The organism is Pseudorhodobacter sp. MZDSW-24AT (assembly GCF_002794355.1).
Lineage (GTDB): Bacteria > Pseudomonadota > Alphaproteobacteria > Rhodobacterales > Rhodobacteraceae > Pseudotabrizicola.
Map to the genome: position 1 here is coordinate 277,907 of NZ_PGOI01000007.1, position 56,035 is coordinate 333,941.

Below are 56,035 nucleotides of genomic sequence, written 5' to 3' on the forward strand. Positions count from 1 at the left end.
TGTCCACCCGCAGCCCGACGCGCCCACCATCGGGCGTGCCTTGCTCCAGCACGCGCAGCCAGCGCCCGTTGGCCAGCTTTTGTTCATGGATCGAAGAGGGCGCGCGGTGCTGCGCCATCCGCTCGGCCATCCACTCCGCCTCACGCCCCACGGCTTCGGCATATTTGCCGCGCGCCAGACCATGGCGCAGGATTTCGTCAAAGGTCACGCCGGGGCGCAGGATATCGGCGCTTTCGGGGTGAATGTCGCGGTAGCGTTGGTTGAAGGTCAACAGCCTGTCCTCCCTGTCAAAAAGCACAAATCCATCGGGGATCGCTTCGATCGCGGCCCAGATCCGCATCTGTTCGGTGATGTCGATCGCCAAGGACACCACGTCGCCATCCCGCGCCCGTCGGTCCACCAGCCGCAGGTAATTGCCACTGGCCATCTGCACGACAACGGGGGCAATCACCTCGCCCTCCAGCCGGGCCAGCATCCGCGCGACCCAGGCTTCGGCGCTCTCCGCCTCCAGCCGCACCAGCCTGTGCTCGGCCGCCAGTTGCAGCACCCCGGCATAGCTGATGCCCGGCCCGACCTTCAGCCCCTGAAACGCCCCTAGATAGGCGCGGTTGGCCGCCACCATCTGCAGGCCGGAATCAAAGACGGCAAAGCCATCCCGAATGGTGTCGATCGAATCCCACAGCCGCCGCTCCGCCATCACCGCCTGCGTATGCGCCTGCTCCAGCGCCGTGACAAAGCGGGCGTTCTGGCCTTTCAGCGCCTCGGCCTGCGATTGCGCCTCGCGCACGACCGAGCGCTGCATCACGATTTCATCCGACAGCAGGCGCGCATGCAGCGCCAGCTTCTGGTTGGCGGCGAAAAGTTCGCGGCTTTTCTGCTCCAGCAAACGCTCGGCCGCCAGTCGGGCGCGCCGCTCTTTTGCCAGTTTCTCCGTCATGTCCATGCCGAACCGCCCCACGCCTCGCCCTTCTGAGCAAGGCCCAAGGCCAGACCATACGCGCGGCAGGATGAACGCGGGCTTAACATGACAAATCGTGTCAGCGGGTGCAGCAGACTTGCATGACAGCAGCCGCGCCAGCATCATGCGCGCAGTCAGGCAGGAGGGTTTCATGCGGCGTTTCGGTCCCATTCTGGCGGCAAGCCTTGCCTTGGCCTTGCCCGGCTTCGCACAGGACACCGCCTTGGTGCCGCAAAAGCGGGCGGTGCTGGCGCAAGACAGCGACCTGCCCGGGGGCGACATCACGCAGCTTTTCGACACCACGCTCGAGGCTTGCGAACGCGCCTGCCTAAGCACACCGCAATGCACCGCCTTCACCTTCAACAGCCGCAACGGATCCTGCTTTCCCAAGGCCAACCCAGGCCCGGCCGCGCCCTATCTGGGGGCGATCTCGGCGCAGATCCTGCCCGCCGCAACGGGGGCCGAGGCGCGCGCCAGCGCCCGGCGGGCCGAGTTGCGCTTTGCCTCCGACGCCGACATTGCCGCAGCCCGCGCGCAGGCCGCAGGTCTGGGCCGCACCCATATGGCCAATGGCCAGCCCAGCGCCGCCCTGTCAGAAGCCGCCGCCGCGGCTGAGGCGCGCGGCGACCTGCCCGCCGCGATCCGCCTTGCCGGGGCCGCACTGGCCCAGACCGACACGCCCGAGGCTTGGGCCGAATACGCGCGCCTGTCGCTTCTGGCCGCCTATGGCGACGAAGCCGCAGCGCCCGCCTTGCGCGAACAGGCCTTGCATGCCAGCGTGAACGCCTATCTGCGCGCCGAAGGCGCCGCCTTGCGCCACACCATCCTGATCCCGCTGGCCACGGCCTTTGAAACGCTGGGCCGCGGGCGTGACAGTGTGGGCGCGCTCCGCCTTGCCCAAGCGCTGCAACCGCGCGACGACACCGCCGCCGCGCTGGAGGATGCAATCGGCAAATACGGCTTCCGCATCACCGATCATGATGTGCAGGCCGATTCCCTGCGCCCGCGTCTGTGCGCCAATTTCTCCGAAGACCTGTCGAAGGCGGGCGTGGATTACGAAACCTTTGTCCAGCTGCCGGAACCGGGGCTGACGGTCACCTCGGATGGCTACCGCCAGCTTTGCGTCGAAGGCCTTGCCCATGGCGCGCGCTATACGGTGACCTTCCGCGAAGGCCTGCCCGCCGCCGATGGGCAGGAACTGGCGAAATCGGTCGCCGTCACCGCCTATGTCCGCGACCGTGCCCCCGGCGTGCGCTTTCCGGGCCGCGCCTATGTGCTGCCAAAGGGCGAAGCGGCGGCGATCCCGGTGGAAACCGTCAACACCGATGCGCTCGACCTCACGCTCTTTCGCGTGACTGACCGCAACCTGCTGCGCGCCTTCCAGAACGGCTATTTCAGCCAGCCGATTGCCAATTGGCAGGAAGGCGACTTCAACGGCGAAGTGGGCACGCAGATCTGGCAAGGCAGCGCCACCGTGGGGCTGGATGTCAACCGCGATGTCACCACCCGCCTGCCCTTGGCCGATGCCTTGCGCGGCCAGCCCGCCGGGGTCTACGCGCTCAAGGCGGCTGTGCCCGGCAAAGACCCCTATGACGTGCCCGCAAGCTGGCAATGGTTCGTGGTGTCGGATCTGGGCCTCACCTCGCTGTCGGGCGTCGATGGCCTCCATGTCTTTGTGCGCAGCCTTGGCACCGCAGCGGCGAAAACCGGGGCCACGGTCGATCTTTTGTCCACCGCGAACGAGGTGCTGGGCTCGGCCACCACCGATGCCATGGGCTATGCCCGCTTTGATGCGGGGCTCACGCGCGGCACCGGGGGGGCCGCGCCCGCGCTGATCGTGGCGCGCGATGGCGGCGATGATCTGGCCTTTCTCTCGCTGACAGACCCCGAGTTTGACCTGTCGGATCGCGGCGTCGAAGGCCGCGCCGCCGCCCCGCCGGTGGATGTCTTCCTCACCACCGACCGCGGGGCCTACCGTGCGGGTGAAACCGTCTACGCCACCGCCCTTGCCCGCGATGGCGCCGCCGCCGCCGTGCCGGGCCTGCCGCTCACCGCGCGGCTCAAGCGCCCCGATGGCGTGGAATATTCCCGCACGCTGGTCGAGGATTCCGGCGCCGGGGGCCATGTCTTTGCCCTGCCCATCGCAGGCACCGCCCCGCGCGGCGTCTGGCGGCTCGAAGTGCTGGCCGACCCCACCGCCGAACCGCTGACCAGCCGCACCTTTCTGGTCGAGGATTTCCTGCCCGAGCGTATCGACTTTGACCTGACGCTGAACACGCCCGATCTGCGGCTGGGCGATCTGCCGACGCTCACCGTCGATGCGCGCTACCTCTTTGGCGCGCCCGGCGCCGATCTGGCGATCGAAGGCGAGGTGCTGGTGCGCGCCGCGCCCCAGATCGAGGGCTTTGCAGGCTATGTCTTTGGCCCGCATGACGAACCCTTTGGCGCGCGCATGGAAACCTTTGGCGGCGACCGCACCGATGCCGCTGGTCTGGCCCTGATCTCGCCGCTTTTGCCCGAGGTCGAGGCCCCGCAGCACCCGCTCGAGGCGCGCTTTAGCGTCCGCGTCGCCGAAGGCTCGGGCCGCCCGGTGGAACGCCAGCTCACCCAGTTGCTCACCCCCTCCACCCCGATGATCGGCGTGCGCCCCCTGTTCGAAGAGGTGGTCGCCGAAGGCAGTGAGGCGCGGTTCAACCTGATCGGCCTTGGCCCCGATGGCAAACCCACCGCCATGGACGTGGACTGGCAGATCACCCGGGTCGAGACGAATTACCAGTGGTATCAAAGCTATGGCGCGTGGAACTGGGAGCCTGTCATCACCCGCAGCATCGCCGCCGAAGGCCGCGCGCAGCTTGGGGCCACCCCGGTCGAGATTGCCGCGCCCGTGCAATGGGGCGAATATGAACTGCGGGTGACCTCTGCCTCCGGCGCGGTCACCTCCACCCCCTTCTTCGCGGGCTGGTATGCCCCCGCCGATGTCTCCTCCACCCCCGACACGCTGGAGCTCTCGCTCGACAAACCCGCCTACACGGCAGGCGACACTGCCACCTTGCGCCTTGTGCCGCGCGCGGCGGGCACCGCCCTTGTCACCGTGCTGTCGAACCGGCTCATCGCCATGCAGGCGGTCGAGGTGCGCGAGGGCGAAAACCTCATCTCCTTGCCCGTCACCGAGGATTGGGGCGCGGGCGTCTATGTCACCGCCTCGGTGCTGCGCCCGATGGATGTGGCCGCAGGCCGCAACCCGGCCCGCGCGCTGGGTCTTGCCCATGCCGCCGTCGATCCCGGCGCACGCCAGCTTGACGTGACGGTGGAAACCCAGATCGAGGCCGCCCCGCGGGCGCCGCTGGATGTGGCGGTCAACGTGGCAGGCCTTGCCCCGGGCGAAGCGGCCTGGGTCACCATCGCGGCGGTGGATCAGGGCATCCTGAACCTCACCGCCTTTGCGCCGCCCGATCCTTCGGCGCATTACTTTGGTCAGCGCAAGCTGGGCGTCGGCATCCGCGATGTCTATGGCCGCCTGATCGACGGTCTGAACGGCGCGCAAGGCAGCGTGCGCTCGGGCGGCGATGCGGGCGCGCAGGCCCGGCTTCAGGCCCCGCCCCCCACCGAAGAACTGGTCGCCTATTTCACCGGTCCGGTGCAGGTGGGGGCCGATGGCTATGCCCGCACCAGCTTTACCCTGCCCGCTTTCAACGGCAGCGTGAAGATCATGGCGGTGGCGTGGTCGGCCAAAGCCGTGGGACAGGCGCATGCCGATGTGCTGGTGCGCGATCCCGTCGTTGTCACCGCAAGCCTGCCGCGCTTCCTCGCCCCGGGCGACTCCAGCCGGATGCTTCTGGAAATCGTCCACGCCACCGGCCCCTCGGGCCGCATGGGGCTGGATGTCACCGCCGAGGGCCTCAGCTTGGGCGCGGTGCCCTCGGGCTTTGACCTTGGCGATCAGGCCAAAGCCACCTTTGCCATCCCCGTCACCGCCGGGGACGCGGGCCTGCGGACGCTCACCGTCAACCTCACCACGCCCGATGGCAAGCAACTGGTGAAAACCCTCTCCCTGCCGGTGCAGGCGAATGACCCCGAGGTGGCGCGCACCACTCGCCTGACGCTCGCCCAAGGCCAGACGCTCACGCTGGATGACAGCCTGTTCGCGGGCCTGTCGCTGGCCTCGGCCAAGGCCAGCATGGCCATCGGCCCCTTGGCCCAGATGGACGCCCCCGGCCTTCTGGCCGCGCTGGACCGCTACCCCTATGGCTGCACCGAACAGATCACGTCCAAGGCCCTGCCGCTTCTCTACTTCGATCAGGTGGCGCAAGCGATGGACCTGCAAGGCGCGGACAACATCGCCCAGCGCATCGAACAGGCGGTGGCGGAAATCCTGACAAACCAGGGCGCCGAGGGCGGCTTTGGCCTTTGGTCCCCCGGCGCGGGCGATCTGTGGCTCGATGCCTATGTCACCGATTTCCTCAGCCGCGCCCGCGCCCAAGGCCACGCGGTCCCCGATCAGGCCTTCCGCGCCGCGCTCGATTCCTTGCGCAATCAGGTGAACTACGCCCCCGACTTCGACGCCTCCACCAATGGCGGCGGCGAAGCCTTGGCCTATGCGCTGATGGTGCTCGCCCGCGAAGGCGCCGCCGCCATCGGCGATCTGCGCTATTACGCCGATGTCAAGGCCGATGCCTTCGGCACCGCGCTGGCGCAGGCGCAACTGGGGGCCGCGCTGGCAAGCTATGGCGACCAGCCCCGCGCCGATGCCATGTTCCGCCGCGCCAATGCCCGGCTGATGGAGCTGAGCCGCAGCGAAACCGAACAAAGCTTCCGCGCCGATTACGGCACCCACTTCCGCGACGCCGCCGCCATCCTCACGCTGGCGGTGGATGCGGACACCCAAGCCCTCAACCGCGACGCGCTGATCCAGCGCATCTCGGGCAACAGCGCGCCCCTCTCCACCCAAGAGGCGACATGGGCGCTGATGGCCACCCACGCCCTGATCGACCGCCCCGGTCTGGACGGCATCACCCTGAACGGCGGCCCCCTCACCGGCCCGCTGGTCAAGGTGCTGACCCCCGGCTCTGGCCCGGTCACGGTGCAAAACAGCGGGGCGGATACCCAGCTCACGCTCACCGCTTATGGCACGCCCAGCGAACCGCAGCCCGCGGGCGGCAATGGCTATGCCATCACCCGCAGCTATTACACGCTGGACGGCGCGCCCACCACGCTCGACAGCGTCCGCACCGGCGACCGTCTGGTCACGGTGATCGAGGTCACGCCTTTTGGCAGCGGTGAGGCGCGGCTGATGGTGGCCGATCCCCTCCCCGCCGGGTTCGAGATCGACAATCCCAACCTGATCGCGGGCGGGTCCATGGCCAATCTGGACTGGCTCAGCCTCGAATCCGACGTCGCGCACAGCGAATTCCGCCAAGACCGCTTCCTCACCGCCATCGACCGCCGCGATGGCAATGCCTTCCGGCTCGCCTATATCGTGCGCGCCATCTCGCCGGGCACATTCCACCACCCCGCCGCCTCGGTCGAGGATATGTTTCGCCCGTCCTTCCGCGCCCGGTCCGACACAGGGCGGGTGACGATTGCCGAGTGATGCGGGCGCGCCTTGTCCTCGCCCTTGCCGCGGGCCTGTTCCTCTCCGGGCTGGCCCGCGACCGGTTTGACGACTGGGTGAACGCCACCACCCTGCCGCCGCTGGAGGTGGAAACCTCGGTCGAGGTGACGGACCGCGACGGCACGCTCCTGCGCGCCTATACCGTGGCCGATGGCCGCTGGCGCATGGGCGTGGATCTGGCGCAGGTGGATGCCGATTACCGCGCCTTGCTGATCGCTTATGAGGACAAACGCTTTTACCACCACGGCGGCGTGGACCTGCGCGCCATGGCCCGCGCGGTCGCACAGGCCCTGCGGCATGGCCGTGTCATCTCGGGGGGCTCCACCCTCACCATGCAGGTGGCGCGGCTGCTGGAAAACTCCGGCACCGGGGCGATGGGCGGCAAGTGGCGGCAGATGCGGGTGGCCTGGGCGCTGGAACGGCGGCTCAGCAAGGATCAGATCCTGCAACTCTACATGCACCTAGCCCCCTTTGGCGGCAATCTCGAAGGCGTGCGCGCCGCCTCTTTCGCCTATTTCGGCAAGGAACCCCGCCGCCTGACCCCGGCACAGGCGGCGCTCTTGGTCGCCATCCCGCAGGCCCCGGAATCCCGCCGCCCCGACCGCGCCCATGCCCGCGCCGTGGCCGCGCGCGACCGTGTGCTGGCGCGCGCGCTTCGCGATGGCACCTTGCCCCCCGATCAGATCACCGGCGCGCAGACCGAACCCGTGCCGCACGCCCGACTGCCCTTTCCCGCGCTCGCCCCGCATCTGGCCGACCGCGCGCGCCTAAGCGCCCCCAGCGCCCAGCGCCATCCGCTCACGCTCAAGGCCAGCCTGCAACGCAGCCTCGAATCCCTCGCCCGCGACGTGATCGCCCACCAAGGCGCGCGGCTGCAAATCGCCATCGTCGCCGCCGACCATCGCTCCGGCGAAATCCTCGCCTCCGTCGGCTCCGCCGCCTTTGCCGCCGATCAGCGCGCCGGTTTTGTCGATATGACCACCGCGCTGCGCAGCCCCGGCTCGACCCTGAAACCGCTGATCTATGGCCTTGCCTTTGACCAAGGCCTCGCCCATCCGGAAACCCTGATGGAGGACCGCCCGCAGCGCTTTGGCACCTATGCGCCGCAGAACTTTGACCGCCAGTTTCGCGGCACCATCCGGGCGCGTGAGGCGCTGCAACTTTCGCTCAACCTGCCGGTGGTGCAGCTTCTGGATGCGATGGGCCCGCCCCGCCTTCTGGCGGCGCTGGACAAGGCCGCCATCCGCGCCGTCATCCCCGGCGGCCAGCCCGGCCTTGCCATCGGTCTGGGCGGCATCGGCATCAGCCTGACCGATATGGTGCAGCTTTACGCCGCCATCGCGCGCGGTGGCGTGGCCCTGCCGCTGACATGGCAGCAAGACGGCACCCGCGCCGAAGGCCAGCGCCTGCTTTCGGCCCCCGCCGCGTGGCAGATCGGCGACATTCTGGCAGGCCTTGCCCCGCCCCCCGGCGCGCCCGCCAACCGGCTGGCCTATAAAACCGGCACCAGCTACGGCCACCGCGACACCTGGGCCATCGGCTATGATGGGCGGCATGTGGTGGGCGTCTGGCTGGGCCGCGCCGATGGCACCCCGGTGCCCGGTGCCTTCGGGGCCGAGCTTGCCGCACCCGTGCTGTTTCAGGCCTTTGCCCGCGTCGCGCCGGGCCTCACGCCACAGCCGCCCGCGCCGCCTGCCACGCTGCTGGTCGCCAACACCCAACTGCCGCAACCGCTGCAACGCTTCCGCCCCCGCGATACGCTCACCGCCGATGCCGATGCCCCCGGCATCGCCTTCCCGCCCGACGGGGCCGAGGTCGAGCTTCTGGAGGGCGCGCTGCTGGTCAAGGTGGCGGGCGGCACCGCCCCTTTCACATGGCTGGCCGATGGGGTGCCGGTCGTGGTGCAAAACCGCGCCCGCAGCGCACTCCTCACCCTTCCCGGCACCGGCTTTGTCAGCCTCTCGGTGATCGATGCCCAAGGCCGCTCGGCCCGGGCGCAGGTCCGCCTGCGTTAGACCCGCTCGATCCCCAAGGCGATGCCCTGCCCGCCGCCGATGCACATGGTGATAAGCGCGGTGCGTGCGCCCGTGCGTTCCAGCTCGTGCAGCGCCTTCACCACCAGCATCGCGCCCGTGGCCCCTACCGGATGCCCCAGCGCAATGGCGCCGCCATTCGGGTTCACCCGCGCCGGGTCCAGCCCCAATTCGCGGTTCACCGCAATCGCCTGCGCGGCAAAGGCCTCGTTCGATTCCACAATGTCGAAATCGGCAGGCTTCATGCCCAGCTTGGCGCACAGCGCCTCGACCGCGGGCACCGGGCCGATCCCCATGATCTTCGGGTCCACCCCGGCATGGGCATAGCCCATCACCCGCGCCCGCGCCTTGGCCCCCGCAGGCACCCCGCGCGATAGCACCAGCGCCGCCGCGCCGTCATTGATCCCGCTGGCATTGCCCGCCGTCACCGTGCCATCCTTCTGGAACACCGGTTTCAGCCCCGACAGCGCGTCGAGCGAGGTGGCCTTCGGGTGCTCATCCACCGCGAATTCCACCACGCCCTTGCGCGTCTCCACCTTGATCGGCGTGATCTGCCCGGCAAACAGCCCGGCTTCGATCGCGCGGGCAGCGCGCTTCTGGCTTTCCAGCGCAAAGGCATCCTGCGCCGCGCGGCTGATGCCATGCTGCGCCGCCACGTTTTCTGCCGTCACCCCCATATGGCCGGTGCCAAAGGGGCAGGTCAGCGCCCCCGTCATCATGTCCAGCGCGCGGGTGTCGCCCATCTTCTGGCCAAAACGCGCGGCGGGCAGAATATAGGGCGATCGGCTCATGCTCTCGGCCCCGCCCGCCACCGCCACCGCGCAATCGCCAAGCATCAGCGCCTGCACCGCCGACACCACCGCCTGCGCGCCCGACCCGCACAGCCGGTTCACGTTCAGCGCGGGCGTGGTCTCGGGAATGCCCGCCTGCATCGCGGCCACCCGGCTCAGATACATGTCGCGCGGTTCGGTGTTGATCACATGGCCCATCACCACATGGCCCACCTGTGCGCCCGCAACCCCCGCCTGCGCCAGCGCTGCCGTCATCACCTGCGCCGCCACCTCAATCGGCGGCACCGCCGCCAGCGACCCGCCAAAACCGCCAATCGCGGACCGCGTGGCAGACAGAATGAAAACATCATGCGACGAAACGGCCATGGAACCCTCCTGAATCTGTGGCAACCCTAACGGTTTTTCTTCGCGCGGGGAAAGCAGGACGCAACGTCGATTGACACCGCCCTGCGCCCGCGACAAGGAGAGCCGCCACTCACAGCCGCACCCGCAGCCCAACCCCCGAGGACAGAATGTCGAACCCCGCCCGCGCCAGCCTCAGTCTTCTGCTGGTGGGCATCGCCACCTTTATCATGATGGGGGCAGGGCAATCGCTTTACGGCCCCGCGCTGCCCGCCTTTGGCCGCGCGCTGTCGCTGGGTCCGGCCCAAGCGGGCTGGCTGGTCTCGGCGCATTGGGTGGGCTGCGCGGTGGGCGTGGCGATGATGTATCGCTGGGGCACCCGGATCTCGCCCCGGCATACGGTGGCGCTGATGGCCGCCGGGGCCGCCGCCATCGCCGCCGGGCTGGGGGTGGTCGCCACCTTTGCCGGCGCGCTGATCTTTGGCACCGGCTATGGGCTGGCCACCGTGGTCTTCAACCCGCGCATCCTGCGGGCCTTTGGCGCGCGCGGCACCGCCATGGTCAGCCTTGTGAACGCAAGCTTTGGCATCGGCGCCATTGCCGCTCCGCTGATCTTTGTCTGGCTGGGCTCGCAGCCCACGCTCGCCTACGGGCTGGTTGCCGGGCTGGCCCTGCTGATCTGGCTGGGCGCAGGCCCCGCCGGACAGGCCGCGCCGCCGCCCCCGGCGGGCAGCCACGGCCCGTTCCGCCCGATGCTGGCGTTTCAGCTTTTCGCCGTCGCCGGGATCGGGATCGAGGCCACGCTGATCGGGCTTGGCCCCAGCGCGCTGATCCGCGCGGGACTGTCCGAGGCGACCGCCGCCCAACTCCTCAGCGGCTTTTTCGCGGCCTTCCTTGGCGCGCGCACCGTTCTGATCTTCACCGCCCATCTGGTCGCGCCGTTTCTGCTTTATGTCGGCGCGATGGCGGCGGTGGCGGTGATGGCGGCGCTGGCGGCCTGGGTCAACCCCGGCCTGTTCTTCGTGGCCATGGGCCTGCCGGCGGGGCTGTTCTTCCCCGGCTTTTACGTGGCGGCCAGCCTGCGCATGGGGGATGACCCGCGCACCGCGCCCACCATCATCGCCGCCGGGCTGGTCGGCGGCATCGCCGCCCCCGTGGTGATCGCGCCCTTGCTGGCACCCTTGGGCGGCAGCGGGTTTTTCGCGATTCTGGCGGCGGTGGCCTTTGTCTGTGCCGCCTTGGCGCTGCGGCTCTTTGCCCGCGTGCCCGATCTGCGCGGCCCGCGGCGCCAGAGCTGATCCCGCGCGGCGCGGTTAGGGCCGCAGCCGCACCCGGCCTTGCGGGGTCAGGTGAAACACCTCGCCTGCGTCCACCACCACCGCCGTCAGCGGCCCGCCATAGGCGGCCGAGGTGTCGATGTTGACGCGGTTGCCGTAATGCGTCGGCACGTCGATGGCGGTGTGGCCATGCACAATCAAGGCCTCGAACGGGCCTGCGTGATCCAGAAAGCCCGCGCGGATCCAGACCAGATCATCCTCGGACTGCTGCTCGATCGCGATGCCCGGACGCACCCCGGCATGGACAAAGATCACCCCCCCGGCCCGGTGCCAGGCCGGGCGGCTGGCCAGAAAGGCCAGATGCGCCGCAGGCACCGCCGCGCGCGCATCGGCATGGACCGCCGCCACCGGCCGATCCGCCGCGCTGCGCACCCCGTAAGAGCGCAGCGTTTCCGCCCCGCCGATCTTGGGGTGCAACCAGCTCAGATCCGCGCGCAGGCAGGGATCGGCGGCGGCGGGGTCGCCCATGAACATTGTGAACAAACGGTCATGATTGCTGCGCAAGACCACCCAATCCTGCCCGGCGCGGATGCCTTGGTGCAGATAGTCCACCACCTCGGCGCTGGCCGGACCACGGTCGACCAGATCGCCGACATGCACCACCTGCCCCGCGCCATGGCGGGCCATGTCGGATGCAATCAGGTCATGCGCCTTGCGCAGCAGATCGACATGGCCGTGGATGTCACCGATGGCATAGATGTGCATGGTCGGGCCTTTCGACTGCTGAGAGCCCGGGGGCGCTGCCCCCGGACCCCCGGGATATTTAGGAACAGATGACAGGGCAAGCCGCGCCTTTCCCTGCCGCCCGGGTCAGGCGCCTTCGAACACCAGCGGTTTGACTTGCAGGAACATGCCGGTGTTGTTGAGGGTTTCCACCACCTTGGGGTTGATCGGCTGATCCAGATACAACAGCGCGATCGCATCTTCGCCGATGGCCGAGCGGCCCAAGGTGAAGTTCGCGATGTTCACGCCGTTCTTGCCCAGCGTCATCCCCAGAAGGCCGATGATGCCCGGCACGTCTTCATTGGTGGTGTAGAGCATATGCTCGCCCACCTCGGCGTCGATGTTGATGCCCTTGATCTGGATGAAGCGCGGTTTGCCATCCGAGAAGCAGGTGCCCGCGATCGAGCGTTCGCGCTTTTCCGTCACCATGGTGACCTTGATATAGGCGTCGAACACGCCCGACTTGTCCTGCCGGGTGGTGGAGACCTGAATGCCGCGCTCTTTCGCCACGATCGGGGCAGAGACAAGGTTCACATCCGGGTTCTGCGCCTTCATCACGCCGGCAATCGCGGCGCAGTTCAAGGCGGCAAGGTTCATCTGGGTGACCGAGCCATCATAAAGGATGTTGATGGCCTTGATCGGCTCGTCCGTCATCTGGCCGATGAAAGCGCCCAGATGCCCGGCAAGCTTGATCCATGGGCCCATCACCGCCGCCTCTTCCGCCGTCACCGACGGCATGTTCAGCGCATTCGACACCGCCCCGGTCAGGAGGTAATCCGACATCTGCTCGGCCACTTGCAGCGCCACGTTTTCCTGCGCTTCCGAGGTGGAGGCGCCCAGATGCGGGGTCACCACCACATTGGGCAGGTTGAACAGCGGCGAATCGGTGGCGGGTTCCACTTCGAACACGTCCAGCGCGGCGCCTGCCACATGGCCTGCGGTCAGCGCCTCGGCCAAGGCGGCCTCATCGATCAGGCCACCGCGGGCGCAGTTGATGATGCGCACGCCTTTCTTGGTCTTGGCAAGGTTCTCACGCGAGAGGATGTTGCGAGTCTTGTCGGTCAGCGGCACATGCAAGGTGATGAAATCGGCCCGCGCCAGCAGCTCGTCCAGCTCCACCTTGGTGACGCCCATCTGCACCGCACGTTCTTCCGACAGGAAGGGGTCATAGGCCACCACCTTCATGTGCAGGCCCAAGGCCCGGTCACAGACGATGCCGCCGATGTTGCCCGCGCCGATCACCCCCAGTGTCTTGTTGAACAGCTCCACCCCCATGAAGCGCGACTTTTCCCATTTGCCTGCATGGGTGGAGGCGCTGGCCTCGGGCAATTGCCGCGCCACGGCGAACATCATGGCGATGCTGTGCTCGGCGGTGGTGATCGAGTTGCCAAAGGGCGTGTTCATCACGATCACGCCTTTTTTCGACGCCGCCGGAATGTCGACATTGTCGACGCCGATGCCGGCGCGGCCGATCACCTTGAGCCGGGTGGCGGCGGCCAGCACCTTTTCGGTCACCTTGGTGGCCGAGCGGATGGCAAGGCCGTCATATTGGTCGATGATCGCCAGCAGCGCCTCTTTGTCCTTGCCGAGTTTCGGCATGTAATCCACCTCGACCCCGCGGTCGCGGAAGATCTGGACAGCGGTTTCAGAGAGTTCGTCAGAAACGAGAACCTTGGGAGCCATTTGGGGAAGTCCTTGAAAAAGGGAAAGGGGGCGGCGGGGGGAACCCCGCCCTACAAATGAGGGGGTCGGGCGGGGTTTGCCCCCGCCTTCCCGATCAGGCCGCTTGCGCTTGCGCTGCGATCTCTGCCTCGAAGGCATGGGCGATCCACGGCATCAGCGCTTTCACATCCGATGTTTCCACCGTCGATCCGCACCAGATCCGCAGCCCTGCCGGGGCATCCCGATAGGCGCCGATGTCATAGGCCACCCCGGCCTTTTCCAGCCGCTTGGCCACGGCCTTGGCAAAGGCCTCGCCATCCACGATCCGGGCATCGGCGAATTTCAGGCAAACGCTGGTGGTCGAGGCGATCTCGGGCGTCTCGGCCAGATTCTGCAACCACGGGTTTGCCGCGCAGAAATCCCAGACCACCTGCGCATTGGCGCGGGCGCGGGCCACCAGAGCCGGCAAGCCCCCCAGCGATTGCGCCCATTTCAGCGCCACCAGATAATCTTCCACCGCCAGCATCGAAGGTGTGTTGATCGTCTCACCGACAAAGATGCCTTCGATCAGCTTGCCCTTGGCCGTCAGCCGGAAGATCTTGGGCAGCGGCCAAGCGGGGGTATAGGTCTCCAACCGCTCCACCGCGCGCGGGCTGAGGATCAGCACACCATGCGCGCCCTCTCCGCCCAGCACCTTCTGCCAGCTGAAGGTCACCACATCCAGCTTGGCCCAGTCCATCTCCATCGCGAAGGCGGCCGAGGTGGCGTCACAGATCGTCAGCCCCTTGCGATCTGCCGGGATGGCATCGGCATTGGGCAGGCGGCACCCGCTTGTGGTGCCATTCCAGGTGAAGACCACATCGCTGTCAAAATCGACGGTGGCGAAATCGACGATCTGGCCATAGGGCGCCTTCTTGACCTTGGCGTCCAGCTTCAGCTGCTTGACCACATCGGTCACCCAGCCTTCGCCAAAGGATTCCCAAGCCAGCATCTCCACCGGGCGCGCGCCCAGAAGCGACCACATCGCCATTTCCACCGCGCCGGTATCCGACCCGGGAACGATGCCGATGCGATAGCCCTCTGGCACGCCCAGCACGGCGCGGGTCAGGTCGATCGCTTCTTTCAGTTTGGATTTGCCGACAGCGGCGCGATGCGAGCGGCCCAGCGGCGCGTCTTCCAGCATCGAGAGGGAGAAACCGGGGATCTTGGCGCAAGGGCCAGACGAAAAACGCGGATTAACCGGGCGCGTTGCCGGGGCGATCAGATCAGCCATGGTATCCTCACAGATAAATGCCCTTCGTTGGGGAAGGGTGTCCCATCGACGCGTCTACAGCCGCGCGCCCTCTGGCACAAGGGGGAAAATCGTCGTAATGCGGCGCATCACCGCGCGAAACCGACCTCTGCCGCCAAAGGGATGCCCCATGTTCACCGCCACGCTGCTGACCGATCCCGAAACCCCGGTGCTCGACCGGGCCACCGTCGAATCCCTGCGCAATGCTTGGGGCGGCGGGGAGGCCATCTGGCTGGACCCGGGTGTTGCCGCCGAATTTCCGCTCGGGTCGGTGCCGGACAATCTGTGGGACGTCTGGGCTGGCCTGCAACCCCTGCGCATCGATCTGGCGGTGCAGCCCAGCGCCAACCGCCGCAAGCGCCTGCTGATCGCCGATATGGACAGCACCATGATCCAGCAGGAATGCATCGACGAGCTGGCGGATGAGGCTGGGGTGGGCGCCTATGTGGCGGGCATCACCGCCCGCGCCATGAACGGCGAGCTGGATTTCGAGGCCGCCTTGCGCGAACGCGTGGGCCTTTTACGCGACCTGCCCGAGGCGACCATCGCCCGGGTGATCCGCGACCGTATCACGCTGATGCCGGGGGGCCGGGCGCTTCTGGCCACGATGAAGGCCAACGGGGCCCATGCCGCGCTGGTTTCGGGCGGCTTTACCGCCTTTACCGCCCGCATCGCCGAAACGCTCGGCTTTGACGAACACCGTGCCAACACGCTTCTGATCGCCGATGCCAAGCTGACGGGCCATGTCGCCGACCCCATCCTTGGCAAACAGGCCAAGCTTGATGCGCTGCACGACATCACCGCCCGGCTGGGCCTCACGCCCGCCGATGCCATCGCGGTGGGGGACGGCGCCAATGATCTGGCCATGCTCAACGCCGCCGGGGCCGGTGTCGCGCTGCACGCCAAACCCGCCGTCGCCGCGCAGTGCAGCCTGCGCGTCAACCACGGCGACCTCACCGCGCTCCTCTACCTGCAAGGCTATGCGCGCGAAGAGTTTGCCGCATGATCATCCGTGACGCCACACCCGACGACGCCGCCGCCATGGCCGCGCTTCTGAACCGCATCATCGCCATCGGCGGCACCACGGCGCATGAAACCGCCAAAACCCCGCAGACCATCCGCCACGATTACATCGACGGCCCCCACACCCGCACCTGCGTGGTGGCCGAAGACGAGGGCCGCATCCTTGGCTTCCAAGCCGTCGACACCACCCATGGCGAGGCGCATATCGGCACCTTCGTCGACCCGGACACGCAGGCCAAGGGCATCGGCGCGCAGATGTTCGCGCGCACCCGCCAGCTTTGCACCGACGCGGGCATCCCCGAGCTCTTCGCCGCCATCCGCGCCGACAATGTCCCCGGCCTTGCCTATTACGCGCGTATCGGCTTTGCCGACATCGGGCACGAACCCGATTACGCGCTCTCCACCGGCGCCATCGTCGGCCGCGTCCACCGCAAGCTCAGCCTGCGCTAAGCAGCAAGTCCGCCGTCCCTTCCACAAAGGCAAAGCCGTTCGGCCCCAGCGTCAGCCGCCCCGCTTCCAGATGCGCGGCATGGCAGGGCGCGCCCGGCATCAGTGCCCCTGCCGCCTGCACCACCACCGGACGCGCCGACAGGTTGAACACGCAGGCCAGTCCCTCGCCGCGCGCAAAGCCCAACAGCGGATCGGGCAGGTTGAAAAACCGCGTCCGCCCCAGCCGCAGCGCCGGCGTCGCCCGCCGGAAGGCCAGCATCGCGCGGTAGAACTCCAGCACCGACCCCGGCACCCCGTCCTGCTCCGCCACATTCCTCGCCATCTGCGCGGGCTTCACCGGCAACCACGGCGTCACCTCGGAAAACCCGCCATGGGGCGACCGGTCCCAGACCATCGGTGTCCGGCAGCCATCGCGCCCCTTGTAATCGGGCCAGAACCGGATGCCCGGCGGATCGGTCAGCTCTTCAAATTCCAGCTCGGTTTCCATCTGCCCGGCCTCTTCGCCCTGATACAGGCACACCGACCCCTCAAAGGACAACAGCATCGCCGCCGCCAGCTTGGCCACCGCATCGGGCGCGCCATGATCGGCCCAGCGCGTCGCGTGCCGGATCACATCATGGTTGGAAAAGGCCCACATCGGCCAACCCTCGGGCGCGCCCTGAAAGAAGCCTTCGATCTTTTCACGGAAATGCGCAGGCGTGAATTCCGGCCCCAGCATGTCAAAGCTATAGGCCATGTGCAGCCGCCCCGGCTGCGTATATTCCGCCATGATCGCCACATTGCGCCACGCGGCGTCGCCCACCTCGCCCACCATGGTGCGGCCTTCGTATTCATCGGTCAGCGCCCGCAGGCGCTCCAGCCAGCCCGGATTCTCGGGCCGGGACTTGGAATACAGATGATCCTGCATGTCATAGGGGTTCACCGGCGGGCGGTTGTCGCGCCCCGGCATCGGCCCGTTCGACCGCAATTGGGCGTCGTGGAAATAGTAATTCACCGTATCCAGCCGGAACCCGTCCACCCCGCGCTCCAGCCAGAAGCGCAAAACCTCCAGCGCCCAATCCTGCACCGCCGGATTGTGAAAGTTCAGGTCCGGCTGGCTGGGCAGAAAGTTGTGCAGATAATACTGCCGCCGCCGCGAATCCCACTCCCACGCAGAGCCGCCAAACACCGACAGCCAGTTGTTGGGCGGGCTGCCATCGGGCTTGGCATCGGCCCAAACATACCAGTCGGCGCGCGGATTATCCCGCGTCATCCGGCTTTCGCGGAAAAACGGGTGCTGGTCGGAACTGTGCGAAATCACCTGATCGATGATCACTTTCAACCCAAGCTCATGCGCCCGCGTCACCAGCGCGTCAAACCCCGCCAGATCGCCAAACAGCGGGTCCACATCGGTGTAATCCGAAACGTCATAGCCCATATCGGCCATCGGGCTTTTGAAGATCGGCGACAGCCAGACCGCATCCACCCCCAGCGCGGCCAAATGCGGCAGCCGCGCGGTGATTCCGGCCAGATCGCCAATGCCATCCCCGTTGGAATCCTGAAATGACCTTGGATAGACCTGATAGGTCACCGATCCGCGCCACCAATCCGCCATTGCCGCACCCCACATAATTTGCGCCACTCAAACCGTTTTGAATCGGGCGTTCAAGCCGAAATCGGAACAATCCGCGTGTTGCCGGGGTTGGGCATACAGATGTATACCACCCCCATGCGCCAGACCCTGACCCAGATCTATGACGCCCGCATTGCAGCTGGCACCCTGCGCCCCGATCCGGCGCAATATGCCGTGCTGCCCGAGTTGGAAACGCTGCGCGCATGGCTCGAACAGAACGCCAGCCGCCGTACCGGCCTCTTTGCCGGGCTTTTTGCCAAGCCGCTGACGCCGCCCAAGGGCCTTTACCTTTGGGGCGGGGTCGGGCGCGGCAAATCCATGCTGATGGATCTGTTCACCGACGCGACCGAGATCACCCAGAAACGCCGCGTCCACTTCCACGCCTTCATGCAAGAGGTGCACCACGGCATCCACGCTGCCCGGCAAAAAGGCGTTGAAGACCCGATCGCCCCGGTGGCCGAGGCGATCATCAAAGGCACCCGCCTGCTCGCCTTTGACGAAATGCAGATCACCGACATCACCGATGCCATGATCGTGGGCCGCTTGTTTGAAAAGCTCTTCGCCGCCGGGGTGGTCATCGTCACCACTTCGAACCGGGTGCCGGAAGATCTTTATCTCAACGGCCTCAACCGCGGGCTGTTCCTGCCCTTCATCGATCTGTTGCGCGCGCATATGACCGTGCATGAACTCGAAAGCCCGAATGATTACCGCCAGCACCGGCTGGCGGGGGCGCAGGTCTATTTTCACCCCGCAGGCAAGGCCCGCGCGCAGATGGATGCGATCTGGGCCGATCTTACGGGCGGCAGCACCGGCCAGCCGCTGAAACTCCCCGTCAATGGCCGCACGGTCGAACTGCCGCGCTTTGCCAACGGCATTGGCCGCGCCAGCTTTTGGGAACTCTGCGCCCGCCCCCTCGGGGCCGCCGATTTCCTCGCCATCGCCGATGCGGTGCGCGTGCTGATCGTGGAAGACATTCCCCAGCTTTCGGCCAGCAATTACAACGAAGCCAAGCGTTTTGTGTTGCTGATCGACGCTCTGTATGAGGCGCGGGTGCGCCTGATCTGCTCGGCGGCGGATGAACCCGAACGCCTGTACACCGAAGGCACCGGCAGCTTTGAATTTGAACGCACCGCCAGCCGCTTGCGCGAAATGCAAGGCGCAGGCTGGGGGCAGTAAATACTGGGGGGGCCGCAGGCTGTGCGTCAGCCGCGTTCGGCGTGGGAAAGTGTTAAAAATCCCTTAACGGGGACAGGTCAAGTCCTTGATATCACAGTGTATCACAGGTTGACCCCCTGTGTTACACACCCCAGACCTGCCACAGCAACCGCGCAGCCATCAGGCTCGAGGTGATGACCAGCAAAGGCTTGATCAGCCCCGCCCCCACCCGCATCGCGAGCCGCGCCCCCAAGGCCGCCCCCCCGGTCTGAGCCGCCGCCATCGCGAGCCCCACCGCCCACCACGTCGCCCCCGAAAAGACGAAGACCATCAAAGAGCCGAAGTTGGAGGCAAAGTTCAAAAGCTTGGTATGGGCCGTCGCCTTGAGCACCCCATAGCCCGCCAGCAGGATGAAGCCGAGCATGAAGAAACTCCCCGTCCCCGGCCCAAAGAACCCGTCATAGGCCGCGATGAGCGGGACGGCCGTAAAGGTGAACACCCCCGGCCCCATCCGCTGCGCCCGGTCCAGATCCGTCAGCCCCGGCTTGAAGGCAAAGAACAAGGCCACCGCCACCAGCACCACCGGCATGATCACCCGCAAGACCTCGGCCGGGATCAGATGCGCGACCAGCGCGCCCCCGGCCCCCGCCAGCAGGCTGACGAGCGCCATCCCGGCCTGATCCTTGAGCCGCACATGCCCCGCCCGTGCATAGCTGATCATCGCCGTCCCCGACCCGAAACAGCCCTGCAGCTTGTTGGTCGCCAGCGCCTCCACCGGGTTCGCCCCCGCCAGCAGCAAGGCAGGCACCGTGATCAGCCCGCCCCCGCCCGCGATGGCATCGACAAAGCCGGCCAGAAAGGCGGCAAGGATCAGCAGGGCCACAAGATCGGCGGTCACTTCAAACATCTCGGCCCCACAAGGATTGCGGGGCCGTTCTGATCTGCCTGCGGGTGGATGTAAAGACCGCTAGAGCGCCGCCCAATGCACGCCCGCCGCCGGGATCGTCACCCCCGCCCACTCCACCGCGACCGGGTTGTAGTTGAACCAGAACCGGTGGCTGTCGCTGTCGCGCCGCCGCAACCCTTCGGGCAGCATCTCGACCGTCAGCCCCGCCCGCGCACAGGCCGCGATCAGGATGCGGTCCAGCGCAGCATCATCGGGCCAGCCCGCCAGATAGTGCAGCCCCCCCGCGGCGATCAGCGCGGGATGGCCATCCTCGGCCACCTCCAGCACCTCAGCGCTCGTCTCCACCTTCTCGCGCCAGTGGAGCAGATTGCCCCCGCCCACCAAAGGCACCGGCACATCCGGCGGCAGGCTTTCCACCCGCATCACCGTGGCCTGCAACCCCGGCAGGTTCGGTGGCAGCGGCACCGGCGTGGCAAACTCCACCGTCTTGGCATTGCTGCGCGGGCCGATGATGCTTTGCCCCTGATGCGCGGCCAGTGCGGCCAGAAACGCCTCGGAGAGCGTGGCCACACCGGGGGCCAGCACCAGCGGATAGGCGGACAGATCGGCGGTATCGGGCGGCAGAATATCCACATTCAGCCCCAGCCGCCGCAGACCTTTGTAAACGTGGAACACCAGCCGGAAGTAATCGAAATCCCGCCCCTGCGGCTGCGTCTGCCAAGCCCAGGCCGAGGCATAGTCGAACACCAGCCCCACATCGGCCTTTGCCGTGCCCTGATCCGGCAACGCCGCCAACTCGCGCGCCACCTCCATCGCCTCGTCATAGGCGGGGGCGGCCACCGAATCCGGGCGCAGCAGGCCTGCGTGCATGGTTTCCTGCGCAAAAGGTGCCTGCCGCCAGCGGAAATAGCACACCGCCTCGGCCCCATGGGCAAAGGCCTCCCACGCCCAAAGCCGCGCCATGCCGGGCAGCGGGTCGGGGTTATAGGGCGCCCAGTTCACAGGACCGGGCTGCTGCTCCATGATCCACCACCGCCCGCGACCGACAGCGCGATACAGGTCGTGGTGCAGGGCCTGCAAATCCGGGTCGCCTTGGCGAACAAAGCGCCGCTTGTGCTCGGGCGAGGCTTCCAGCCGGTCTGACAGGAACCCGAGCGGATAGCTGTCCCAAGACGCGATATCGAGATCTGCGCCGACGTCGAAATGGTCGAAATCGGTGATCCGGCCCATGTAATTATGCGCAATCGGCGCGTCAGTATGGCGGCGCAGGATCTCGGTCTGCAAGCGGTTGAAGCTGACGACCTCGTCACTCGCAAAGCGGCGGAAGGCCATCACATGCGCGGGGTTCGCCTCTGTCACCGTCAGGTTGGGCAGGCCGATGTCGTCAAAGCGGTCATAGTCCATCGACCAGAACACATTGCCCCAAGCGCGGTTCAGCGCGTCGGTGGATTGATACCGCTGCGCGCACCAATCACGGAACGCGGCAAGGGCTGCGGGCGAATAGGACAGCACGGTATCATGGCAGGCGTATTCGTTATCGGTCTGCCACGCGGCCACGTGCGGGTTGCGGCCATAGCGTTCGGCCATCGCCTGCACGATCCGCGCGCAATCCTGCCGATAGCCGCGGTGCGAGAAATCATAATGCCGGCGCGAGCCAAAGCCGCGCGGCCGCCCTTGGGCATCGACCGCCAGCATATCGGGGTGGCGGTCCAGCATCCAGCGCGGCGGGGTCGCCGTTGGCGTGCCCAGCACCACCTTCAACCCATGCCGTCCCAGCGTGTCAATCGCGCGGTCAAGCCAGCCCCAGTCATAGGTGCCCGGCACCGGCTCCATCCGTGCCCATGCGAATTCACCGATCCGCACCCAAGTCAGCCCAAGGGCTGCCATGCGGGCGGCGTCTTCCTCCCACTGCGCCTCGGGCCAATGTTCAGGGTAATAGCAGACGCCAAGGGTGCGCTTCATGGGTAGGGTCCAGTGTTTGGGATCAGAGCAGGACGCGCGGCTCGGCGCGGCCCTTGAAAGAGGTGTCCACCGCAAAGGTCTGGCCGTTTGCGGGGTTTGCGTCGGTCAGATCGCGCGCGGCCGAGGTGCAGTAAAGACGGCTGAAATCCGCGCCGCCAAAGGCCGGACAGGTGGTTTGCGGGCAGGGAAAATCGTAGTGCGCCAGCTTTTCGCCTGCGGGCGTATAGGCTTCGACACAGCCACGCCCCCAGAAGGCAATCCACAGATTGCCCGCCGCATCGGTGACCGCCCCATCGGGATACCAGCCTGGCGCGGTGAAATCCAAAGCGACCTCCGGCGCGGCACAGGGCCAGCCGCTCGCATCCAGCGCCACCCGCATCACCTGATGCGTCGGCGTGTCGCTGAAATAGGCGGTGCGGCCATCGGGGGCGAAGCACTGCGCATTGGTCACGGTGATGCCGCCCCACAGCTTGCGCATTTCGCCCTTGTAAAAACGGTAGAATGCACCTGCGCCTTTGGTTTCCTGCTTGGACATGGTGCCGATCCAGAAGCCGCCCATCGGATCGGCGCGGCCATCGTTCGACCGGTTGCCCGCGATCTCGGGTTCAAGCGCGCACAGCGTTTCCTCGGCCCCGGTGGACAGATCAAAGCGGAACAGCCGCGACTCGGATGCGATCAGCAGCGCATCGCGGCTGATCCAGCCCGCCGCGCTGACGATCTCCGGGAAATCCCACTGGCGGCTGGCGGAATGCAAACGCTTGTTCACAATGTCGAACCACAGCAACTCCCCCCGCTCGGGGTGCCAGAGCGGCCCTTCGCCCAAGGTGCAGTTGGTGGTGTCAAACACCGTCATTTCACCGCCTCGTCATAGGCGGCCACAATGGCCTTGGCCCGCGCCGTCACCTCGGCCACCGACAGACCGGGGGTGTAAAGCGCGGTGCCGATGCCAAAGCCGTTTGCGCCCGCCTTCACCCAGTCGCCAAAGTTCTGCGCCCCGGCCCCGCCGACCGCGTAGACCTGACAGCCTTTTGGCAACACCGCGCGGATCGCCTTGACCCCTTCCGGCCCGATCAGCGAGGCCGGAAAGATCTTCAACCCATCCGCCCCGGCCTTCAGCGCGGCAAAGCATTCGGTCGGCGTCATCACACCGGGCCAACTGTCCATCCCACGCGCCTTGGTGGCGGCAATCACCTCGGGGTCGCAGTTGGGCGACACGATCAGCGTCCCCCCCGCCGCCTGCACCGCCGCCACATCCGCCACCGTCAGCACCGTGCCCGCGCCGATCTGCGCCACACCCTGCAAAGCCCGCGACATGGCCGCGATCGACGTCAGCGGGTCGGGCGAGTTCAGCGGCACCTCGATCCGGGTGATCCCGGCGGCCACAAGCGCCTCGGCCACCGGCACCGCATCGGGCGGGGTGATGCCGCGCAGAATGGCAATCAGGTTGCGGTGGGTCATGCGGTGGTCTCCAACTGGCGGGCAAGGCTGGCCAACCCGGCGAGGCTACATTCTGTGGCGGGCAGCAGTCGTGCCTCTACCCCTTGGGTGCGCAAAGCACGCGCATAGCTTTGGCACAGCGCATCGGCCCCAATCAGGGTGACCGCCTGCCCCAGCCAATAAGGTTTGGCCGCAGCCAGTTCGATCCCTATCAGCAGTCCCGAAAGCCGCGCGCGGGCGCGGGCGGGGGACAGGTCGGCGATCAGCCCTTCGGCACGCAGGTTGAACAGTTGCGCGCCGATCCGGTCGGGGCGCGACAGCGCATCGGACAGGCCGGTATCAAAGGCGGCGTCGTCCCAGCCCTTGCCCTGCATCCCGTGCCGCAACACCGACTGTTCCGACAACAGCGCAAACATCTCGCCGGTCAGGAAGGTCTGGAAACTCACCACCTCGCCCGCGCTGATCTGCGCCCATTTCGAATGGGTGCCGGGCAGGCACATCACCCCGTCAAAGGCCGGATGCAGCGCAAGCGCGCCCGCGATCTGGGTTTCCTCACCGCGCATCACATCGGCGGGCTTGGCCTGCTTCAACCCCGGCGCGATGAACACCGCGATCCGCGTCTCTTGCACCGGCACCTGCACCAGTCCGGCCCGGTCCAACGGCGTGCAAGGCACCGCGCGATAGGGCGCCTCGAACCAGCCCTGACGGCTGCCCGCCATGCCGCAGACGATAACCGGCACCACCTTTGCGCCCAGCCAAGGTGCAATCAGCGCCATCAGCGCGGGTTCGAACTGATCCCGCGTCAACCGCCCCATCCCGTCATCCGAGGTGGCCTGCGCGCGGACGCCCTCGGGCCCCATCGCCCAGACCCGCAGGTTCGAGGTGCCCCAGTCTACCGCGATCCAGTCTGGCGTCACAGCCGCTCTCCCTCTACCACCCACATCGTCGCGGGCCATGCCACCGGCAACAAGATCCCCTGCCCCATCAACGCGGCCCCCGACAGGACCAGCGGCCCGTCCTTCAACGCATTGGGGCCGCGTGACTGCGGCGGTTTGTCGCCCGGATTGCGCAGGGTGATACGATAGCGTGCCGCAGGGTCAAGCCCGGTCAACCGCAAGGGGCGCGGCAGGATCTGCACCGTCTGCGCATTCTGCCCGGCAAACAGCACAAAGCGCCCGCCGTCCTTGGCCAGCTGCATCTCGGCCGTGACCGTGGGGTCGGCACTGTCCAGCCGCAGGATGCGTCCCGCCATCATCCAGTCGCGGTTCGCCTTGTACCACGCTGTCACCTCACGCAGCACCGCCGCATCAGCGTCCGAGATCTTGCGCGGGTCCATTTCAAAGCCGAAATGCCGCTGCGCCGCCACCCAGGCCCGAAAGGCCATCGGCAAGGCGCGCCCCGTGGTGTGGCTGTGAAAAGCGCCGACATGGCTGCCGGTCACACAAGAGGGCAGGAACAGCGCCGCATCATGCTGCATCCGCAGCCGTTCTTCGGCGTCGATGCAATCCGACAGCCACACCCGATGCGTGCGCGCCAGAATGCCGGCGTCAATCCGCCCGCCGCCCGACGCACAGCTTTCAATCTCTACCCCCGGATGCGCGGCGCGCAGGCGGTCAAACAGATCATAAGCGCCATCAGCCTGCGCAACATCCACCACCGGCAACAGCCGGTTGTGATCCCATTTGATGTAGTCGATGTCATATTCGGCCAGGATCGCCGACACGGCGGTGAACAGGTAATCCCGCACCTCGGCCCGAGACAGATCCAGCACCAACTGGTTGCGGCCCGTCACCTGATCCACCGGCCCCAGCATCCAGTCGGGATGCGCGCGGTGTAGATCCGAGTCGGGGTTCACCATTTCCGGCTCGAACCACAGGCCAAAGGTCATCCCCAGCGATTTCACATGCGCAATCAGCGGGTGCAGACCCTCCGGCCATTTGTTGCGGTCAATCGTCCAGTCGCCCAGCGAGGTGGTGTCATCATCGCGGCGGCCAAACCAGCCGTCATCCAGCACAAAGCGCTCGGCCCCCAGCGCGGCGGCACGGTCGGCGATTTCCGACAGATCGGCCAGCGTGTGGTTGAAATAGATCGCTTCCCAGCAATTGTAATGCACCGGGCGCGGACGGCCGGGGTTGGGCCAAGTGACCACGCGGTCGCGCGTATCCGCCTGAAACGCCGCGGCAATCCCGTTCAGCCCGCTCTGCGAATGGACCGCAATCAGCTCGGCCGTTGCAAACCGCCGCGCGGGTCGGGGCTCCGCCCCCAAAGGCGCGCCGAACTGCACCTGACGGCGGCCATCGGGCAGCTCTTCGGCCACCATCCGGTGCCCGCCCGACCACGCATAATGCAACGCATAGGCCGCGCCTTGGGTGTTGGTGCAGCCGAATTCGGGCAGGATCAGATAGGGCGGGTGCTCATGCCCCGACCGGCCCGTGCGCGCCTCGCGCAGGCGGATGCCGGGGGTCCATTTGACATGGTTCAGATGGAATTCGCGCACCCAGCGGCCGTGCACATCCACCATGGTCTCGGCCGCCTGCGGCGCCGGCAGCACGGGCGCCGCCAGCCAGCTGATGCGGATATCGCGATCCGCCTCTAGCACCGTTTGCAGGGTAAACACCCCCGTCGCCTGCGCGGTGATGTGATGCGTCAGCGTGATCCCTTGGGCGGTCGAGATCAGCGACAGCCGCCCCTCCGCCGCTTCGGTCCGGTCAAAGCGAAAGACGGGATGCAGCGGCGTGCCATCGGCCTCGGCGCAGATCAGCCCCGGTTGCCCGGCAAACACCCGGCCCGACTCCGGCGTCAGCGTCAGGTCGGGCAGCGTGTCGATCATGCCCCCGGTCAGATCATGGCGCGCACTGGCGGCCAGTTGCGCCAGATCTTCGCCCTCGGGCAGCCGCGCGCCCCAATAGATCACCGCCGGCAAGCCGCCATCCGTGCCAAAGGCAAGCGTCTGGCCGCCCGCATCCATCCGCCATTGCATCACTTCACCGCTCCAAGCGTCAGCCCGGCAATGAAATGCCGTTGCATAAGGAAAAACATCAGCACCGGCGGCAGCGCCGCAAGGATCGACCCCGCCGAGACCAGATGCCACTGCGCGATCCACTGCCCGTTCAGCGAGGACAGGCCCGCCGTCACCGGTTGCGTCGCGGCCGAGGTGGTCAGCACCGTGGCCCAGAAAAAGTCATTCCAGATAAAGGTGAAGACCAGCACTGACAGCGCGGCAATCGCCGGGCGCATCAGCGGGATCACGATGAACCAGAAGATCCGCCATTCCGAAACCCCTTCCACGCGCGCGGCCTCGATCAACTCGACCGGCAGCGCCTTGATGAAATTGCGCATGAACAGCGTGCAGAACCCGGTCTGGAACGCGATGTGGAACAGCGCCAGCCCATACCAGGTGTTATACATCCCCAAGGACAGCGTCAGATCGCGCACCGGCACCATAAGGATCTGGAACGGCACGAAATTGCCCGCAACGAACAGGAAGAACACGATTAGGTTCGACGGGAACTTGTACACCGCAAGGGCAAAGCCCGTCATACAAGACAAGGCCAGCGCGCCGATCACCGTGGGGATCGTCACATAAAATGAGTTCAGCATGTATTGCAGCATCGGCGTATTGCGGAACACGGTCGCGTAATTCTCGAAGGCAAGCGCCGAGGGCAAGCCAAAGTAATTGCCCTGCGCCAGATCCGACGCGGGCCGGACCGAGGTCATGGCAACCCCCAGAAGCGGCAACAGCCACAACAGAAGCGCCACCGGAACGGCGATTTTATAAAGCATCTGCGACGGCGCAGAGAGTTGGGAAATAGGACGCGGGAACATGGACTTAACGCTCCGTCTCGTCGCGCCACATCTTCCAGATGAAGCCCGAGATGAAAATCATCATGATGGCGAACAGCACCACGGCAATCGCCGCGCCATAGCCCATGCGATAGCCGTATTCCGACAGGGCCTGTTCGAACATGTAATAGGACAGCACGCGCGACGACCCGAACGGCCCGCCCGCTGTCATGATCGACACAAGATCGAAAGACCGCAGCGCCCCCAGAAGCGTCACCACCACGGCGATAAAGGTGGCGGGGCGCAGTTGCGGCAGGATCACATACCACAGCATCCGCCAGCCCTTGGCCCCGTCCAGCCGCGCGGCCTCCACCTGATCGGGCGCCACGTTGTTCAGACCCGTCAGATACAGGATCATCACATAGGCGATCTGCGGCCAAAGTCCGGCGGCGATGATGCCATAGGTCACATAACGGTCATCCGCCAGAATGGCGACACCGCTCCCGGTCAGCCATTCGATCAGGCTGTAGAACAGGCCGAAGTTGGGCGCATAGAACCACGAGAACATCAGGCCAACCACGACCTGCGAAATCACGAAAGGAAAAAAGAACAAAGACTTGTAAAGCCGCATCCCCGTGATCGTCTGATTCAGGAAAATCGCGATCAACAGCCCCGCCGGGACCGCCAGCATATAAAGAACCAGCCAAATCACGTTGTTCTTCAACGCGGTGTAGAAGGCATCGTCATCCACCAGTTCGACATAATTTGCGGTGCCAATCCAGCGCGCCTCGCCCAGCCCGTCCCAGTCGTAAAAGCTGATCCACATCGACTGAAAGATCGGGATGATCACATAGACCATGAACATGATCAGGCCGGGGGCCAGAAACAGCCAAGGGGCCAGTTTGCGCTGGGTCAGTCTGCCTGTCGCGGGCATGGGCGGCCTCATCTCATCCGGGAAAGCAAGGCCCCGGCGATCACACGCCGGGGCGATGGGGCAGAGCAGCACCGGGTGCCGCTCCGCCTGACTGCGTTACTGATAGATCCGCGCGCGGGACTTTTCGAGCCGGTCAAGGATCGCATCAAGGTTTTCAGGCCGCACCATGAACTCTTGGAAGCCTTCCATCCCGACCTTGGCCATTTCGGCAGGCGCGTCGCGGTCAAAGAACTGCGCAATGCCGCCCGGCGTGGTCGAAAGCATCTCGAACCCGGCCTTCAGGAACGGGTCTTCGCCCACGGTGGCATCGGCATTCACCGGCAACTGGCCAAGCGCTGCGTTCAGCTTGGTCTGCACATCGGCGCGGGCGACATAGGCCATGAACTTCTTGGCGTCGTCCACGTTCTTGGCCCCTGCCGGGATGAAGACGGCATCGGTCGGCGCTTCTTCGGCGCGCGGCACGTCGGCGTTGATCGTCGGGAAGGGCAGGAAGCCCAAGGTCTCGTCGGTCATGCCGCCTTCCTTGAAAGCCGCAACCGCGAAGTTCCCCATCACATAGTTGGCCGCTTTGCCCTGCACGATCAACGGCACCGCATCCTGCCAGTCGATCGCGGCATGGTTCGCGGTGGTATAGGGCAGCACCTTGGCCCATTCGGCGAAGGTCGCGCGGACACGGTCATCGGTCCAGGCCACTTCGCCATTGGTCAGCGCCTTGTGGAACTCATACCCGTTGGTGCGCAGGTTCAGATAGTCAAAGATCCCGGCGATCGGCCACAACTGGCTCGATCCGGTGGTCAGACAGTCGATGCCCGCGGCCTTGAACTTCTCGCAATTGGCCAAGAATTCTTCCCAGGTTGCGGGAATAGTGGCCCCAACTTGGTCATAGACGGTGCGGTTGAAATACATGCCCCACTGGTAATAGGTGTAAGGCACCATCCACTGCTTGCCGTCCTGCGTCACGATCGGCAGGGTCGACGCCAGCTTTGTGGTCAGGTCATTCTCGGCGTAAACGTCCGAAATATCCAGAAACAGCCCGGCCGAGACAAACGGCGCCATCCGGTTGGCCGGATACCAGTTTGCCACATCTGGCGGATCGGTGGTCAGGAAGTTGCGGATCGCGGTTTTGTAGGCCTCGCGGTCCATGATGTTCATCTGGACGTCAACATCCGGGTTCTCGGCCTCGAAATCCGCCACCAACTGCTCCCATGCCGCTTTCGGCGCCGGATCGTTGTTGTCGGTGGTGAAGGTCAAAACCCGTTGCTGCGCCGATGCCGCCGTCGTCATCAGCAGTGCCGCGGTCAGCGCCAAAGCGCCCCGTGCAAGATGGACCATGGTTTCCTCCCTTTGGTTCCATTATTTGAAACTTAGTCTTGAATATTGAAAACTATGTCCGCTATTGCTATGGCTGTCAACAGGGACGCTGCGGGAGGCAGGGATGGGAAGCGAAGGACACGCCGATGGCACGGTCGGCAAGGCGCTGGATGTGCTCGACCTTGTGGCAGGCCATGGCAAGCCTGTGCGCTTCTCGGATCTGCTGGAAAAATCCCCCTATCCCAAGGCCACACTCTACCGCTTCTTGCAGACGCTGACGCATCAGGGCATGCTGTCTCACGACGCGGATCGGGGCACCTATACGCTGGGGGTGCGTCTGGTGCGCCTTGCTCATGCGGCTTGGGCTCAAAGCTCGCTTGCTCCGATCGCACGCCCGTTTATCAGTGACTTGGCAGCCGTGACTGGCGAAACCGTCCATCTGGCACAGATCGATCAGGGACAGGTTCTTTACGTCGACAAGCGCAATGCCGCGAAGCCGGTCGAGATGTTTTCGCAGGCGGGAAAGGTTGGCCCTGCCTATTGCACCGGGGTCGGCAAGGCGATGCTTGCCTTCATGTCGGAAGACGCCATCGCCGCCGCCATTTCACGGCAGTCCTTCCACCGCTTTACCGAGCACACGCTCGACACCCCCGATAAACTCCGCGCCGAACTCAGGGCGATTCGCACCCGGGGTTATGCCTTCGACCGCGAAGAGCATGAGCCGGGGATCATCTGTTGCGCCGCCCCGATCCTCAGCCGCAATGGCCGGGTTCTCGGCGCACTGTCCGTCACCTCTACCACCGCGCGCAGCACGCTTGCCGGGCTGGAGGCAGAGGCACCACGAATCAAGGATTGCGCGGCGCAAATCGCCGCCGAGGCGGAAAGCTGGCGCTTTCCAGAGCAGGAATAACGGGAGGAAACGGGTATGACAGGCGTTACGCTGAACGGCGTGGTCAAGAGCTTTGGGGATGTGCGTGTCATCCATGGTGTCGATCTGGAGGTCAAGGACGGGGAGTTCTGCGTCTTTGTCGGCCCGTCGGGCTGCGGCAAGTCCACGCTTTTGCGGATGATCGCGGGGCTGGAAGACACCACCAGCGGCGCGATCCGCATCGGAAGCCGCGATGTCACCCATGCCGACCCTGCCGAGCGTGGGGTGGCCATGGTGTTCCAAACCTATGCGCTTTATCCGCACATGACCGTGGCCGAGAACATGGGCTTTGGCCTGAAAATGACAGGCCACCCCAAGGCCGAGATTGACCGAAAGGTCGCCGAGGCGAGCCGCATCCTGAAACTGGATGCCTATCTGACCCGCAAGCCCAAAGCGTTGTCCGGTGGCCAACGCCAACGTGTCGCCATCGGTCGCGCCATCGTGCGCGGGCCCGAGGTGTTCCTGTTCGATGAACCCCTTTCAAACCTTGACGCCGAACTGCGGGTGGAAATGCGGGTGGAGATCGCCCGACTGCACCGCGAAATCGGTGCGACGATGATCTATGTCACCCATGATCAGGTTGAAGCCATGACACTGGCCGACAAGATCGTCGTGCTGCGTGCGGGCCGGGTAGAGCAGGTGGGCGCCCCGCTTGAACTCTACCACGATCCCGACAACAAATTTGTCGCCGGATTCATCGGCAGCCCGGCGATGAACTTCATCGCCGCCCGTGTCGACGGGCCCGGCATGGTCACCGCAGCGGGGCTGAATGGCCCGACCCCGGTTGCGACACGCTTGCCCGAAGCCGGGGCCGCTGTCACCCTTGGTCTGCGCCCGCAGCATCTGACGCTGGCCGAAGGCAACAGCCACAAGGTTGAGATGATCGAAGCGCTGGGGGGCGTCAGCTATCTGCATGTCAGCGCCGCGACGGGCGAAAAGCTGGTCCTTGAATCGCGCGACACCCCAAGCGTGCGGCTGGGCGATCACGTCGGCATCAGCTTTGATCCGGCCCATCTGATGGCCTTTGACGCCAAAACCGAACTGCGCCTGCGCTAAAGGCGAAAGCGCGGCGCCCAAAAGCGCCGCGCCCGGTTTTCAGAACATATCCAGCAAGCGCCGCAGATAGTCACGCTCGGCCTCGGGGCGGTCTTGGTCGCCGGTGCGGCGGCGGATTTCGTCCAGCAGATCCTGCGCCCGGCGATAGACATCTTCCCCTTGCAGCATGTTCCGGTCCGATCCGATCCGCGCGGAATCGCCGGGCTCGCGCCCCAGCGGATCGCGCTGGCTGTTGGGATCGGCGCGGCCAAAAGCCTCGCCCTCTCCGGCGCCATTCTGCTGATCGCGCTGCTCTTCCGCCAAGGCCTCGCCAAAGTTGCGCATGCCTTCGCGCAAGGCTTCCATCGCCTCCGCCTGACGGTCGAGCGCGCCGGGCAAGTCGCCGTTGCGCAGCGCATCCTCGGCCTCGCGCATGGCACGACCCGCACGGTCCATTTGCTGCCGTCCGGCCTCACCACGCTCGCTGCCCTCTCCCGGCAGTTCCCCACGGCCCAACTGGCCCAGACGATCGCGCAACTCCTGCTGACGCTGGGCCAAGCCTTCACCGCCTTGGCCCTCTTGTCCCGGCTGCTGACCTTGCTGCCCATCCTGCAAATCGCGGAAGGCATCATCCGAAAGGCCCTGCTGATCGCGCAGCGTCTCTCCCAGCTCGCGCATGGCCTGATTGCCCTGCCCCTGACCTTGGCCCTGACCCTGCCCCTCGCCTTGCGTCACCTGCATGTTTTCCATCAGCTGCCGCAGCATTTCCATGAGCTCTTGCGCCTCGGCCATCCGGCCCTCTTCCATCAGGCGCTGCAATTCATCCAGCATTTCCTGCAACTGATCGCCTGACATCTCCATGCCTTCCATGTTCTGAGAAAGCGCGCTGTCAGGGTTGCGTTGAGATTCTTCGGCCAGTTGCTGCATGTAATCGGCCAGTGCCTGACGCATCTCCTGCATCAGCTGGTCAATCTCTTCCGGGCTCGCGCCATTGCGGATCGCCTCGTCCAGCCGATCCTGCGCGCGGCGCAACCGCTCCATCGCGCTGGCCAGATCGCCCTCTTCCACCAGCAAGGCAATCTGCCAGAGTTCTTCGGCAATCTCGTCGCGCTTCTCGGGCGTCAGGCTCGCCTTTTCGGCATCCAACTGCCGCATCACCACCCGCAACCTCAGATAGGCACGCTGATTGCGGATGAATTCTTCGGGCTGATAGGTCACAGCCTTGAGCACCTGCGCCGATCGTGCCGCATTCTCGCGCGTCCACAGCAGGTCGCGCCGCATCTCGATGATCGACGCGGCCAAAGGATCAAAAAAGCGCTTGCCCGGCAGGGTGACAGCCAAGGGGGCGGCCTCACCCGACTGACCCGCCGCATCCGTGGCCGAAAAGGTCATCACAACCGGCAGATTTGCAAAAGGATGCTCTGACAGATCATCGATCAGCGTTTCGGAAAATGCCGCGCGGTCCCCCGTGACCGGCATCGGCAGATCCAGCACCACCGGATCGCGCGGCTCTGGCGCGGCGGCCAGACCAAAGCGGCGGTCGATATTGGCCAGATCCAGCGCAATGCTGACCTGCCCTTGCACCACGCCGTAATCATCGCTGGTGGCAAATCCCTGACGGAAGCGCCCATCCGCCTCGCGCCCGATCTCGCCTTCCGGCGTGATCGTCGGCGCCCGGTCCGGTGTGGCCGTAAAGGCCCAAGCCCGCCCGCCCGGCCCTTCGATCGTGACATTCCCAGAGGTGTTGAGCACGAAATCGCGCGCCACGCTCTGCGCTTCAGCCGCCGCAACCTCTGCCGCGCCCGAAACCGTTTCGGTCAGCGTCAGTGCGCCCACTTCTCCATAAAGGCGAAACTGCAGGCGGGTGCCCACAGGCACCTCTACCGTTTCCGCCGTCACATCGTTCAGGTAAAGGGTCGGCCTGCCGGTATAGGCGGGCGGCTGCGCCCAGCCTTCCCACGTCGGCCCTGCCGCCAGCGACCCGCCCGCCCCCGGCGCCAGCGCCGCGACCGAGGTCACCCGCCACAAAGAGCCGAACATCAGCGCCATCACGAAAGCGGTCAGCGCCACATAGCGCAACGCGAAGGGATCGCGGGACGACAACCGCAGATCAGGCTCTACCGCGCGGGCCTGCGCCGCCCGGGCTGCCATCCGCGCCTGATGCGCGCGCCACACAGCCAAGGAAGCCGGATCATCGCCACCAATCGCCTGCACATCTGTCAGCGCCGCAATCGGATGCCCCGGCAGCCGCGAGTCCAGCCGCGCCAGCGCCTCGGCCCGCTTGGGCGCGCGAAACGCCCGCAGGCCAAGCCCCAGCGCCAGCAGCGCGCCGATGCCCACCACAGCCGCGCCCGCCCAGACATATTCGATCGCAAGATGATCCTGCGCGCCAAACGCCAGCACCGCAAGCACCGCAAGCAGCAGCGTCCAAAGCGGCCAGAACGCCCGCGTCACCCGCTCGGCCCACATCCCCAGATGTGTCAGCCGCAGCGGCCAAGCAATGCGCGTCATCAGATCTTTTGGGTCGGAAACCGCCATGCCAGCCTTTCCAAAGGCTGGACGGGGTGTCACAGCCATGCGGGGATGGTATCGCGCGAAAGGATTTCGTCAAAGGTTGGTCTTGCCCTGATGACAGCGAAGTGATCCCCCTTCACCAGCACCTCGGGGATCAGCGGACGGGTGTTGTATTCCGACGCCATCACCGCCCCATAGGCCCCCGCACTGCGAAAGGCGATCAGATCCCCTTCGGCCAAGGGCGACAGCGCGCGCTGCTTGGCAAAGGTATCGCCCGTCTCACACACTGGCCCCACCACATCAAAAGGCTGCGCCTCGCCGCCGGGTGCAGGCTCGACCACCGGGACGATGTCATGATGCGCGCCATACATCGACGGGCGCACCAGATCGTTCATCGCCGCATCCACGATCAGGAAATCGCGGCCTTCACCCTCTTTGACATAGATTACCGATGACACCAGAATCCCGGCATTGCCCGAGATCAGGCGCCCCGGTTCAATCTCGATCTCGCAGCCCAGATCGCCCACCGTCCGCTTGATCAGCGCGCCGTAATCGGTAGGCAACGGCGGCGCCTCATTCGACCTTGCGTAGGGAATGCCCAAACCGCCGCCCAGATCCAGCCGTTCGATGCTGTGCCCCTCGCTGCGCAGGCGCCGGGTCAGATCCGCGACCTTCAGATAGGCCTGCTCGAAAGGCGCAAGCTCGGTCAACTGGCTGCCGATGTGCACATCGATGCCCACCACCCGCAGCCCCTTCAGTGCCGCCGCTTCCGCATAAACCTCGGACGCGCGGGCAATCGGGATGCCGAACTTGTTCTCGCTTTTGCCGGTGGCAATCTTTTCATGGGTCTTGGCGTCCACGTCCGGGTTCACCCGAATGGTGATCGGGGCCACCACGCCCAGCGACAGGGCCACCTCCGACAGCGCCCGCATCTCGGGCTCGGACTCCACATTGAATTGCCGAATGCCGCCGGTCAGGGCCAGCCGCATCTCTTCCCGCGTCTTGCCGACGCCGGAAAACACGATCCGCTCTCCCGGCACCCCGGCGGCGCGCGCCCGGCGGTATTCCCCGCCCGACACCACATCCATCCCCGCCCCCAGATCGCCCAAAAGCTTGAGCACCGCCACATTCGACAGCGACTTGATGGCAAAGCACACCAGATGCGGCAGCGGAGTCAGCGCCTCGGTGAACAGATGGTAATGCCGGGCCAAGGTGGCGGCGGAATAGCAATAGAACGGGGTGCCAACCGTGGCCGCGATATCGGCAATCGCCACATCCTCGGCATGAAGCAGTCCGTTCTGATACAAAAAATGGTCCATATGCCCCGCAACCCCGGCTCCACGTCGCGCCTGCATCTACCCGCTGCCGCGCGCGATTTCAAACGGAACGTGGCCTAGCGTGACCGCAGGAACAAATAGAGCGGCAGGCCACAGCTGACGCCGATGCAAAAGGTGGCCGGGATGGCCAACAAATTGACCCAAGCCTTGCGCCTGAACGTCTCGGCGATCACCCAAACCGTCAGCGCAATGGCCGCAATCGTCAGATCCCAGGTCAAGCCGGTGGTCGAGGCATTGACATACCAAGCATCGATCAACCCTGACAGCCCGGTGCCGGTCTCAACCATATAGGTGACAAACCAATACATCGGATGCACGGCGCCCCAGATCGCCAGTGCCAAATAGATCGTGCGGATCGGTGTCATCGCCTGCTCCCGTTGCCCGAGATCAAACCTAGCACGCGCGACCGCGACGGCCAGCCGTTCAGCGCAGCACAACCCCTACCCGCGCTTCACCCGTGATACCAGACACCGGGCGCTCTGGGGCCCCATCCGCCCCGCAGGCTGCCAGCGCGGCCAAGGCGAGCACAGGGAAAATCAACCGGGTCATGCCAACATCTCCTTCCAGCGCGCCACCTGCGCCCGCACCTGATCGGGCGCGGTGCCACCATAAGATTGCCGCGAGCGCACCGAGTTTTCCACGCCCAGCACATCGAACACATCGGCGCGAATGCCAGCGTGCACGCCTTGCATCTGCGCCAGCGTCAGATCCGGCAGGTCACAGCCTTGGCTTTCCGCCAGCGCCACGAGCGTGCCCGTGACATGATGCGCGTCACGGAAGGGCAGGCCCAGCTCGCGCACCAGCCAGTCGGCCAAGTCGGTGGCGGTGGAAAAGCCGCTCGCCGCGGCCTGCGCCAGCACCGCGCGGTTGGCGGCCATGTCGCTCACCATTCCGGTCATCGCGGCAAGCCCCAGCATCAGCGTATCCGACGCGTCAAAGACCTGTTCCTTGTCCTCTTGCATGTCCTTGGAATAGGTCAGCGGCAGCCCCTTCATCACCGTGAACAAAGCCACGGTCGCCCCCAGAATGCGCCCGATCTTGGCCCGCAAAAGCTCGGCCGCGTCCGGGTTCTTCTTCTGCGGCATGATGCTGCTGCCGGTGGTCCATTTGTCAGACAGGCGCACAAAGCGGAATTGCGCGCTCGACCAGATCACCAATTCTTCGGCAAAGCGGCTCAGATGCATGGCGCAGATGCTGCTGGCGGCCAGAAACTCGAGTGCGAAATCGCGGTCGCTGACGGAATCCAGGCTGTTTGCGGTGGGCCGGTCAAAGCCAAGCGCCCGCGCCGTCATGTGCCGGTCGATGGGAAAGCCGGTTCCCGCCAGCGCCGCCGCGCCCAGCGGGCATTCGTTCATCCGGGCCCGCGCATCCTCGAACCGGCTGCGGTCGCGCGCGAACATCTCGACATAAGACAGCATGTGATGCCCCCATGTCACCGGCTGCGCTGTCTGCAGATGCGTGAACCCCGGCATCACCCAGTCGGCGCCGGCTTCGGCCTGTGCGACAAAGGCGCGCATCAAGGCCGTTAGCCCGGCAATCGCCGCATCGCATTGATCGCGCACCCAAAGCCGAAAATCGACCGCCACTTGGTCATTCCGGCTGCGCGCCGTGTGCAAACGCCCGGCAGAGACCCCGATGATCTCTTTCAGGCGGTTCTCCACATTCATATGAATGTCTTCGAGATCGGTGCGAAAGTTGAATTGCCCGGTTTCAATCTCTGACAACACGGTGAGCAGCCCTTCCCCGATCGCTTCCGCATCGCTAGGTGTCAGGATACCCGTCGCGGCCAGCATTGCCGCATGGGCACGCGACCCGGCAATGTCCTGCGCGTAGAGCCGTTTGTCGAACCCGATCGAGGCATTGATCGCCGTCATGATCGCGTCCGGCCCTTCGGCGAAGCGCCCGCCCCACATCTGGTTGGCGGCTTTGGGATCTGCGGGTGCGGTCATGGATGCATCTTTCGGAGGGGTTATGCTGCGGAAAACTCTGGCCATCCTTTATACGGCCTTGGCGCTTGGTGCAAATCCGGTTGCCGCCGATGTTGCCGCTTTGCGCGAGGGCGACATGAAAAAGCTGGCCCTGCATGCTGCTCCGGTCCCTCTGGCCGAGGTTGGCCTGATGGACGCCAACGATGCGCCAGCATCGATGGCGGACTACCATGGCAAATGGGTTGTCCTGAATTTCTGGGCCACGTGGTGCGCGCCGTGTCGTCATGAAATGCCTTCGCTTGACCGCCTGCAAGCCGCCTTGCCCGAGATCGCCGTCGTTCCGGTCGCCACCGGGCGCAATGCCGTACCTGGCATCGAGAAGTTTTATGCCGAGGCCGGGATTGCCCATCTTCCGATCCTGCGCGACCCGCAGTCCGAGCTTGCCCGTTCGGCGAGTGTGATGGGCCTGCCCGTGACCCTGATCCTGAATCCCGAAGGACAAGAAGTTGCCCGGCTGATCGGTGATGCCGAATGGGACAGTGACAGCGCGAAAGCCATTCTTGCGGCGCTTGCGGCCGAGTGAAAGCTCAGCAGGCGCGTCTTGCGGCATCATAAGTATGACCGGACAAGCGCTTGGGCGATCAGGCTCCACCCATCAGCGACAACGAAGAACGCCAGCTTGAACGGCAAGGACACAATCGCCGGCGGGACCATCATCATCCCCATCGACATCAGAACGGCCGCCACCACCAGATCAATGATCAGGAAAGGCAGAAAAACCAGAAAACCGATCTGGAACGCCAGTTTGATCTCGCTCAGCATGAAGGCAGGCACAAGAACCGACAGGGGTGCATCAGGCAGGGCCGCGGGCATCGGGTCAGGGCGCAGCGCGGCCAGATGGGCAAAGGTATCGGCGTCCAGCCGGGCAGCCATGAAATCGCGAAACGGGGCCAGCGTGCGGGTGATGGCAGGCCCCAGTTCCAGCTCTTCGCGGCTCAGGGGACCCAAGCCATTGACCCACGCTTCGGTAAAGACCGGGTCCATGACATACCATGTCAGGAAAAGTGCCAGACTTACGATCAGCATGTTCGGCGGCGCCTGCTGCAGCCCAATGGCCTGCCGCAGGATGGAAAGCACCGTGACCACGAAAGGGAAGCAGGTCACCATCACCGCCAGCCCCGGCGCCAGACTCAGCACCGTCAAAAGCAGGATCAGCTGAACCGCCCTTCCCGAAAGCGACGGTCCGTCGCCAAGGCTCAGCGTCAGATCCTGCGCCAAGGCGGAATCTGAAAGTGTCAGCATCAGACCGAGGAAGAGGGCAAGGCGCCAGACCATGTGTTGCCCCTAAAGCCCGCCACGCAGATTGGCGACCTCAATCAGCCGCACGGCCAATTGCCCGGCCTGATCCCCCTCCAGCTCCTGCAACTCGCCGCGCGCGATCAGGCGGTCGCCGATGTAAAGCTCAACCGGGTCTTCCACCCGCCGATCCAGCGGCAGAACGGCATCTTGCCCCAGCCGCAGCAAATCGCGGACCAAAGGACGTGCCCTGCCGACAGAAATCGTGATCTCGATTGGCACTTGGGCAAAGGGATTTGCATCAGCTGACTCATCCATGGCGCCCGTCCTTTTCGGCATACTCAAAAAAATCGTGTATTGCGGTGGTCAAGCAGGCGACGGCATGATCCAGATCGACCCGCTGCTCGACATCGCCAAGGCGCAGGTAAACCTGCCCCTCGCCCAGGCTGGGTTCTTCGACGATGTCGAGCGCAAGCCCAGCGGTCTGCGACAGCAGCCCTTCAACGGCAGGGCGTGCCGTCGGATTCACGACAACATGCACCGGCTGTTCTGACAGATCGTCAAGAAGCGGCATCAAGGTATCAAGCACCACTGGCGCCAGCACATCCCGCGCCAAGGGCGGCAAAAGTTGCGTACAAAGCTGTGTCAGGACCGGTTGCACCGAGCGGAGGATGTGCATACGTGCCTCTTGAAAGGTAAAGGCCATATGCTGAAGATTATTGGCCAGTTCGCTTCCAATGCGGGCCTGTTCACTGTGCGCTGCCGCCGTGGCATCCTCCCATCCGGCGGCATAACCAGACTCAAAGGATTGCAATCGGGCCTCTTCCAGTGCCGCGCTCTCCATGAGCACTGTCTGCGCGCCGCCGTGCTGCGCAGGGGTTTCGAACACCTCGAGCTTCAGCGGGGGCATCAGCTGCGCTCCTCTTCCTTTTCCATCCAGTTGCGCAAGATCTCGACCGATTCACTTTGCCGCTCATCAATCAGCCTTTTCAAACGGGCCACCGGATCGGCGGCCTCTGGGGCAGAGTTGAACAGGGCGCTGTCGTCAAAATTCACCATCGGCATCGCCGGCAGATCAAAGCCGTCCGAGATTTCCCCGGTAAGCGCCGCCGGCGCTGAAGCCTCCACCGGGCCGGGCAAGGCCAATCCCCCTCCTGACGGCGCGGCAAGGACGGGAGCGGGCGCGCGCGCGCTCAGCAAAGGACGCAGCACGAACAGGCCCAAGACAAGGGTCACAACGCTTAGCACCAGCAATTGAAGGAGTGACATCACATCCAGAGGCCCGATGGATGAGAGCAAACCGGCCTCCGCCAGTTCCCCCTCGACCGGGCTGGGAAGGAACTCGAGGGATTTCAGCGTCAGCACATCGCCCCGCGCCTCATCCAATCCTGCAGCCGAGCTGACCAGTTCCCGCAGATCCGCAAGTTCCGCGTCGGATCGCGCTTGCCAGCTGCGTGTTCCATCGGCGGCCACGACCTGCACACCATCGACAAGGACCGCAACGGTGAGCCGGCGGATCGCACCCGGCTCACGCAAAACGTCGCGCTGTGTTTGTGACACTTCGAAATTCACCCGCTCACGGCTTGTGGTGCTTTGGCTTTCGCCACTTTGGTCACCCGCGCCCTCTCCGTCCGGAAGGTTCGAGGCAACCGTCACCCCCGCCTTGCCCTCTTTTGAGGTCTCGCTGCTTTGTTCGCTGTCAGACGAGATGGCCACCCGAGCCTGAGGATCGAAAATGCGTTCTGAAATTGCCTCCCGCTCCCGCAACAAATCGACAGACACTTCCACAACTGCACGTCCCGGCCCGACCCGCGCCTCTAGAAGGCGTTCGACATTCTGCTTGATGTCATGAGCCTGTGCAGTGCCTGCCGCGGGAACAGCTGGATCTTGTGGTCCCGGAATCAATCCGGCTACCGAATCGATGATTGACACATCCTCTGGCTTGAGATTGCCGGTTGCACTGGCCACAAGATGGCGCAACGCATTGGCTTGCTCTGCCGAAAGCGTGCCAGCGGCTGTGGTGACGGTGACGCTGGCGCTCAGGCTCTGGTCACGCTGAAACCCGATTTGGGTGCCTTGCGCGATATGCACCCGGGCTGCCCGGATTTGCGGCATGACAAGAATGGTGCGGGCAAGCTCGCCTTCCTTCGCGCGCCAATAGGCGGCATCGAACATCTGTGACGTGGTTCCAAAGCCGGAAAGACTGTCAAGCAACTCATATCCCGCGCCGCCGCTGGGCGGCAGGCCCTGCCCGGCAAGCTGCATGCGCAAGGCATCGCGGACGTCGCTTGGCACATAGATCGACTCGCCACGCACTTCATAGGTCACGCCCGCTTGGTCCAAGGCCGTGATCACATCATTGGCCGTCCGGCCATCAAGACCCGCGTATAACAGACTTTGCCCGCCAGACTGACCCAGACGCGCCAGTGCGAGCACTGAAAGAAACATGCCGACGGTTGCCGCGACCAAGATGAGCCGCTTCACCGCAGTCAGCCCCTGCCACAAGGAAACCAGATTGTTCACATCATGCCTCCGCCGCGCAGACATCTGTCCGCCATGAATCGATCAATGCAGGAGGCCGCTTAACAATCGGTTAGTGTCCTTCGTTCTATTTTCGGTCTCGCCAAGAAATGCGAGCACATGATGACCCAGACAGAAGCCCCTCCTGACTCTGCGCCAAAAAGAAAGGGCAAGTTGCCGCTTGTCATCGGGCTGGCGGGTGCCATCGCCCTTGGCGGAGGCGGATTTTATGCAACCTATTCAGGCATGATCCTTGGCGCGGGAGAGGAGGAAGAGTCTACGCCCGCTCATGCGGCCTTGCCCGACATCACATTTGTGCCGGTCGATCCGATCACGATCAGCCTTGGCCCGCAGTCCAGTGCGCGCCACCTGCGATTCGCTTCACAGCTCGAAGTGAGCAGCCCCTATGCCGCAGAGGTTCAGTTGCTGCTTCCTCGCATTTCGGACGTGTTGAACAGCTATCTGCGTGCGGTTGAACTGGCGCAGCTGGAAGACCCGTCCGCCCTGATGCGTCTCAAGTCGCAGATGTTGCGCCGGGTGCAGATCGTCACCGGTCAGGACCGGGTGCGCGATCTGCTGATTTCCGAATTCGTTCTGAACTGACGGGAGGGGTCATGAACGTGATCGCCGATTTTCTTCTCGCGACCGGCGCCTTTACCACGGCGATTTATTGTCTTGTGTTGTCGCGTCGCCTGAAGCGGTTCACAGCGCTGGAGACCGGGATGGGCGGCGCGATTGCGGTGCTCTCAGCACAGGTTGATGATATGACAAAGGCACTTGAACGTGCGCGCGGCTCTGCGCATGCCTCTTCATCGGCGTTGGAAGATCAAGTGCGCCGTGCCGAGGCTGCCGCAGCGCGGCTGGAGCTGATTCTGGCGTCTCTCCATGATATGCCCGACGCGATTCCCGACACGCCCACGGCGACCGAAAACCTCGAAGACCGCCGGCCTCGCTTTGTCCGCCGCCGCCCCGAGCGCACGAGTTTGCGAGTGGCGGAATGAAGCTGAGGGCGTTTTTGTCAGGTCGTGGCACGCTTGCCCTGTTGGCGTTGGTTCTGGCGGCAGGGGGCGCATTGCGCTTGGGTCATGGAATCGGCAGTGCGATGGCGTTGCAGGCTGCGGAAGAGGCCACGCCTCAGCATGAGCCGCTGCAATGCCCCGAGCCGCCCGCGGCGCTGGCGCAGGCCCTGCGCGACCGGGATGCTGCCCTTGCTGCCCGCGAAATTGCCTTGCAGGACAGACTGGCCGCACTTGCCCTTGCCGATGAAGCATTGGCTCAGCGGCTGGAAGAGTTGCAGTCGGTAGAAGCGCGCCTGCGGGACACCTTGGCCATCGCCGATGGTGCGGCGGAAAAAGATTTGCAGCGCCTGACCGCCGTTTACGAAGCCATGAAGCCGGCCGAGGCCGCTGCCATCTTTGAGACCATGGCGCAGGAATTTGCAGCCGGCTTTCTGGGCCGCATGCGCCCCGATGCCGCCGCTGCGATTCTGGCGGGGATGACGCCAGAAACAGCCTATTCGGTCAGTGTGTTGATTGCTGGCCGAAATGCCCTTGCGCCTAAGGAGTGAAGGTCAGCCTTTCTTCACGCTTCAATGTGATGGTCGGACAGAGCAGCAACAGGATGGGAACTGGATGTTCGGATTCATTGGTATTGGGGTGATCTTCTTGATGGTCTTCGGCGGCTATGTCCTTGCCGGCGGAAAACTGGGGATCATCCTGCACTCTTTGCCTTTCGAGATGATGATGATTGGCGGCGCAGCGGTCGGCGCCTTCCTGATTTCAAACGATATTTCCGTGGTCAAGCACACTGCGAAAGACATCGGAAAAGTGTTCAAGGGCGCCCACTGGAAGCCCGGAGATTACCGCGACTTGCTGTGTCTGCTGTTCGAATTGATTCGACTTGCACGCGTCAATCCGGTCGGCCTTGAAGAGCATGTGGAAAATCCCGAAAGCTCCACGATTTTCGGTCGATATCCGAAGATTCAGAAGGATCACGAGGCGGTCGATATGATCTGTGACACGTTCCGTGCAGCTTCGATGAATTACGACGACCCCCATCAGGTCGAAGAGGTGCTCGACAAGCGCATGGAGGCAACGCAATCCCATGCTTTGCATTCCAGCCACGCATTACAATCCATGGCCGATGCTCTCCCTGCTCTTGGGATTGTTGCCGCTGTCTTGGGCGTCATCAAGACGATGGGATCGATCGACCAACCCCCCGAAATTCTTGGCAAGATGATTGGCGGGGCTTTGGTTGGCACGTTTTTGGGTGTTTTCCTGGCCTACGGGATCGTGGGTCCCTTCGCCGCGCGCGTCAAAGCCGTCGTCGATGATGACGGGCATTTTTACCAACTGATCCGGGAGGTATTGATTGCAAATTTGCACAACCATCCCGCCAACATCTGCATTGAGGTGGGCCGTCAGAATACGCCGCATTCCGTCCGCCCCAGCTTTGGCGATCTCGAAGAGGCGTTGCGCGGTCTCAAACAGGAGGCGGCATGAAATACCTTTGCCTCCTTCTGTGCCTGCTTGGAATGCCCGCGCTGGCGCAAGGCGTGAATGTGAAATCTGGCGAACACGGTCCTTTCACGCGTCTGGTTTTCACTTATTCCGAACCGGTAGACTGGGTTCTTGGTCGGTCGGCGCAAGGCTATGCGCTGCGGCTCAAGGGGCCAAGCCGTGTTTACGATCTTTCCGATGTTTACCGCCGTATCACACGAGATCGCCTGCGCAGCATTTGGGTCGATCCCGTAAGCAACGACCTCCTTCTTGGCGTCGACTGCGCCTGTCACGCCATCCCATTTGAACTCGGCCCGACCGTGCTCGTGATCGACATCAGGGATGGGCCACCCCCGACCGGTTCCAGTTTTGAATTGAGCTTGGAAGAGGGCAGCCCGCTAGCGCCGCTTCAGGCCGCAGAGCGAAAACGACCGCGGCGCAGCAACCGGGTTCAGCCTGTGTATGATTGGCTGGCGCACCCCACTGCCGCAGCCGGACACAACGCCTTGGCCCCCGACTCGCTTGCGGACGACCTGCGGCTCAAGGAGTTTCGCGCCATGTTGATTGCGGAGGTCGGACGGGGCGCAACCCAAGGTGTGGTGGAGGTGGCCGTTCCGGAAGAAAGAATGCCGCAGGAGCCGTCTGGGGCCCCGAACCAAGAAGAGCCGAACAATGCGCGCGCCGCATTGGATGCCTTGCCGGGAATAGACATCAGCACCGACCGGACTGCTGCGCCCGATGTCACCGTCGTGGGGGCAAACTGCCCTGAGCCGACAGACATGGCGAGCGCTGCGCCACCTGAGGGAGAGGATGCCGTCACACTGCTCGCACAGGCGCGCGCCAACGTGCTCACGGAGTTTGACATCCCCGATCCCACGCAAGTGACCCAGGCGGTCGATACTTATCTGTACTTTGGCTTGGGCGCCGAGGCGCGATGGATGCTCGACAGCTTTCTGCCGGTCGGTCAGTCAGACCCTTTGCGCCGAAGTATTTCATTTTTGGTTGACGGAGCGCCCCTGCCAGACAATCCGTTCGAGGGAATGCAGAATTGTGACTCGGCAGCGGCGCTCTGGGCACTGCTCGCGGCGGACGACCGCGCGCCGCTGGCTTTCGTCAACGGTGCGGCCGTCAGCCGGTCTTTTCTGGCAATGCCCGCGGAACTGCGTGCCGCGCTGGGGCCGGACATTGCAAGGCGCTTGCTGGCCTCGGGCGATGCCGCCAATGCTGAAGTGGTGCGCCAGGCCTTTGCGCGCGCGACTTCTGAAGAAAATCCTGCTGTCGGCCTGCTCGCGGCCACCCAAGCTCTCCAAGCAGGCGATCCTGCTGCGGCCGAGGCCGCACTCCCACAGGACGCGCAGGGAGAAAACGCGCTGACCCGCCTGCTGACACTTGTCGAAGCACGATTTCAGCAGCGTAAAGCGGTCGATGGCAAAGACCTTGAGGCTTTGGAGGCCTTTGCCTTTGAGCATGGCGATGGCCCTCTGCGCCCGCAGCTTGACCGCGCCTTGGCGCATGCCGCCGCGCTGGGGGGCGATTATGCAGCTGCTTTTGGCCATGCGGGGCAAGATTTGGCCTTGGAACGGGATGTCTGGATGCTCTTGGCTGAGACAGGCACGGAAACGCCTTTGCTCACCTTCGCGGTCGGCCTTGACGCCACGCAGCGCGCAGCGCTTCCCTCAAGCATACGCGGAAAAATTGCCGAACGGCTGCTCGCCGCAGGATTGCCCAATGCCGCGACCGAATGGGTTCAATCTGACGACCCTGACAGTGATATCGCCGCGCGCATTGCCTTGGCCAATGGGGATTCTCGCGGCGCGCTGCGCATGCTCTCCCGTCTGGTGCCCGAGGTCGACCCGGACCTTCTCGCCACCGCCTATATCGCTTCCGGAGAGTTTGGGGCCGCAGCAAACGCCTATCGGACGGCGGGCAATGTTGCGCAGGCGGCACGGCTTGAACGTTGGGGCGGCAATTGGGCGGCGCCGAGTGGCCCTGAGGCCGAAGATGCAGATGTTTGGGAAACGGTCGCCGACTATGCCACCTCAAAGCCGGATGATCCTGCTACACCTGTTCTGCAATCGGGTCAGGCCCGGCTTGAGGTCAGTGCCAGCACCCGTCAGGCGATTGCAGATCTGCTGGCCGCTACCCCTCTGCCCGAGCGTCCTGATGGTGCAGCGCCTGACCTATGACATCTTGAAAAGGAGGGACGCGATACATCTTGGCGGCCCGAACCGCAGGCCAGCCCCGTCAGGCGGCGGGAGAGGTTTCCGGTGCCGCGTTCGCCAGCATCCCGAGGCACCAGTTGAAAACCATGTCTTCATCCACGGGCAAAAAAGATGCCAAACCGTCAGAAAACAGATCAAAGCCCGCGCGATTCTTTTCAGCTACACTGGTCAGCACCGGCACGCCCAGCGCGATGGCTTCGGCGATCACCGGCCGAAAGCCCCGGCCCTCGGCTTCCTGCTTGCCAAACTTGTTCACGATGAGCAGGTGCGGCCTTGCCCTGTGCAACTGCTCGGCGACCAAACCCGCCGCTTCTTCCAGCCCTGCCGTGTCCAACCTGCAGCCAGTCGCATGGCGCCCAAGCGACTGGCTGATCCGGATCACGCGCCCTCCGCCCAAAAGGCGCAGGTCCATCAGGCAGGGGCTGTCCGGATCGGTTTCGGTGTTCACCTGAACGACGCCGCCCAGCAACACGCCCTGCGCCGTCAAGCGCGCCGCGACCCGGGCCAGAAGCGTGTCGCCCGCCCCGCGCGCGGGGGCAGAGATAAAGCCCAGCATCTTTGCCCCAGCCCTTTCTGTACATCGGCTTGCCAGCCCTGTGACCTGATTACAATATGGCCTTCCTGCGCGAAAGCGCCACCTTGGGACAGGATGACCATGCAACTGGGTGTGATACTGGCAGGCGGACAGGCGCGGCGCATGGGGGGCGACGACAAAAGCCTGCGCCAATTGAATGGCCAAACGCTGATGGCCCGCGTGATTCAGCGGCTGGCGCCGCAAGTGCAGGCGCTTGCCATCAATGCCAATGGCGATGCTGCCCGATTTTCGGCCTTTGGCCTTCCCGTGCTGCCCGATTCGCTGCCGTGCTTTCCCGGGCCCTTGGCCGGGGTGCTGGCGGCAATGGACTGGGCCGCCAGCCTGGAGGAGGAAAGCGTGGTCACCGTGGCCGCAGACACGCCGTTCTTTCCTGCCGATCTGGTGCCGCGTCTGCTTGCCGCTGCGCAGAATGGCCTTGCCCTTGCCGCCACGGGGACGCCAAGCGCCCCTCAGTGGCACCCTACATTTGGTCTTTGGCCCACCAGAATACGCAACACCTTGCGAGATGATCTGCACGGCGGACAGCGCAAGGTGCTCGACTGGGCGCTGCGCCAAGGCGCGCAGCCCGCCTTTTTCACCGAGCAGGGAGATACGTTTTTCAACATCAACACGCCCGACGATCTTGCCGCAGCGCAGCACCGCCATGATCTTTGAGCGCACCGCCATCCTTGATTGGTCCGCCGCCAAGGGCCCGAGGCGTGGGAAAGATTCCATCTGGCTGGCCATCGCCACCGCGCAGAGCTGTCGCGCGCAGAATATCCCCACACGGGCTGAGGCAGAAGCAGCCCTAACGCAGCTGATCGCCGAATCCCTCAGCAAAACTCAGCGCCTGCTCATCGGCGCTGATTTCGCCTTTGGTGCGCCGCAAGGCTTTATTCCCCGGCTGACCGGCCGGGCAGAGGCCTTGTCTTGGTGGGGATGGCTGGCGCAGCGCGTTACCGACACGCCCGGAAACCACAGCAATTACCGCCAGATCGCCGCACAGATGAACAGTGCCTTCCCCGGGGATGGCCCGTTCTGGGGCAATGGAGAGAAGGTTGAAACCCCCGGCCTGCCCCGGCTGAAGCCGCCCTTGCCGCTGGGGCTGGCGCTGCACCGGGCCACCGACCTCGCGGCCCGCGCGCCCGGATCGGCGCCAAAACCCATCTGGCAACTGGCGGGCGCCGGAGCTGTCGGCGCGCAGGTGTTGACGGGCCTGCCGATGCTGGAACGGCTGCGCCAGCGCTTTGCCGGACAGATCTCGGTCTGGCCGTTTCAGGCCCCCACCACCCCCATCGTTCTGGCCGAGGTATACCCTTCGCTTTTGTCAGATGCCGTGCGCCGCCACTGCGCCGCGACAGGCCAAGTACCGGATGAGGCGCAGGTGCGCCTTCTCGCCACTGCGCTGCACCGCCTGTCGCCCGATCAGCGCGCGCAGCTTTTCGCCCTGCCCCACCCCGTGCCCGAGGAAGGCTGGATCCTGGGCGCAGGCCAGGGGGCGCTCCTGCAAACTGCCCTAGGCTGATCCTTTGCGGATCAGAAACACCCGCGCCGTCCCCTCTTGTTCCGAGGAGAGCAGCACATCCCCCGACTGGCTGCAAAAATGCGGCAGGTCGATCACCGCGGCCGGATCGGTCGCCACCACCCGCAGCACCTGCCCGGGCTGCATCGCCAGCAGCCGTTTGCGCGCGCGCAGCACCGGCAGCGGGCACAAAAGCCCCGCCGCATCCACTTCATCATCCCATGCGCGGGTCACGCCCAGCCCATCCGCTTCAGATAGCCTTCGATCAGCGGCACATCGCTGGGGTTGTTCAACTCCCAGAACATCGCGCCGGGGGCCGAGACCTCGACCATGCGGATCGGATGGCCGTTCTCCAGAAAGCGCAACTGCTCCAGCCCTTCCAAGCCCTCCAGCGGCCCCGGCTCCCATGCCTGATAGGCGGCAAGTGCGGCGGGACGATAGGCGTAGACGCCGACATGATGAAACACCGGCACGATGCCATCGACCACGCCGCGCCCGTTGGTAAAGGGGATCACCTCTTTCGAGAAATAGAGCGCCCGGCCCGCACGATCGGCCACCACCGTGGTGGCGCCCACCCGGCCCGCACGCCGATCCGCCAGCAGGTTCTCCACCGTTTCGGCATCGCAGCGCAGATAGGGCGTCGCCATCCCGCAGCCCGGATCGGCCCGCATCGCCTCGATCAGCGCAGTCACGAAATGCGCGGGGGTCAGCGGTGCATCGCCTTGCAGGTTCACTACGATATCCGCCGTGATCCCCGCCCGCGCCACCGCTTCGGCCACGCGTTCGGTGCCATTGCGGCAGCTTTCCGAGGTCATGATGACCTCGGCCCCGATCCGGGCCGCCTCCTCCGCAATGCGCGCATCATCGGTGGCCACATAAATCGGGATCACCCCGCCCGAGGCCGCGCGCGCCGCCAGCACCGACCGCTCGATCAGACTGCGCGCCTCGCCCCCCGCCCCGGTCAGCGCCACCAGCGGCTTGCCGGGATAGCGCGTGCTGGCATAGCGCGCGGGAATGATGATGCAGGCATCCATGGTCACAGCCCCTTTGCCAAACGGTCAAAGGCGCAGAGCGTGCCGATCAGCGCCTGCATGTCCTTGAGGTAAATCATGTTCGGCCCGTCGCTCGGCGCGTTGTCCGGGTCTTCATGCGTTTCGATGAACAGCGCCGACACCCCCACCGCACAGGCCGCCCGCGCCAGCACCGGCGCAAACTGCCGTTGCCCGCCGGAACTGCCGCCAAGCCCGCCCGGCTGCTGCACCGAATGGGTGGCATCAAACACCACCGGCCAGCCGGTTTCGGCCATCGTTGGCAGGCCCCGGAAATCGGTGACAAGGGTGTTATAGCCAAAGGACGTCCCGCGCTCGCACAGCAGGATGCGCCGGTTGCCGGTGCTTTCCACCTTGGCCGCGACATGTCTCATGTCCCACGGCGCAAGGAACTGCCCCTTCTTGATGTTGATGGCCAGCCCCGTCTCGCCCGCGGCCAGCAAAAGATCGGTCTGGCGGCACAGAAAGGCCGGGATCTGAAGCACATCCACCGCCTCTGCCGCAATCTTGCAATGCCCCGGCTCGTGCACATCCGTCAGCACCGGCACGCCATATTCGGCCCGGATGTCCGACAAGATGCGCAAGCCCATCTCCATCCCCAAGCCGCGGTTGGTGCTCAGCGAGGACCGGTTCGCCTTGTCATAGCTGGCCTTGAAGATGAACTTCGTCCCCGTGGGCTGGCAGGCCTCCAGCAGCCCTTCGCAGATCATCCGCGCATGGGCCGCACTTTCCAACTGGCACGGCCCGGAAATAAGCGCGATCGGCGCATCCCCCCCAATCGCGATATCGCCCACGGTCACGGTTTGCTGGTTCATCATTCCCTCACATCACGCCAATGCGCAAAAGGTCGTGCAAATGCACAAGTCCCACCGGCCGCCCGTCTTCGCAGACAAACAGGGCCGAGATTTTCGAGCCGTTCACAATCGCCAAAGCCTCGGCCGCAAGCGTCTGCGGTGCCACCGTCTTGGGCCGGCGTGAGGCGATGTCGCCCGCCACCCGGTCCAGCAGTCCCACGATGTTGCGGCGCAAATCGCCATCGGTCACCACACCTGTCAGACGGCCCTCGGCATCCACCACGCCGGTGATGCCAAAACCGCCCGCCGTCATCGCCTGAACCACATCCTGCATCGGCGCGTCCAGCGGCACCAAGGGCACCGCGTCATGCATCACCTGCCGCACCAGCGTCAGCTGCGCGCCCAGCTTGCCGCCGGGATGATAGGTGCGGAACTGCTCGGCTTCAAACCGCCGCGCCTCCATCAAGGCCACCGCCAGCGCATCGCCCAACCCCATCATCAGCGTGGTGGAGGTGGTGGGCGCCATGCCGATGGCACAGGCCTCGGGCAGATCGGGGATCGTCAGCTTGTATTCCGCCGCCCGCATGAGCGTGCTGGCCGGGTCGCGCGACAGGCCGATCAGCGGAATGTCAAACCGCGCGCAATGCGCGATCAGATCGCGCAGCTCGCTCGTCTCGCCGCTGTTTGACAGCAAAATGCAAATGTCATCGGGCGTCACCATGCCCAGATCGCCATGGCTCGCCTCGGCGGGATGCACGAACAAGGACGGCGTCCCGGTCGAGGCCAGCGTCGCCGCGATCTTGCGCGCCACATGCCCGGATTTGCCAATTCCCGACAGCACGGCCCGCCCCCGCACCTCCAAAAGCGCCGCCACTGCGCCTGCGAAATCCGCAGGCAGAGCGCCTGCCAGCGTCAACAGCGCCTCCCCCTCCACACGCAGCACGCGGGCCGCCGCGCGCTCATGCGCTGCAAGGGTCAGTTTCGATGGGATATCCGCCATGAACAGGGGCCTTCCTAGGGTCCTCCCCCTAGTGCCACGCACGGCCCCGCCTGTCCAGAAGTCCGCCCAGCCCTGCGCCTAGCGCTTCAGGAACCAGCGCACCCCGATTTGCGCCGCCAGCACCGCCAGCGCAATCCGCAGCACATGATGCGTGGTCACATAGATGGCACTGATGTTCAGGCTCAGCGCGATCAGGCTCATCTCGGCCAAGCCCCCCGGCGCAAAGGCTAGAAACACCGCCGCCACCGACTCCCCCACCAGCGCGTGCAGCACAAAGGCAAAGCCGTAGGCCAGCGTCATCACCGCCGCCCCGTTCAGCACCGCAAGCAGCCCTGCCCGCCGCAGCATCGCGCCGCTCACCCCGGCAAAACGCGCACCAAGCCCGGTGCCCAGCACCACCTGCGTCACGGAAATCAGCCAGCCCGGCGGCACCCCCTCGACCCAGCCGAGCACATGCACCAAGGCCGAAAGGATCAGCGGCCCGGTGATGATCCAGGCCGGAATCCGGCACAACCGCGCCAGCCACACCCCAATCCCGCCGCAGGCCAGCAGGATCAGCACATCGCGCGGGCCCAGCGCCGCATCCGCCCCCGTCATCTGCACCCCGGCAGCCGATCCCACCGCATGGCCTGTCACCCCGGCAAAGATCAACGGCACCGCGATGATGGTCAGGATCAGCCGCAGGAATTGCAGCACCGTCAGCAGCCGCACATCGGCCCCCGCCTCTTCGCCCAGTTGCACGCTTTCGATCAGCCCGCCCGGTAGCGCGCTGAAATAGGCGTCCACCCGGGGCAATCCCCCCGTGCGAAAAAGAACATAGCCCACGGCATGGGCCATCGGCACAAAGACCAGAAGCCCCAGCAGACTGCCGCCCCAGCCCAGTGCCTCGCGCGCCACCTCGGGCGTGAAGGCCCCGCCAATCGCCACGCCGATCACCGGCACGAAACACATGCGCAGCTTCACCGGCATCGTGATGCCCCGGCCCAGCGGTCGCCAGCCCATCGCCGCCGTGATCCCCACCGCCAAGAGCGACCCCAGCAGAAAGCCCAGCGGCACCTCCAGCAGCGCCGCCACCACGCCCCCCAGCGCGCCAATCGCCAGCGTGACCGCCAGCGCCGACAGATCGACCTTGGCCATCACCAATGCGGCGGCCTCACATCGGCGGCGGGCGCATCGCCCACCCCCGCCTCCCGCTCGGCCTCACGCTCCACAAGCAGCCCGACCAGCCGGGTCAACCGGTCAATCTCGCGCCCCTGTGCGGTCACCACATCCGACAGATCGTCGACCGCGCGCAGCAGATGCGCCACCCGCTCTTCGATCCCGTCAACCCGGTCTGCCATCTTCACCCCGTGCCGCTTGCCGCCATGCCCCCCATCCGTTACAGGATGCCCGGCAAAGATCGAAGGGCCAAACCGCCATGTCCGACGCGAAAATCCGCCGTCCCCGCGCCGAAACCCCCAAGGGGTTCCGCGATTATTTCGGTGCCGAAGTCACCACGCGCAAAGCGATGCTGGACAAGATCACGGCGGTCTATCACCGCTATGGCTTTGACCCTCTGGAAACCAGCGCGGTGGAAACGGTTGAATCGCTTGGCAAATTCCTGCCCGATGTCGACCGCCCGAATGAAGGCGTGTTTGCGTGGAAAGAAGACGACACCGACTGGCTCGCCCTGCGCTATGACCTCACGGCCCCCTTGGCCCGGGTTGCCGCGCAATTCCGCAACGACCTGCCCAGCCCTTACCGCCGCTATGCCATGGGCCCGGTCTGGCGCAACGAAAAGCCCGGCCCCGGCCGATTCCGCCAGTTCTACCAATGCGATGCCGATACCGTGGGCGCGCCATCGGTCGCCGCCGATGCCGAAATCTGCGCCATGCTTGCTGACGCGCTCGAAGCCGCCGGCATTGATCGCGGCGATTACGTCGTCAAGGTCAACAACCGCAAGGTGCTCAACGGCGTGATGGAGGTCGCGGGCCTCTCGGGCGACGACAAAGAGGCCGAACGCGGCATCGTCCTGCGCGCCATCGACAAGATCGACCGCCTAGGCCCCGAAGGCGTCCGCGCCCTGCTGGGTGAAGGCCGCCGCGACGAGTCCGGCGATTTCACCAAAGGCGCAGGCCTGAACGCCGAACAGGCCAACGTCGTGATGGGCTTTACCACCGCAAAGCGGGAAACGGGGGCCGACACCGTCGCCCGCCTGCGCGAACTGGTCGGCTCCTCCTCCATCGGCCTCGAAGGCGTCGACGAACTCGAACAGATCGCCGCCCTCCTCGCGGCCCAAGGCTACGGCCCCGACCGTATCGTGATCGACCCCGGCGTGGTGCGTGGCCTTGGCTACTACACCGGCCCGGTCTATGAGGCCGAGCTTACCTTTGAAATCCTTGACGAAAAGGGCCGCAAGCGCCAGTTCGGCTCGGTCGCGGGCGGCGGGCGCTATGATGACCTCGTGAAGCGCTTCACTGGCCAATCCGTCCCCGCCACCGGCGTCTCCATCGGAGTGGACCGTCTGCTGGCCGCCCTGCACGCCAAGGGCCGCCTCACCACCGACACCACCGGTCCCGTCATCGTCACCGTGATGGACCGTGATCGCATGGCCGATTACATGGGCATGGTGGGCGAGCTGCGCGCCGCAGGCATCCGCGCCGAATGCTACCTCGGCAACCCCAAGAACTTTGGCAATCAGTTGAAATACGCCGACAAGCGCCACAGCCCCATCGCCATCATCCAAGGCGGGAACGAGGCGGCAGCAGGCACTGTCATCCTCAAGGATCTGGTGCTTGGCGCGCAGATTGCGCAAAACGCGACGCTGGAAGAATGGAAAGACCGCCCCGCGCAGGTCGAAGTCCCCCGCGCCGACCTCGTCGCCGCCGTGCGCCGGATGCTGGACCCAAACTGATGCGCAGCACCGCCGAACGCGCCACCTCTGATCGTCTCGCCGCGTGGTTCACCGAACAGGGGGCCACGCTGGTCGAGGCCGATATCCTGCTTCCGGCAGAAACCCTGCTGGACCTTTATGGCGAAGACATCCGTGCCCGCGCCTATATGACAGTGGACCCGGTGCGGGGCGAAATGATGCTGCGCCCCGATTTCACCGTGCCGGTCGTGCAACAGCACATGGCAGGCGGGGCCGAACCGGCCATCTATGCCTATTCCGGCCCGATCTTTCGCAAACAAGACCGCGCCGGCGACCGCCCGTCGGAATATCATCAGGCTGGCATCGAAATCTTCCGCCGCGATCAGCCCGAACAATCCGATGCGCGCGTCTTTGCGCTGATCGACCGCGTGCTGCGCGAGCACGGCTTGGCCTTGCGCCCCCTCACCGGTGACATCGGCATCCTGATGGCGGCCGTGCGGGGCCTGGCCACGTCAGACCGCCGCAAGCAGGCGCTCTTGCGCCACATCTGGCGGCCACAACGCTTCCGCGCCTTGCTCGATCGCTTTTCCGGGCGCGCTCCGGTCCCGGCCGCACGTCGGCATTTGCTGGATCGTCTCGCCCAAGGCTCCCCGGCCGCGCTGATTGCACAGGCCGGCACCTTCACCGGGCTGCGCTCCGAGGCCGAAATCGCCGCCCGCGCCGAAGCCCTGATCCAAGACGCGCAAACCCCGCCGCTGGCCGCGCCCGAGGCCGCCCTGCTCTATGATCTCCTGTCGCTTCAGGCCCCGGCCCGCGCTGCGCTGTCTCATCTGCGCGGCATCGCGCCCATGCTTCCCGCGATCACCCCGGCGGTAGACCGCTTCGCCGCCCGGCTGGAGGCGCTGGCCGACCACGGCATCGACACCGACACCCTGCCCTTCGAGGCAAGCCATGGCCGGACCAGCCTTGAATATTATGATGGCTTCGTCTTCACATTTCACGCCGAAGACCCAGCGCTGCCTCCGGTGGCCAGCGGCGGGCGCTATGATGCGCTGACCGCCGTTCTGGGACAGGGCAAATCCATTCCCGCCGTGGGCGGCGTTATCCGCGCGGGGCTTCTGGCCCGCCTGACCGGGGATCAAGCATGATCAAGATCGGCGTGCCGTCCAAAGGACGGCTGATGGAGAAAACCTTCGACTGGTTTGGCGCGCGCGGCGTGACCTTGCGTCTCGACGGGGCCGAGCGCGAATATTCCGGCGCGGTCGAAGGCGTCGAAGGTGTTGAACTTGTCCTTCTCTCGGCGGGAGAGATCCCCCGTGAACTGGCCGCAGGGCGCATTCATCTGGGCGTCACCGGGTCTGATCTGGTGCGCGAAAAGCTGGCTGACTGGCGCGCACAGGTGGCCGAGCTTGCGCCCTTGGGCTTTGGCCATGCCGATCTGATCCTTGCCGTGCCGGTGTCATGGATCGATGTCGACACGCTGGATGATCTCGACGCCGCAGCCGCCGCCTTCCGCCGCAGCCACGGCTTTCGCCTGCGCATCGCCACCAAATACCACCGTCTGGTGCGCGACTTCCTGACAACGCAAGGCATCGCCGATTATCAGCTCGTCGACAGCCAAGGTGCCACCGAAGGCACTGTCAAGAACCTCACGGCCGAGGCGATTGCAGACATCACCTCGTCTGGCGAAACGCTGCGCGCCAACCACCTGAAAATCCTGTCCGACGCGCTGATCCATTCCAGTCAGGCCATGCTGTTCCTGTCACAGCGTGCGGACTGGACACCGGAAGACCGCAAGGCGCTGACGCTGCTGGCGGGAAAATTGGGCGTGACAGTCCCGAATTCCTGACCTTGCGTCATCTTTGAATTTCCGCGGTCCTGCGTTAACCTTTCCCCGTTCCGAGGAGGTTTTGATGACCGTCGCCCGAATCGCCCCCCTGCTGTGCCTCGCCCTGCTCGCGCCGCTGCCTGCGGCAGGGCAGGATCTGGCCACGGGCGCCGCGATCCGGGCGGCCTTGGTGGGCAACACCGTGCAAGGCGCCATGAGCGCCTCGGGTGGCTTCACCGAATATTATGCCCCCAACGGTGCCATCCGTGGCCCGGATTATCGCGGCGAATGGACGATCCAAGGCAACCGCATGTGCTTTGGCTATGATGGCAATCCGGCCAGTTGCTGGGGGGTGCGGGTCAACGGGCGCAGCATCGTTTGGGTGGGCGTCGCCGGAGACGAAGGCACAGGCACCATTCTCCCCGGCAACCCCAACAACTTCTAAGGCGTCACAGCGCCGCCGCCAGCCGCGCGCCCTGATCAATCGCACGTTTGGCATCCAGTTCGGCCGCCACATCAGCCCCGCCAATCACATGCGGCGTGATGCCCATGGCGATCAAGGCATCGGCGAGGCTGCGCTCAGACACTTGCCCGGCACACAGCACCACGTCATCCACTGGCAACACCTGCTCGGCCCCGTCGCGCTCGACCAGCAGCCCCTCGGGGGTGATCGCCTTGTAGCTCACGCCGCCCATCATCTTCACCCCCTTGGCCGCAAGGGCCGCACGGTGAATCCAGCCTGTGGTCTTGCCCAGCCCGCGCCCCGGCTTCTCGGCCTTGCGCTGCAACAGCCAGACCTCGCGCGCGGGGGCCTCTG

General features: G+C 65.2%; 52 protein-coding genes (2 of these 52 cut by a window edge). 20 read left to right on the forward strand and 32 right to left on the reverse strand.

What is annotated here, in order from left to right:
* Nucleotides 1-943 carry the 5' portion of a response regulator gene (locus CUR21_RS07410; protein WP_100196789.1) on the reverse strand. Its footprint begins 1,577 nt before the window's first position, so the window shows 943 of its 2,520 coding nt (coding positions 1-943); it begins with the start codon at nt 941-943; its stop codon lies off the left edge, out of view.
* 166 nt (nt 944-1,109) lie between these two features.
* Between CUR21_RS07410 and CUR21_RS07415 the strand changes: the two genes are divergently transcribed.
* The gene (locus CUR21_RS07415) at nt 1,110-6,548 is read left to right on the forward strand and encodes an alpha-2-macroglobulin family protein (protein ID WP_100196371.1); all 5,439 of its coding nucleotides are present in this window, start codon (nt 1,110-1,112) and stop codon (nt 6,546-6,548) included.
* Nucleotides 6,545-8,584, forward strand: coding sequence for a penicillin-binding protein 1C (gene pbpC / locus CUR21_RS07420; RefSeq protein WP_100196372.1), 2,040 nt, complete (start codon nt 6,545-6,547; stop codon nt 8,582-8,584). The genes CUR21_RS07415 and pbpC overlap by 4 nt, the downstream gene beginning before the upstream one ends.
* On the opposite strand, the gene bktB is transcribed toward pbpC, so the two are convergent.
* On the reverse strand, nt 8,581-9,759 hold the full coding sequence (gene bktB / locus CUR21_RS07425) for a beta-ketothiolase BktB (protein WP_100196373.1): 1,179 nt from the start codon (nt 9,757-9,759) through the stop codon (nt 8,581-8,583). The genes pbpC and bktB overlap by 4 nt on opposite strands.
* A 146-nt stretch (nt 9,760-9,905) precedes the next feature.
* On the opposite strand from bktB, the gene CUR21_RS07430 reads away from it, so the two are divergent.
* Entirely contained in the window at nt 9,906-11,033 is a 1,128-nt protein-coding gene (locus CUR21_RS07430; RefSeq protein WP_100196374.1) for a sugar MFS transporter, read from the forward strand.
* Between the two features lie 15 nt (nt 11,034-11,048).
* On the opposite strand, the gene CUR21_RS07435 is transcribed toward CUR21_RS07430, so the two are convergent.
* The 3 genes from CUR21_RS07435 to CUR21_RS07445 form a co-directional block, all read right to left on the reverse strand.
* Nucleotides 11,049-11,777 (reverse strand): metallophosphoesterase, encoded by a 729-nt coding sequence (locus tag CUR21_RS07435; protein WP_100196375.1) that lies wholly within the window; start codon nt 11,775-11,777, stop codon nt 11,049-11,051.
* A 105-nt stretch (nt 11,778-11,882) separates the two neighbouring features.
* A complete protein-coding gene (gene serA, locus CUR21_RS07440) occupies nt 11,883-13,478 on the reverse strand; it encodes a phosphoglycerate dehydrogenase (RefSeq protein WP_100196376.1) in 1,596 nt (531 codons plus the stop codon).
* A 94-nt stretch (nt 13,479-13,572) separates the two neighbouring features.
* Nucleotides 13,573-14,730 carry a phosphoserine transaminase gene (locus CUR21_RS07445; RefSeq protein WP_100196377.1) on the reverse strand — a complete coding sequence of 386 codons (1,158 nt, stop codon included), beginning with the start codon at nt 14,728-14,730 and terminating at the stop codon, nt 13,573-13,575.
* Nucleotides 14,731-14,878: 148 nt separating this feature from the next.
* On the opposite strand from CUR21_RS07445, the gene serB reads away from it, so the two are divergent.
* Together serB and CUR21_RS07455 are read left to right on the forward strand one after the other, a co-directional pair.
* Nucleotides 14,879-15,754: a phosphoserine phosphatase SerB gene (gene serB / locus CUR21_RS07450; RefSeq protein ID WP_100196378.1), complete on the forward strand. Its 876-nt coding sequence runs from the start codon at nt 14,879-14,881 to the stop codon at nt 15,752-15,754.
* Complete coding sequence (locus CUR21_RS07455; RefSeq protein WP_100196379.1) at nt 15,751-16,221, forward strand: GNAT family N-acetyltransferase; 471 nt, start codon at nt 15,751-15,753, stop codon at nt 16,219-16,221. The genes serB and CUR21_RS07455 overlap by 4 nt, the downstream gene beginning before the upstream one ends.
* Here the strand turns inward: CUR21_RS07455 and CUR21_RS07460 are convergent.
* Nucleotides 16,208-17,815 (reverse strand): alpha-amylase family glycosyl hydrolase, encoded by a 1,608-nt coding sequence (locus CUR21_RS07460; RefSeq protein ID WP_100196790.1) that lies wholly within the window; start codon nt 17,813-17,815, stop codon nt 16,208-16,210. The genes CUR21_RS07455 and CUR21_RS07460 overlap by 14 nt on opposite strands.
* 114 nt (nt 17,816-17,929) lie before the next feature.
* Between CUR21_RS07460 and zapE the strand changes: the two genes are divergently transcribed.
* Nucleotides 17,930-19,009 carry a cell division protein ZapE gene (gene zapE / locus CUR21_RS07465; RefSeq protein WP_100196791.1) on the forward strand — a complete coding sequence of 360 codons (1,080 nt, stop codon included), beginning with the start codon at nt 17,930-17,932 and terminating at the stop codon, nt 19,007-19,009.
* A 121-nt stretch (nt 19,010-19,130) separates the two neighbouring features.
* Here the strand turns inward: zapE and CUR21_RS07470 are convergent, their stop codons facing one another.
* From CUR21_RS07470 to CUR21_RS07510, 9 genes are all read right to left on the reverse strand, one after another.
* The gene (locus CUR21_RS07470; protein WP_100196380.1) at nt 19,131-19,895 is read right to left on the reverse strand and encodes a TSUP family transporter; all 765 of its coding nucleotides are present in this window, start codon (nt 19,893-19,895) and stop codon (nt 19,131-19,133) included.
* A 60-nt stretch (nt 19,896-19,955) separates the two neighbouring features.
* The gene (locus CUR21_RS07475) at nt 19,956-21,857 is read right to left on the reverse strand and encodes a beta-galactosidase (RefSeq protein ID WP_100196381.1); all 1,902 of its coding nucleotides are present in this window, start codon (nt 21,855-21,857) and stop codon (nt 19,956-19,958) included.
* Nucleotides 21,858-21,879: 22 nt separating this feature from the next.
* A complete protein-coding gene (locus tag CUR21_RS07480) occupies nt 21,880-22,710 on the reverse strand; it encodes an SMP-30/gluconolactonase/LRE family protein (protein WP_100196382.1) in 831 nt (276 codons plus the stop codon).
* Nucleotides 22,707-23,315, reverse strand: a complete 609-nt coding sequence (locus CUR21_RS07485; RefSeq protein ID WP_100196383.1) for a 2-dehydro-3-deoxy-6-phosphogalactonate aldolase — start codon at nt 23,313-23,315, stop codon at nt 22,707-22,709. The genes CUR21_RS07480 and CUR21_RS07485 overlap by 4 nt, the downstream gene beginning before the upstream one ends.
* Nucleotides 23,312-24,211: a 2-dehydro-3-deoxygalactonokinase gene (locus CUR21_RS07490; protein WP_100196384.1), complete on the reverse strand. Its 900-nt coding sequence runs from the start codon at nt 24,209-24,211 to the stop codon at nt 23,312-23,314. Before CUR21_RS07490 ends, CUR21_RS07485 begins: the two co-directional genes overlap by 4 nt.
* The gene (locus CUR21_RS07495; RefSeq protein ID WP_100196385.1) at nt 24,208-26,274 is read right to left on the reverse strand and encodes an alpha-galactosidase; all 2,067 of its coding nucleotides are present in this window, start codon (nt 26,272-26,274) and stop codon (nt 24,208-24,210) included. The genes CUR21_RS07490 and CUR21_RS07495 overlap by 4 nt, the downstream gene beginning before the upstream one ends.
* Complete coding sequence (locus tag CUR21_RS07500) at nt 26,274-27,119, reverse strand: carbohydrate ABC transporter permease (protein ID WP_100196386.1); 846 nt, start codon at nt 27,117-27,119, stop codon at nt 26,274-26,276. The genes CUR21_RS07495 and CUR21_RS07500 overlap by 1 nt, the downstream gene beginning before the upstream one ends.
* 4 nt (nt 27,120-27,123) lie before the next feature.
* On the reverse strand, nt 27,124-28,011 hold the full coding sequence (locus CUR21_RS07505; RefSeq protein WP_100196387.1) for a carbohydrate ABC transporter permease: 888 nt from the start codon (nt 28,009-28,011) through the stop codon (nt 27,124-27,126).
* Between the two features lie 96 nt (nt 28,012-28,107).
* The gene (locus tag CUR21_RS07510) at nt 28,108-29,343 is read right to left on the reverse strand and encodes an ABC transporter substrate-binding protein (RefSeq protein ID WP_100196388.1); all 1,236 of its coding nucleotides are present in this window, start codon (nt 29,341-29,343) and stop codon (nt 28,108-28,110) included.
* A gap of 103 nt (nt 29,344-29,446) precedes the next feature.
* Here CUR21_RS07510 and CUR21_RS07515 point away from each other — a divergent pair, with 103 nt between their 5' ends.
* The gene (locus CUR21_RS07515; RefSeq protein WP_100196389.1) at nt 29,447-30,232 is read left to right on the forward strand and encodes an IclR family transcriptional regulator; all 786 of its coding nucleotides are present in this window, start codon (nt 29,447-29,449) and stop codon (nt 30,230-30,232) included.
* Nucleotides 30,233-30,247: 15 nt separating this feature from the next.
* Nucleotides 30,248-31,306, forward strand: a complete 1,059-nt coding sequence (locus CUR21_RS07520; protein WP_100196390.1) for an ABC transporter ATP-binding protein — start codon at nt 30,248-30,250, stop codon at nt 31,304-31,306.
* A gap of 39 nt (nt 31,307-31,345) precedes the next feature.
* Here CUR21_RS07520 and CUR21_RS07525 read toward each other — a convergent pair whose 3' ends face one another.
* From CUR21_RS07525 to argH, 5 genes are all read right to left on the reverse strand, one after another.
* Nucleotides 31,346-33,796: a DUF4175 domain-containing protein gene (locus CUR21_RS07525; protein ID WP_232622719.1), complete on the reverse strand. Its 2,451-nt coding sequence runs from the start codon at nt 33,794-33,796 to the stop codon at nt 31,346-31,348.
* A 56-nt stretch (nt 33,797-33,852) separates the two neighbouring features.
* On the reverse strand, nt 33,853-35,118 hold the full coding sequence (gene lysA / locus CUR21_RS07530; protein WP_100196392.1) for a diaminopimelate decarboxylase: 1,266 nt from the start codon (nt 35,116-35,118) through the stop codon (nt 33,853-33,855).
* Between the two features lie 74 nt (nt 35,119-35,192).
* Nucleotides 35,193-35,501 carry a DUF2834 domain-containing protein gene (locus CUR21_RS07535; RefSeq protein ID WP_100196393.1) on the reverse strand — a complete coding sequence of 103 codons (309 nt, stop codon included), beginning with the start codon at nt 35,499-35,501 and terminating at the stop codon, nt 35,193-35,195.
* A 58-nt stretch (nt 35,502-35,559) separates the two neighbouring features.
* The gene (locus CUR21_RS07540) at nt 35,560-35,685 is read right to left on the reverse strand and encodes an argininosuccinate lyase (RefSeq protein WP_100196394.1); all 126 of its coding nucleotides are present in this window, start codon (nt 35,683-35,685) and stop codon (nt 35,560-35,562) included.
* Nucleotides 35,682-37,085, reverse strand: a complete 1,404-nt coding sequence (gene argH, locus CUR21_RS07545; RefSeq protein ID WP_100196395.1) for an argininosuccinate lyase — start codon at nt 37,083-37,085, stop codon at nt 35,682-35,684. Before argH ends, CUR21_RS07540 begins: the two co-directional genes overlap by 4 nt.
* 22 nt (nt 37,086-37,107) lie before the next feature.
* Here argH and CUR21_RS07550 point away from each other — a divergent pair, with 22 nt between their 5' ends.
* The gene (locus CUR21_RS07550) at nt 37,108-37,647 is read left to right on the forward strand and encodes a TlpA disulfide reductase family protein (protein ID WP_100196396.1); all 540 of its coding nucleotides are present in this window, start codon (nt 37,108-37,110) and stop codon (nt 37,645-37,647) included.
* A gap of 26 nt (nt 37,648-37,673) precedes the next feature.
* On the opposite strand, the gene fliP is transcribed toward CUR21_RS07550, so the two are convergent.
* Genes fliP through fliF form a run of 4 tightly spaced genes read right to left on the reverse strand, consistent with a single transcriptional unit; the run spans nt 37,674 to nt 40,907 of the window.
* Nucleotides 37,674-38,399: a flagellar type III secretion system pore protein FliP gene (fliP, locus tag CUR21_RS07555; protein WP_100196397.1), complete on the reverse strand. Its 726-nt coding sequence runs from the start codon at nt 38,397-38,399 to the stop codon at nt 37,674-37,676.
* A gap of 9 nt (nt 38,400-38,408) precedes the next feature.
* Nucleotides 38,409-38,678: a FliM/FliN family flagellar motor switch protein gene (locus CUR21_RS07560; protein ID WP_100196398.1), complete on the reverse strand. Its 270-nt coding sequence runs from the start codon at nt 38,676-38,678 to the stop codon at nt 38,409-38,411.
* Complete coding sequence (locus CUR21_RS07565; RefSeq protein WP_100196399.1) at nt 38,671-39,270, reverse strand: flagellar biosynthesis protein; 600 nt, start codon at nt 39,268-39,270, stop codon at nt 38,671-38,673. Before CUR21_RS07565 ends, CUR21_RS07560 begins: the two co-directional genes overlap by 8 nt.
* Nucleotides 39,270-40,907 (reverse strand): flagellar basal-body MS-ring/collar protein FliF, encoded by a 1,638-nt coding sequence (gene fliF / locus CUR21_RS07570; protein WP_100196400.1) that lies wholly within the window; start codon nt 40,905-40,907, stop codon nt 39,270-39,272. Before fliF ends, CUR21_RS07565 begins: the two co-directional genes overlap by 1 nt.
* A gap of 96 nt (nt 40,908-41,003) precedes the next feature.
* Here fliF and fliL point away from each other — a divergent pair, with 96 nt between their 5' ends.
* From fliL to CUR21_RS07595, 5 genes are all read left to right on the forward strand, one after another.
* The gene (gene fliL, locus CUR21_RS07575) at nt 41,004-41,483 is read left to right on the forward strand and encodes a flagellar basal body-associated protein FliL (protein WP_100196792.1); all 480 of its coding nucleotides are present in this window, start codon (nt 41,004-41,006) and stop codon (nt 41,481-41,483) included.
* 11 nt (nt 41,484-41,494) lie between these two features.
* Nucleotides 41,495-41,881: a DUF6468 domain-containing protein gene (locus tag CUR21_RS07580; protein WP_100196401.1), complete on the forward strand. Its 387-nt coding sequence runs from the start codon at nt 41,495-41,497 to the stop codon at nt 41,879-41,881.
* On the forward strand, nt 41,878-42,447 hold the full coding sequence (locus CUR21_RS07585; protein WP_100196402.1) for a MotE family protein: 570 nt from the start codon (nt 41,878-41,880) through the stop codon (nt 42,445-42,447). The genes CUR21_RS07580 and CUR21_RS07585 overlap by 4 nt, the downstream gene beginning before the upstream one ends.
* Before the next feature lie 64 nt (nt 42,448-42,511).
* Nucleotides 42,512-43,381 (forward strand): flagellar motor stator protein MotA, encoded by an 870-nt coding sequence (gene motA, locus CUR21_RS07590; protein ID WP_100196403.1) that lies wholly within the window; start codon nt 42,512-42,514, stop codon nt 43,379-43,381.
* Complete coding sequence (locus tag CUR21_RS07595; protein ID WP_100196404.1) at nt 43,378-45,564, forward strand: hypothetical protein; 2,187 nt, start codon at nt 43,378-43,380, stop codon at nt 45,562-45,564. Before motA ends, CUR21_RS07595 begins: the two co-directional genes overlap by 4 nt.
* Nucleotides 45,565-45,622: 58 nt before the next feature.
* On the opposite strand, the gene CUR21_RS07600 is transcribed toward CUR21_RS07595, so the two are convergent.
* Nucleotides 45,623-46,156 carry a DUF2478 domain-containing protein gene (locus tag CUR21_RS07600; protein ID WP_100196405.1) on the reverse strand — a complete coding sequence of 178 codons (534 nt, stop codon included), beginning with the start codon at nt 46,154-46,156 and terminating at the stop codon, nt 45,623-45,625.
* Between the two features lie 99 nt (nt 46,157-46,255).
* Here CUR21_RS07600 and mobA point away from each other — a divergent pair, with 99 nt between their 5' ends.
* Entirely contained in the window at nt 46,256-46,849 is a 594-nt protein-coding gene (gene mobA / locus CUR21_RS07605) for a molybdenum cofactor guanylyltransferase MobA (protein ID WP_369802512.1), read from the forward strand.
* The gene (locus CUR21_RS07610) at nt 46,839-47,699 is read left to right on the forward strand and encodes a molybdopterin guanine dinucleotide synthesis (protein ID WP_157791961.1); all 861 of its coding nucleotides are present in this window, start codon (nt 46,839-46,841) and stop codon (nt 47,697-47,699) included. The genes mobA and CUR21_RS07610 overlap by 11 nt, the downstream gene beginning before the upstream one ends.
* Here the strand turns inward: CUR21_RS07610 and CUR21_RS07615 are convergent.
* From CUR21_RS07615 to CUR21_RS07640, 6 genes are all read right to left on the reverse strand, one after another.
* Complete coding sequence (locus CUR21_RS07615; RefSeq protein WP_100196408.1) at nt 47,691-47,930, reverse strand: sulfurtransferase TusA family protein; 240 nt, start codon at nt 47,928-47,930, stop codon at nt 47,691-47,693. The genes CUR21_RS07610 and CUR21_RS07615 overlap by 9 nt on opposite strands.
* Nucleotides 47,927-48,730, reverse strand: a complete 804-nt coding sequence (locus CUR21_RS07620; protein ID WP_100196409.1) for a 3-deoxy-manno-octulosonate cytidylyltransferase — start codon at nt 48,728-48,730, stop codon at nt 47,927-47,929. The genes CUR21_RS07615 and CUR21_RS07620 overlap by 4 nt, the downstream gene beginning before the upstream one ends.
* Nucleotides 48,731-48,732: 2 nt before the next feature.
* Nucleotides 48,733-49,560, reverse strand: a complete 828-nt coding sequence (gene kdsA, locus CUR21_RS07625; protein ID WP_232622720.1) for a 3-deoxy-8-phosphooctulonate synthase — start codon at nt 49,558-49,560, stop codon at nt 48,733-48,735.
* A 7-nt stretch (nt 49,561-49,567) separates the two neighbouring features.
* Complete coding sequence (locus tag CUR21_RS07630) at nt 49,568-50,539, reverse strand: SIS domain-containing protein (RefSeq protein WP_100196411.1); 972 nt, start codon at nt 50,537-50,539, stop codon at nt 49,568-49,570.
* 78 nt (nt 50,540-50,617) lie between these two features.
* Nucleotides 50,618-51,676 carry an AbrB family transcriptional regulator gene (locus CUR21_RS07635; protein ID WP_100196412.1) on the reverse strand — a complete coding sequence of 353 codons (1,059 nt, stop codon included), beginning with the start codon at nt 51,674-51,676 and terminating at the stop codon, nt 50,618-50,620.
* Nucleotides 51,676-51,879 carry a SlyX family protein gene (locus tag CUR21_RS07640; protein WP_100196793.1) on the reverse strand — a complete coding sequence of 68 codons (204 nt, stop codon included), beginning with the start codon at nt 51,877-51,879 and terminating at the stop codon, nt 51,676-51,678. The genes CUR21_RS07635 and CUR21_RS07640 overlap by 1 nt, the downstream gene beginning before the upstream one ends.
* Before the next feature lie 77 nt (nt 51,880-51,956).
* On the opposite strand from CUR21_RS07640, the gene hisS reads away from it, so the two are divergent.
* The 4 genes from hisS to CUR21_RS07660 all read left to right on the forward strand — a co-directional run bounded on the left by hisS (nt 51,957) and on the right by CUR21_RS07660 (nt 55,663).
* Nucleotides 51,957-53,432 carry a histidine--tRNA ligase gene (gene hisS / locus CUR21_RS07645; RefSeq protein WP_100196413.1) on the forward strand — a complete coding sequence of 492 codons (1,476 nt, stop codon included), beginning with the start codon at nt 51,957-51,959 and terminating at the stop codon, nt 53,430-53,432.
* On the forward strand, nt 53,432-54,538 hold the full coding sequence (locus tag CUR21_RS07650; RefSeq protein WP_100196414.1) for an ATP phosphoribosyltransferase regulatory subunit: 1,107 nt from the start codon (nt 53,432-53,434) through the stop codon (nt 54,536-54,538). Before hisS ends, CUR21_RS07650 begins: the two co-directional genes overlap by 1 nt.
* Nucleotides 54,535-55,239, forward strand: coding sequence for an ATP phosphoribosyltransferase (hisG, locus tag CUR21_RS07655; RefSeq protein WP_100196415.1), 705 nt, complete (start codon nt 54,535-54,537; stop codon nt 55,237-55,239). Before CUR21_RS07650 ends, hisG begins: the two co-directional genes overlap by 4 nt.
* 64 nt (nt 55,240-55,303) lie before the next feature.
* Complete coding sequence (locus tag CUR21_RS07660; protein ID WP_100196416.1) at nt 55,304-55,663, forward strand: hypothetical protein; 360 nt, start codon at nt 55,304-55,306, stop codon at nt 55,661-55,663.
* 4 nt (nt 55,664-55,667) lie between these two features.
* On the opposite strand, the gene CUR21_RS07665 is transcribed toward CUR21_RS07660, so the two are convergent.
* On the reverse strand, nt 55,668-56,035 hold the 3' end of the coding sequence (locus CUR21_RS07665) for an NADPH-dependent 2,4-dienoyl-CoA reductase (protein ID WP_100196417.1). Its footprint extends 1,636 nt past the window's final position; 368 of the gene's 2,004 nt are visible here — the last part of the coding sequence; its start codon lies beyond the right edge, outside the window; the stop codon is at nt 55,668-55,670.

Bases quoted from the DNA above. Each gene is read 5' to 3' on its own strand.
- CUR21_RS07415 (WP_100196371.1), top strand. From the start codon at position 1,110: ATGCGGCGTTTCGGTCCCATTCTGGCGGCAAGCCTTGCCTTGGCCTTG.
- bktB (WP_100196373.1), bottom strand. From the start codon at position 9,759: ATGGCCGTTTCGTCGCATGATGTTTTCATTCTGTCTGCCACGCGGTCC.
- CUR21_RS07430 (WP_100196374.1), top strand. From the start codon at position 9,906: ATGTCGAACCCCGCCCGCGCCAGCCTCAGTCTTCTGCTGGTGGGCATC.
- CUR21_RS07435 (WP_100196375.1), bottom strand. From the start codon at position 11,777: ATGCACATCTATGCCATCGGTGACATCCACGGCCATGTCGATCTGCTG.
- serA (WP_100196376.1), bottom strand. From the start codon at position 13,478: ATGGCTCCCAAGGTTCTCGTTTCTGACGAACTCTCTGAAACCGCTGTC.
- CUR21_RS07445 (WP_100196377.1), bottom strand. From the start codon at position 14,730: ATGGCTGATCTGATCGCCCCGGCAACGCGCCCGGTTAATCCGCGTTTT.
- serB (WP_100196378.1), top strand. From the start codon at position 14,879: ATGTTCACCGCCACGCTGCTGACCGATCCCGAAACCCCGGTGCTCGAC.
- CUR21_RS07455 (WP_100196379.1), top strand. From the start codon at position 15,751: ATGATCATCCGTGACGCCACACCCGACGACGCCGCCGCCATGGCCGCG.
- CUR21_RS07460 (WP_100196790.1), bottom strand. From the start codon at position 17,815: ATGGCGGATTGGTGGCGCGGATCGGTGACCTATCAGGTCTATCCAAGG.
- zapE (WP_100196791.1), top strand. From the start codon at position 17,930: ATGCGCCAGACCCTGACCCAGATCTATGACGCCCGCATTGCAGCTGGC.
- CUR21_RS07470 (WP_100196380.1), bottom strand. From the start codon at position 19,895: ATGTTTGAAGTGACCGCCGATCTTGTGGCCCTGCTGATCCTTGCCGCC.
- CUR21_RS07475 (WP_100196381.1), bottom strand. From the start codon at position 21,857: ATGAAGCGCACCCTTGGCGTCTGCTATTACCCTGAACATTGGCCCGAG.
- CUR21_RS07480 (WP_100196382.1), bottom strand. From the start codon at position 22,710: ATGACGGTGTTTGACACCACCAACTGCACCTTGGGCGAAGGGCCGCTC.
- CUR21_RS07485 (WP_100196383.1), bottom strand. From the start codon at position 23,315: ATGACCCACCGCAACCTGATTGCCATTCTGCGCGGCATCACCCCGCCC.
- CUR21_RS07495 (WP_100196385.1), bottom strand. From the start codon at position 26,274: ATGCAATGGCGGATGGATGCGGGCGGCCAGACGCTTGCCTTTGGCACG.
- CUR21_RS07500 (WP_100196386.1), bottom strand. From the start codon at position 27,119: ATGTTCCCGCGTCCTATTTCCCAACTCTCTGCGCCGTCGCAGATGCTT.
- CUR21_RS07505 (WP_100196387.1), bottom strand. From the start codon at position 28,011: ATGCCCGCGACAGGCAGACTGACCCAGCGCAAACTGGCCCCTTGGCTG.
- CUR21_RS07510 (WP_100196388.1), bottom strand. From the start codon at position 29,343: ATGGTCCATCTTGCACGGGGCGCTTTGGCGCTGACCGCGGCACTGCTG.
- CUR21_RS07515 (WP_100196389.1), top strand. From the start codon at position 29,447: ATGGGAAGCGAAGGACACGCCGATGGCACGGTCGGCAAGGCGCTGGAT.
- CUR21_RS07520 (WP_100196390.1), top strand. From the start codon at position 30,248: ATGACAGGCGTTACGCTGAACGGCGTGGTCAAGAGCTTTGGGGATGTG.
- CUR21_RS07525 (WP_232622719.1), bottom strand. From the start codon at position 33,796: ATGACGCGCATTGCTTGGCCGCTGCGGCTGACACATCTGGGGATGTGG.
- lysA (WP_100196392.1), bottom strand. From the start codon at position 35,118: ATGGACCATTTTTTGTATCAGAACGGACTGCTTCATGCCGAGGATGTG.
- CUR21_RS07535 (WP_100196393.1), bottom strand. From the start codon at position 35,501: ATGACACCGATCCGCACGATCTATTTGGCACTGGCGATCTGGGGCGCC.
- CUR21_RS07540 (WP_100196394.1), bottom strand. From the start codon at position 35,685: ATGACCCGGTTGATTTTCCCTGTGCTCGCCTTGGCCGCGCTGGCAGCC.
- argH (WP_100196395.1), bottom strand. From the start codon at position 37,085: ATGACCGCACCCGCAGATCCCAAAGCCGCCAACCAGATGTGGGGCGGG.
- CUR21_RS07550 (WP_100196396.1), top strand. From the start codon at position 37,108: ATGCTGCGGAAAACTCTGGCCATCCTTTATACGGCCTTGGCGCTTGGT.
- fliP (WP_100196397.1), bottom strand. From the start codon at position 38,399: ATGGTCTGGCGCCTTGCCCTCTTCCTCGGTCTGATGCTGACACTTTCA.
- CUR21_RS07560 (WP_100196398.1), bottom strand. From the start codon at position 38,678: ATGGATGAGTCAGCTGATGCAAATCCCTTTGCCCAAGTGCCAATCGAG.
- CUR21_RS07565 (WP_100196399.1), bottom strand. From the start codon at position 39,270: ATGCCCCCGCTGAAGCTCGAGGTGTTCGAAACCCCTGCGCAGCACGGC.
- fliF (WP_100196400.1), bottom strand. From the start codon at position 40,907: ATGTCTGCGCGGCGGAGGCATGATGTGAACAATCTGGTTTCCTTGTGG.
- fliL (WP_100196792.1), top strand. From the start codon at position 41,004: ATGACCCAGACAGAAGCCCCTCCTGACTCTGCGCCAAAAAGAAAGGGC.
- CUR21_RS07580 (WP_100196401.1), top strand. From the start codon at position 41,495: ATGAACGTGATCGCCGATTTTCTTCTCGCGACCGGCGCCTTTACCACG.
- CUR21_RS07585 (WP_100196402.1), top strand. From the start codon at position 41,878: ATGAAGCTGAGGGCGTTTTTGTCAGGTCGTGGCACGCTTGCCCTGTTG.
- motA (WP_100196403.1), top strand. From the start codon at position 42,512: ATGTTCGGATTCATTGGTATTGGGGTGATCTTCTTGATGGTCTTCGGC.
- CUR21_RS07595 (WP_100196404.1), top strand. From the start codon at position 43,378: ATGAAATACCTTTGCCTCCTTCTGTGCCTGCTTGGAATGCCCGCGCTG.
- CUR21_RS07600 (WP_100196405.1), bottom strand. From the start codon at position 46,156: ATGCTGGGCTTTATCTCTGCCCCCGCGCGCGGGGCGGGCGACACGCTT.
- mobA (WP_369802512.1), top strand. From the start codon at position 46,256: ATGCAACTGGGTGTGATACTGGCAGGCGGACAGGCGCGGCGCATGGGG.
- CUR21_RS07610 (WP_157791961.1), top strand. From the start codon at position 46,839: ATGATCTTTGAGCGCACCGCCATCCTTGATTGGTCCGCCGCCAAGGGC.
- CUR21_RS07620 (WP_100196409.1), bottom strand. From the start codon at position 48,730: ATGGATGCCTGCATCATCATTCCCGCGCGCTATGCCAGCACGCGCTAT.
- kdsA (WP_232622720.1), bottom strand. From the start codon at position 49,560: ATGAACCAGCAAACCGTGACCGTGGGCGATATCGCGATTGGGGGGGAT.
- CUR21_RS07630 (WP_100196411.1), bottom strand. From the start codon at position 50,539: ATGGCGGATATCCCATCGAAACTGACCCTTGCAGCGCATGAGCGCGCG.
- CUR21_RS07635 (WP_100196412.1), bottom strand. From the start codon at position 51,676: ATGGCCAAGGTCGATCTGTCGGCGCTGGCGGTCACGCTGGCGATTGGC.
- CUR21_RS07640 (WP_100196793.1), bottom strand. From the start codon at position 51,879: ATGGCAGACCGGGTTGACGGGATCGAAGAGCGGGTGGCGCATCTGCTG.
- hisS (WP_100196413.1), top strand. From the start codon at position 51,957: ATGTCCGACGCGAAAATCCGCCGTCCCCGCGCCGAAACCCCCAAGGGG.
- CUR21_RS07650 (WP_100196414.1), top strand. From the start codon at position 53,432: ATGCGCAGCACCGCCGAACGCGCCACCTCTGATCGTCTCGCCGCGTGG.
- hisG (WP_100196415.1), top strand. From the start codon at position 54,535: ATGATCAAGATCGGCGTGCCGTCCAAAGGACGGCTGATGGAGAAAACC.
- CUR21_RS07660 (WP_100196416.1), top strand. From the start codon at position 55,304: ATGACCGTCGCCCGAATCGCCCCCCTGCTGTGCCTCGCCCTGCTCGCG.